Origin of the sequence: Streptomyces netropsis (assembly GCF_014203545.1) — a bacterium.
GTDB lineage: Bacteria > Actinomycetota > Actinomycetes > Streptomycetales > Streptomycetaceae > Streptomyces > Streptomyces netropsis.
On sequence record NZ_JACHJG010000007.1, the window covers coordinates 331733 to 388812 of the forward strand.

Sequence of the window (57080 nt, forward strand, 5' to 3'; positions counted from 1 at the left end):
CGATGAGCAGCAGCTCGTGGTTGCCCATGAGCGCCTTGCAGTAGCCGCCGGCGGCCGCGGCCTCGGCGGACAGCCGCATGACGAGGTCGATGACCCCGACGCCGTCCGGGCCGCGGTCGGTGAAGTCGCCGAGGAACCACAGCCGGGCGTTGCCCGCGGCCCACTGGCCGTTCGCGTCGATGAGCCCCTGGGCGGCGAGCGCCTCGTAGAGCTCGTCGAGGTAGCCGTGGACGTCGCCGACGACGAACAGCGGACCGGGGCCGCCGGGCACGGGCGCCGCCTGCGGGTCGGTGAGCGGCGTCAGCTTGACGGTCGGTACGTCCCGCGGGGCGGCACCCTGGCCGATGACCGGCAGGTCACGGGCGGTCGGGGTGTAGCCCGGGGGGTACTCCGAGGGCGGCTCCACGGGCGGGGCCGCGTGGGCGTACGCGGGCATGGGAGGCGGCGCGGCGTACCCGGGGAAGGGCGGCACCGCCGCCGTGGTCCGTACGGGTCCCTGACCGGCCCCCTGAGTCATCGACCCCTCCACCATCGCGCCGCCGTGCACCTTGTGGACCTTGCCTGGTCGACGGCGGTCCGTGGTGTCGTGCGCCCATCATAGGAATGACCGTCGTGGCTTGTGCACGCACCAGGGGCTGCCAATCGAGGAGGACGTGCGGCGACGCCGGTCATTTCTCCCCAATTGGGGTTGTTCGCTCCCCTTGGCGGGGGCCCGGAGAAGCCGTCCTGGGGTTGGTGACGGACCTCTCCTGTGGCTGACGGATTTCTGCCGTGGCCGATATACGCCGTTGTCACGGCGGTCCGCTCGGCTCGCGGGGTTCCGTTTTCGTCCGTTGTCCGGTTGTTCGGCCCCGGTGCTCGGGTTGACCGTTCAGGGCTTCGGGTGACCGGCTCGTGTTCTTGGTTGACCGGCTGCGGTCAGGGCGTGGCGGGGCCGCGCGGGGGACTGACGGTGGTGCGCGGCGGACGGCGCTCGGAGGACGTGCGCACGATCAGCTCCGTCGGTATGACCTGCTCCACCGGCTGCCCGGTGTCGAGCCCCTCGATGGCGTCGATGAGGAGCTGGACGACGGCCGTGCCGATGCGCCGCGGCTTGAGCGAGAGGGTGGTGACGGGCGGCTCGGTGGTGGCGTAGACCGTGGACTCGCTGCAGCAGACGAGCAGCAGGTCGTCCGGCACCCGCAGGCCGTAGCGGCGGGCGGCGGCCAGCAGGTCGGTGCCGTTGGGGTCGAACAGGCCGTACACCGCGTCGGGCCGGTCGGGGCGGGCGAGCAGCCGGTCGGCGGCCACCGCCCCGGCGCAGGGGTCGTGGGCGGGGTACTCCTCGTAGACCGGGGCCTGGCCGACCCGCTCGCACCAGTGCAGATAGGCGGTGGTGGAGAGCCGGGTGTAGGTGTCGGTGGTGGTGCCGGTCAGCAGCCCGATGCGCCGGGCGCCGGCGGCGGCCAGGTGGTCGAGGATGCCGAGCACGGCCGCCTCGTGGTCGTTGTCCACCCAGGCGGTGACGGGGAGGGTGCCGGCGGGGCGGCCGTCGGAGACGACGGGGATGCCCTGGCGGACCAGGTCGGAGACCACGGGGTCGTGGTCGGAGGGGTCGACGACGACGGTGCCGTCGAGGGCGACGTTGGACCACACGTCGTGCCGGGAGGTCGCGGGGAGGATGACCAGGGCGTAGCCGCGGGCGAGGGCGGCGGAGGTGGCGGCCCTGGCCATCTCGGCGAAGTACGCGAACTCGGTGAAGGTGAAAGGTTCATCCCCGTACGTGGTCACGGTCAGGCCGATGAGGCCGGACTTGCCCGTGCGGAGGGTGCGGGCCGCGGCCGACGGGCGGTAGCCCAGTCGGTCGGCGACCTCGCGGACATGGCGGCGGGTCGCGTCCGGTAGCCGGCCCTTGCCGTTGAGCGCGTCGGAGACGGTCGTGATCGACACCCCGGCGGCGGCGGCCACGTCCCGGATACCCGCACGGCCCTGACGGCCGCCCCTGCGGGAGAGATCCGTCCGGCTCACCTGGTGCTTCCCTGCTGCTGTCATGGCGAGCCGATAGTAGGGCTCGGTTGGTCCGTTGGCGGGGATCCGTTTTTCGCTGTTGACAGGCACGTTTCTGCACGACCAAATCCCCTTAATGACCATGGAAACAAAGCCAGTTGGGGGCTTGTATGAGGGGCCGCGCGCCCCTGGCATATCCGCGTCTCATGAATGGTTCAGGTCTCGAAGAGGTCTCAACTCACCTTCACGGGGGATGCGCGCCACGGCGCCCGCCACCGGCGCGCGGGAAAAAGGGGAGCGCTCCCCCGGTGCGGGAAGCCGTGCCGCGCGGATACGGCGGACGACGGCCGCCGAGCGCGGCAGTCGTACTCGATGCTGGACGCCGCCCGGGGCAATCCTCTTAAGGTGTGCAGTATTCATGTCCGTTATTCGTGTGCGCTTTCCCCGTGCGACGACCTCGCGCACGGGATGTCGAGGAGGACCTGCGGTGACCGAGAAGACCCCGAAGCTGCGCGCCGCGCTGGACGGCGTTCCCACCTACAAGCCGGGCAAGCCGGCCGCCGCCGACGGCCCCGTGGCGTACAAGCTGTCCTCCAACGAGAACCCCTACCCGCCGCTGCCCGGTGTGCTGGAGACCGCGATCGAGGCCGCGGGTTCCCTCAACCGCTACCCCGACATGGCCTGTACGGGCCTGATGGTGGAGCTGGCGGAACGTTTCGGGGTGCCCGTCACGCACATCGCCACCGGCACCGGCTCGGTCGGCGTCGCGCAGCAGTTGATCCAGTCGACGGCGGGCCCCGGCGACGAGGTCATCTACGCCTGGCGCTCCTTCGAGGCGTACCCGATCATCACGCAGGTCTCGGGTGCCACGCCGGTGCCGGTGCCGCTGACCGACGGCGATGTGCACGACCTGGAGGCGATGCTCGCCGCGATCACCGACCGGACCCGGCTGATCTTCGTCTGCAACCCCAACAACCCCACCGGCACGGTCGTGCGACGGGCCGAGCTGGAGTCCTTCCTGGACCGGGTGCCCTCCGACGTCCTGGTGGTGCTCGACGAGGCGTACATCGAGTTCATCCGCGACGAGAACGTCCCCAACGGCATCGACCTCTACCGTGACCGGCCGAACGTCTGCGTGCTGCGCACCTTCTCGAAGGCGTACGGGCTGGCCGGGCTGCGCGTCGGTTTCGCCATCGCGCACGAGCCGGTCGCGGCGGCGCTGCGCAAGACGGCCGTGCCGTTCGGCGTGACCCAGCTGGCGCAGGACGCGGCGGTCGCCTCGCTGCGCAGCGAGGACGCGCTGCGCGAGCGGGTGGACGCGCTGGTGGCGGAGCGGGCGCGGGTCGTCGGCGCGCTGACCGGGCAGGGCTGGACGCTGCCGGAGTCGCAGGCCAACTTCGTCTGGCTGCCGCTGGGGGAGCGGTCGCAGGACTTCGCGGCCGCGTGCGAGCGCGCGGGTGTGGTCGTACGGCCGTTCCCGGAGGGCGTCCGGGTGACGATCGGTGAGACCGAGGCGAACGACCTCTTCGTGCAGACGGCCGAGGCGTTCCGCAAGGAGCTGTAGCCGTCCCGGCGGGTCTTTGGCTACGGGGCCGTCTTGCCGCCTGCGGCGGCGAGCGTCCTGCGGGCGCGTCCTCAAGCGCCGGACGGGCTGGTGGTGGCTGAGCTCAGCCACCACCAGCCCGTCCGGCATTGGGCCGTCGCCCGGGCCGCTAGGGCCGAACGGTACCCCCCCTTGATTGTCCGAAAAGCGGGTGCGCCATAATGCTTGTGAATGTGAACGCGTTCACAAGCGCGTCTTTTATGCCCCGCTTTCACTGGGGCAAAAGGGTGCAAACCATCGGTGACGTGAGTCGCCGGTGTCGCAAGAGGCAAGGAGAGACCGCGTGAACCTGGCTCTGGCGCCGGAAACGCTGGCGCGCTGGCAATTCGGCATCACCACCGTTTACCACTTCCTCTTCGTCCCGCTCACGATCAGCCTGGCGGCCATCACCGCCGGGCTGGAGACGGCGTGGGTCCGCACCGGCAAGGAGAAGTACTTCCACGCCACGAAGTTCTGGGGAAAGCTCTTCCTCATCAACATCGCGATGGGCGTGGTCACCGGCATCGTGCAGGAGTTCCAGTTCGGCATGAACTGGTCGGACTACTCCCGGTTCGTCGGTGACGTCTTCGGGGCGCCGCTCGCGATGGAGGCCCTGCTGGCCTTCTTCTTCGAGTCGACCTTCATCGGGCTGTGGATCTTCGGCTGGGACAAGCTGCCCAAGAAGATCCACTGCGCGTGCATCTGGATCGTCGCCGTAGGCACGATCCTCTCCTCGTACTTCATCCTGGCCGCGAACTCCTGGATGCAGCACCCCGTCGGCTACGTCATCGACAAGGCGACCGGCAAGGCCCAGCTCACCGACATCTGGGCGGTGATGACGCAGAACACCACCCTGGTCGTGGTCTTCCACACCCTCACCGCCGCCTTCCTCACCGGCGGCGCGTTCGTGGTCGGCATCGCCTCGCTCCACCTGTGGCGCGCCAAGCGCAAGCAGCTGCGCGGCGAGGAGCCGGGCGAGAAGCAGCGGCACCAGATCGGCGCGATGCGGACCTCGCTGCGCGTCGGGCTCGTCGTCGCGGTCATCGCCGGGCTCGGCACCGCGATCAGCGGCGACAGCCTCGGCAAGGTGATGTTCGAGCAGCAGCCGATGAAGATGGCCGCCGCCGAGGCGCTGTGGGAGACCAAGGCACCGGCGCCGTTCTCGGTCTTCGCGGTCGGCGACGTCTCCAAGGGCCACAACAGCGTCGAGATAGAGATCCCCGGCCTGCTCTCCTTCCTCTCGCACAACAACTTCAGCGACGCGGTCCCCGGCATCAACGACATCGCCGCGCAGGAGGCCGCCCGCTACGGCGGCAAGCCCGAGGACTACATCCCCAGCATCTTCATGACCTTCTGGGGCTTCCGCCTCATGATCGGCTTCGGGATGACGTCGTTCGTGGCCGCGCTGATCGGGCTGTGGACCACGCGCAAGAAGTTCTGGCTCGCGCCGCAGTTCCGCACGGGCGAGAACGAGGTCCCGCGGCTGATGCTGACGCGGACCCGCGAGATGAGCCCGTTCTTCACCACGTGGTCCTGGCGCATCGGCATCCTCACCATGGGCTTCCCGCTGATCGCCAACTCCTTCGGCTGGATCTTCACCGAGATGGGCCGCCAGCCCTGGGCCGTCTACGGGCTGATGAAGACCGGCAACGCGGTCTCGCCCGGCGTCAGCCAGGCCGAAGTCCTCACCTCCATGGGCATCTTCACGCTGCTGTACGGGATCCTCGCCGTCGTCGAGGTGAAGCTGCTGGTGAAGTACGCCACGGCCGGCCCGGACACCGACGAGAAGCCGCCCACGAAGGACCCGAGGCTGCGGCTCCCCTCGCCGGGGGCCGGCGAGCCCGAGGACGCCGACAAGCCGATGACCTTCGCGTACTGACGCGGCGGAACGGAGACACCGACCATGCACCTCCACGACCTCTGGTTCCTGCTGATCGCCGTCCTGTGGACGGGCTACTTCTTCCTCGAGGGCTTCGACTTCGGCATCGGCGTCCTGACCAAGCTCCTCGCCAGGGACCGCACGGAACGCCGGGTGCTGATCAACACGATCGGACCCGTCTGGGACGGCAACGAGGTCTGGCTGATCACCGCGGCCGGCGCGACCTTCGCCGCCTTCCCTGACTGGTACGCCACCCTCTTCAGCGGCTTCTACCTGCCGTTCCTGCTCATCCTGGTCTGTCTGATCCTGCGCGGCGTCGCCTTCGAGTACCGCCACAAGCGCGCGGGCGAGCGCTGGCAGCTGAACTGGGAGCACGCGATCTTCTGGTGCTCGCTGGTGCCCGCCTTCGCGTGGGGCGTCGTCTTCGCCAACATCGTGCGCGGGGTGCCGATCGGGCGGGACAAGAACTTCGCCGGTGACGTGCTCGACCTGCTGAACCCGTACGCCCTGCTGGGCGGTGCCCTCACGCTCGTGCTCTTCACCTTCCACGGCGCGGTGTTCGCGACGCTGAAGACGGTCGGCGACATCCGTCACCGGGCGCGGTCCCGGGCGACCGTCCTCGGTATGACCTCCGGCGTGCTGGGGGTGACCTTCCTCGGCTGGACGCAGATCGAGTCCGGCAACGGCCGCAGCCTCGTCGCGCTGATCGTCGCCGGGGCGGCGCTGATCGCGGCGCTGGCCATGAACCACTTCGGACGCGAGGGCTGGACCTTCGCCTTCTCCGGGGTGACCGTGGCGGCCGTCTTCGCGCTGGTCTTCCTCGCGCTCTTCCCGGACGTCATGCCGTCGTCCCTCGACCCGGCCTGGAACCTCACGGCGGCCAACGCGGCCTCCAGCCCCTACACGTTGAAGATCATGACGTGGGTCGCGGTGCCCATGACGCCGCTGATCATCGGCTATCAGGCGTGGACGTACTGGGTCTTCCGCAAGCGGATCGGTACCCAGCACATCCCCGCGCCCGCTCCCGCTCCCGCGGCCTAGGGCCGTGTCGGCCGCACCCCCGCTGCGCGGTGGTGTCCTCAATCGCCGGACGGGCTTGATTGAGCTGAGCTCAGCCACAACCAGCCGTCCGGCGTTTGAGGACGCGCCCGCAGGGCGCCCGCCGCCGCAGGCGGCAAAGACGGCCCGCAGCCGAAGAACCGCCAGGGTGACCGCAGGGGCCACCGATCCCGCACCGAGGACTGATCGCGCATGAAGCCCGTCGACCCCCGACTGCTCAGGTACGCCGCCGCGACCCGCTTCTTCCTGGTCGCCTCCGTCGTGCTCGGACTGGCGGGGGCCGGCCTGGTCATCGCCCAGGCGATGCTGATCGCCGAGGTGGTGACCGGGGCCTTCCAGCACGGGCGCACGGCCGGTGACCTGGGCACGTCGCTCGCGCTGCTGGCCGCCGTGGCCGTCGGCCGGGCGGCCGTGTCCTGGCTCACCGAGCTGGCCGCGCACCGCGCGAGCGCGGCGGTCAAGTCCGAGCTGCGCAGGCGGCTGCTCGCGCACGCGACACGCCTCGGGCCCTCCTGGCTCGCCACGCGCCGCACCGGCGAGCTGACCGCGCTCGCGACGCGCGGGGTGGACGCCCTCGACGACTACTTCGCCCGCTATCTGCCCCAGCTCGGCCTCGCGGTCGTGGTGCCGGTCGCGGTCCTCGCCCGTATCGTCACCGCCGACTGGGTCTCGGCGCTCGTCATCGTCCTCACGCTGCCGCTCATCCCCCTCTTCATGGTCCTCATCGGCTGGGCCACCCAGTCCCGGATGGACAAGCAGTGGCGGCTGCTGTCCCGGCTCTCCGGGCACTTCCTCGACGTCGTCGCCGGGCTGCCCACCCTCAAGGTCTTCGGGCGGGCCAAGGCACAGGCCGAGTCGATCCGCTCCATCACCGCCGACTACCGGCGCGCGACGCTGCGCACGCTGCGCCTCGCCTTCCTCTCCTCCTTCGCCCTGGAACTGCTGGCCACCCTGTCGGTCGCGCTCGTCGCGGTCGGCATCGGCATGCGGCTCGTGCACGGCGAACTCGACCTCTACACCGGACTGATGGTGCTGGTCCTGGCGCCCGAGGCGTATCTGCCGCTGCGGCAGGTGGGCGCGCAGTACCACGCGGCGGCGGAGGGGCTGGCCGCCGCCGACGAGGTCTTCGCCGTCCTGGAGACCGAGCCCGGCCCGGCCGGCACCCGGCCCGCGCCGGACGCCCGGAGCGCTGCGCTGAGCGTCGAGGGGCTCGTGGTGCGGCACGCGGGGCGGGCCGAACCGTCGCTGCCCGAGGTCTCGTTCGCCGTGCGGCCCGGGGAGACGGTCGCGCTCGTGGGGCCGAGCGGCGCCGGCAAGACGACCCTGCTGAATGTGCTGCTGGGCTTCGCGCGGCCCACGGCCGGGCGGGTGTGCGTGGGCGGTGCGGATCTGTCATCGCTCTCCCCCGAAAGCTGGCGGGACCAGGTGGCCTGGGTCCCGCAACGACCCCGTCTCTTCGCCGGTACGGTCGCCGAGAACGTCCGACTGGCACGGCCGGACGCCACGGACGCGCAGGTGCGGGACGCCCTGCGTGCGGCCGGTGCGCTCGACTTCGTCTCCATGCTGCACCACGGCACTGACACCCGCCTCGGCGAGGACGGTGCCGGGCTCTCCGCCGGGCAGCGCCAACGCCTCGCGCTGGCCCGGGCGTTCCTCGCGGACCGCCCCGTGCTGCTGCTCGACGAGCCGACGGCGAGCCTCGACGGCGAGACGGAGGCCGCGGTGGTGGAGGCCGTACGTCGGCTGGCCATGGGCCGCACGGTGCTGCTGGTCGCCCACCGGCCGGCGCTGCTGGCTGTCGCCGACCGGGTGGTCCGACTGCCGTTGGCCTCCGGCCCGGTGGATCCCCGCCCCGCGGGTGGCTTTGTCGACAACGGGCCGGTCGCGTCCGGGGCCCCTGCCGGGTCCCTGGCCGGGGCGGGTCCGGCCGCCTCGGCCGAACGTGGCGAGAGCGCGGCTCTCCCCGCCGGTGCCGGTGCCCGGCTGCGCACGGGAATTCCCGCGCCGCACGGCGAGGCCGCTCCGGACGCCCCGACGGTGACCTCGGCTGTTTCCCCGGCCGTGCCGGGCACGCGCGGCCCCGGTGGGGACCACGAGGACGCCCACCCGGAGGGCGCCCCGGTACGCGCGGGTGTGCCCGCGCTGGTTTCCTCGGTGGTTCCTCCGGCGGAGGCAGCCGGGCCCGGGGCCCAGGTGGGGCCTGTCGCCGGGGCGGGCCCGGTCGCTCCGGTCACCCGTGACGTCGGTGGGGACCATGAGGACGCCCGCCCGGCGGGTGCCCGGGTACGCGCGGGCGGGACCTCCGCCGTTTCTCCGGCCGAGGCGGTCGGCCCCCTCGCCCGGGTGCGGGCCGCCGGCAGGCCCTGGTGGGGGCGGTTCGCGTTCGCGTTGCTGCTCGGGAGTCTCGCGCTCGGCAGTGCCGTCGGGCTGATGGGGGTCTCCGGCTGGCTGATCTCGCGGGCCTCCCAGCAGCCGCCGGTGCTCTATCTGATGGTCGCCGTCACCGCGACCCGTGCCTTCGGGATCGGCCGGGCCGTCTTCCGTTACGCCGAGCGCCTGGTCTCGCACGACGCCGTGCTGCGGGCCCTGGCCGGGCTGCGCGTCGCGGTGTACCGGTGCCTGGAGCGGCTGGCCCCGGCCGGATTGCGGGAGACGCGCCGCGGCGATCTGCTGTCCCGGCTCGTCGCGGACGTGGACGAGCTCCAGGACTACTTCCTGCGCTGGCTGCTGCCGCTCGGCACGGCCGTCGTCGTCGGTGCCGCCTCGGTGGGGTTCACCGCGTGGCTGCTGCCGGAGGCGGGCGCGGTGCTCGCCGTCGGGCTGCTGGCCGCCGGGGCGGCCGTGCCCGCGCTGTCGGCCGCGGTCGCCCGGCGCGCCGAGCGGCGGCTGGCGCCCGCGCGCGGCGCGCTGGCCACACAGGTGGTCGATCTGCTGGCCGGGACACCGGAGTTGACGGCGGCGGGCGCGCTGCCGTCCCGGCTGGCCGAGGTGGAGCGCGCCGACGGGGTGCTCACCGGCATCGCCCGGCGCACGTCGGCGGCCGGGGCGCTCGGCGCCGGGCTGTCCGCCCTCGCCTGCGGGCTGACCGTGGCCGCCGCTGCCTGGGCGGGGGTGCAGGCCGTGCACGACGGCCGGCTCGGCGGGCTGTGGCTGGCGGTCGTCGTGCTGATGCCGTTGGCGGCCTTCGAGGCGGTGTCGGCGCTGCCGCTCGCGGTGCGCTACCGGCAGCGGGTGCGCCGCTCCGCCGAGCGGGTGTACGAGGTGCTGGACGCCCCCCTGCCCGTACGGGACGGCTCGCGGCCCGCACCGGATTCCCCGTTCCCGCTGCGCGTAACGGAGTTGACCGCACGCTACCCGGGGCAGGACGTGCCGGCCCTGGACGGGCTGTCGATGGAGCTGGTGCCGGGCCGCCGGGTCGCGGTCGTGGGCCGGTCCGGTTCGGGCAAGACCACGCTCGCGCAGGTGCTGCTGCGCTTCCTGGACGCCGAGTCCGGTGCGTACACCCTGGCGGGCGAGGACGCGGCCGCCATGGACGGCGACGCCCTGCGGCGGCTGGTGGGCCTGTGCGCGCAGGACGCGCACCTCTTCGACAGCTCGGTGCGGGAGAACCTGCGGCTCGCGCGGCCGGACGCGGACGAGGCGGAGCTGCGTGCGGCGCTGCGGACCGCGCGGCTGCTGGAGTGGGTGGACGGTCTGCCGCAGGGGCTCGACACCCTGGTCGGCGAGCACGGGGCGCGGATGTCCGGCGGCCAGCGGCAGCGGCTCGCGCTGGCCCGGGCGCTGCTCGCGGACTTCCCCGTGCTGGTGCTGGACGAGCCCGCCGAGCACCTCGACCTGCCGACCGCCGACGCGCTGACCGCCGATCTGCTGGCGGCCACCGAGGGGCGTACGACGGTGCTGATCACGCACCGGCTGGCCGGGCTGGCGGCGGTCGACGAGGTGATCGTGCTGGAGCGGGGGCGAGCGGTGCAGCGGGGCGCGTACGAGGAGCTGGCGGCGGCGGACGGTCCGTTCCGCCGGATGCTGGAGCGGGAACTGGTGGCGGACACCAGCAGTAACGCTCTTTCCATGACAAATGGTACTTACTAGGCTCGGAGGCATGGCAGCGACGGAAGAACCCTCCGACCCGCGGGACCGTTCCGGCGCGCCGGAACCCCCGGCTTCCGCGGCCCCCACCGGCGCGCCCGGCCGGGGGGCGCCGCGGCGCATGGACCCCCTGGAGATCGCCACCGAGGCCACCCGCAGCCTCCAGGGCATGTCCACGGAGCTGAGCGCGCGCGTGCCGCAGCTGCTGGAAGCCATGCGCTCGGTCGGCACCGGGCTGGAACTCCACAGCGTCCTCGACCGGATCGCCGCGACCGCCGCCGACCTCGCCGACGCCGAGTACGCCGCCATCGGGGTCATCGACTCCACCGGCGAGGGGCTGGCGGACTTCATCACCTACGGGGTCACCAAGGAGCAGCACGAGCGCATCGGCGCCCTGCCCGACGGGCACCACGGACTGCTCGGCGCGCTCATCCACCAGCCGGCGCCCGTCATGCTCCAGGACCTGGCCAACGACCCGCGCTCGTCGGGCTTCCCGCCGGGACACCCGCCGATGCGGAACTTCCTGGGCGTTCCGATCCGCGTCGAGGACGAGATCTTCGGCAACCTCTATCTCACCGAGAAGCGCGGCGGCCGCGAGTTCAGCATCGCGGACCTGCACATGGTGAAGATCCTGGCGACCGAGGCGGGCATCGCGATCGGCAACGCGCGCGTGTACGACCAGGGCCGTCAGCGGATGCGCTGGATCGACGGTTCGGTGGCCGTCACCACGGCCCTGCTGGCGGGCAACGACGCCGAGGACGCGCTCGCGGTCGTCGCCGAACAGGCTCGTCGGCTCGCGGACTCGGCGGCGGGCATCGTGCTGCTGCCGGACGACGAGGGCGGGCTGGAGATGGTGGCGGTCTCCGCCGACGAACCGGCCGGACTGCTGGGCACGGTGATACCGCCGCACAGCCCGGTCGTCTCCCAGCTGCTCGCCGGGGAGCCGGTGTTCATCGACGACTCGGCCACCGACCCGCGCATGATCACGGAGGTCGCGCCCCGGTTCGGTCCGAGCATGCTGCTGCCGCTCAAGAGCGGCGGGCGGGTCCTCGGCACGCTCGCGACGCCACGCGCGCGTGGCGAGCGGAAGTTCACCGACGCCGAGCGCACCCTGGCCGGGCAGTTCGCCGCGCAGGCGGCCCTCGCGCTGGTCATGGCCGAGGCACAGCGCGACCGGGAGCGGCTCGCCGTCTTCGAGGACCGCGACCGGATCGCCAGGGACCTGCACGACCTGGTCATCCAGCGGCTGTTCGCCACCGGGCTGATGCTGGAGGGCGCCGCGCGCAAGGCCGTCGTCCCGGAGGTGCGGGAGCGGATCGGGCAGGCGGTCGACGAGCTGGACGTGACCATCCAGGAGATCCGTACGGCGATCTTCGCCCTCCAGCAGGGGCCGGGGGAGGCGCCCGCCGGGCTGCGCACCCGGGTGCTGCGGGAGATCGGCACGGCGGCCGTGCCGCTCGGCTTCCAGCCGTCCGCGAATTTCGTCGGCCCGGTCGACGCGAAGGTCGGCGAGCTCACCGGCAAGAACCTCATCGCGGCGCTGCGCGAGGCCCTCTCCAACGCCTTCCGGCACGCCCGGGCCACCCGGATCGAGGTGGTCGTCGACGCGACGGCCACCTTGCCGGACGGGCGGGACGCGGTCCGGCTGACCGTCGCCGACGACGGGGTCGGCATCCCGGAGGGCGGCCGGCGCAGCGGGCTGCGCAACCTCGCGAAGCGGGCCGAGTCGCTGGGCGGCTCCAGTGCGTACGGTCCGGGGATCGGCGAGGACGGGAGCGGCACGCGGGTGGTGTGGGAGGCGCCCCTGTAGGCCGTTCTCGCGGCCGGTGCCGCTCTTGTGGCGGTATCGGCTCCCCCGAACGGTCCTCTGCGGGGGCGTGTCCGTGGTGTGCGGGAAACGATCGCGTTCATGCGACGCCCGTACCGTCCTTCCCGCCGACGCCATTGGACAGATTGGACCCGCCAGACGCACCAGACCCGCCGGACCCGCCGGCACCGTGGTGCGGTGCTGTGCGCGCTCTGCGTGGCGGTCTGCCTGCTGGGGGTCCCGGACTCCTCGGCCGCCGGCGCCGGCAGGATGCCGGACCGGCTCGTACGCGTCAGCTCCCAGGTGTTCCGGCTGGCGGAGGAGGCGGGGCGGGCCCGGCAGCGGTACGAGAGCGGGGTGTGGGCGGCGAAGGAGCAGACGGCGGGCGTCCGGGGGGTCGCCCGGCAACTGCGCCAGCAGCGGATCGTCTCGTCGGCGCTGCGTGAGGACGCGGGGGCGGCCGCCCGTGCGCAGTACCGCACGGGCGGTTTCACGGCCGCCGATGCCCCCACCGCGGCCTCGGACGACCCGATGGAGCTGCTGGGCCGCCGGTCGTCCGCCGAGCGCCGCCGGGAGCTGCTGGCGGCGTCGTTGGGGGAGACCGACCGCAGGAGCCGGGAGCTGGCGGCCCGGGAGCAGTCGGCGGCGGCCTCCTGGCCCGCCGCCGAGGAGGACCTCGCGCGGCTGCGCGCGGAGCGCCGGGTGGCCGACAGACGGCTGGCGGCGGCGCGCGGCGAGCTGGACGCCATGGCCCGGGCCGCCATCGCCGGCGGGCGGTGCGAGCCGCTCGACCGCGAGCGGTTCACCACCGCGGCGGGCGCCTACGGCCCGGCCGCCGTGGACACGGCGGGGGCGGCCGAGGAGGCGGACTGGGCGCGCCCGGTGCTGTCGTACGAGCTGTCGGCCGGTTACGGCGACTCGGGCGCGAGCTGGGCGCGCGGGCACACCGGACAGGACTTCGCGGTCCCCACCGGCACCCCCGTGCGCTCGGTCGGGGCCGGGACGGTGGTCTCCGCCGGCTGCGGCGGGCCGTTCGGCATCAGCCTGGTGATCCGCCACGCCGATGGCTGGTACTCGCAGTACGCGCACCTGTCGGCGTCGTTCGTGGCGCCGGGGGAGCCGGTGCTCCCGGGGCAGTGGATCGGTCTGTCCGGGACCACCGGGAACTCGACCGGCCCGCACCTGCACTTCGAGATCCGTACGAAGCCGGGGTACGGGTCGGCCGTCGATCCGGTGGCGTGGCTGCGGGTCCGGGGTGTCCGGCTGTAGGGCGGGCCTTCCGCCGCGGGCCGTCTGGCGGACAGGCTTGGCGGCTGAGCTCAGCCGAAGCAAGCCCGTCCGGCGTTTGAGGACGCGCCCGCAGGGCGCCCGCCGCCGCAGGCGGCAAAGACGGCCCGCAGCCGCAGGGTGCTTGAGCGAGGGCGCACCCGCTAGGGGAGGCCGTGCAGGATCTGCTCGATGACCGCCGCGACGCCGTCCTCGGTGTTGGCCGCCGTGCGGTTCGTGGTGGCCGCGAGGACCTCGGGGTGGGCGTTGGCCATCGCGTACGAGGTGCCCGCCCAGGTGAGCATCTCCAGGTCGTTCGGCATGTCACCGAACGCCACGACCTCCTCGGGGGATATGCCGCGCTCGGCGCAGCACTGGGCCAGGGTGCTGGCCTTGCTGACGCCGAGGCCGCTGATCTCCAGCAGGGCGGTGGGGCTGGACCGGGTGAACGAGCCGTGCGCGCCGCCCGCCGTCCGGGCCCGGGCGAGGAAGTCGTCGGGGCCGAGGTCGGGGTGGTGGGCGAGCAGCTTGAGTATCGGGTCGGCGGGGGCGCCGCCGGAGGAGCCGTTCGCCAGCAGGTGCTCGGCGGAGTCGATGACCGAGCCCGGGTCGAGGTAGAAGGGCGGGTACCGCGTCTCGTAGAGGATGCCGGTGGTGTGCTCCACGGCGAAGGAGACGCCGGGGACGGCGGCGCGCACGCTCTCCACGGCGGCCAGGGCCTCGGCCCGCTCCAGCGGGCGGACCTCGACGAAGCGGCCCCCGTCGTGCAGATCGACGACCGCGGCACCGTTGGCGCAGATGGCCAGGCCGTGGCCGTGCACGTGGTCGCTGACGACGTCCATCCAGCGGGCCGGGCGGCCGGTGACGAAGAAGACGTCGATGCCTGCCGCCTCGGCGGCGGCCAGGGCGGCGACGGTGCGGTCGGAGACCGTCTTGTCGTCGCGCAGCAGGGTGCCGTCGAGGTCGGTGGCGATCAGCCGGGGCGTGGCGGCTGGCCGGCGGAGGGCCGGGGTCTCGGGCTGCTCGGTCGCTGAAGTCACGGTCCCATTCTCGTTGACCGACGGGCGGGATGGCGCACAAGTGTTCAGTCGCACGCTCTTGAGTGTGATCCTTTCCTGGCCTTCCTGCGGTGCCGTGTGGCATACCCAGCGCTTAGGGTCGGTTCCATGCGACTGAGCACCGTGATCCTTCCCGACCGCCGCTGGTCCGAGGGCGGCCGCGAGACGTGGCAGCGAGCCGAGGAGCTGGGCTTCCACACCGCCTACACCTACGACCACCTGTCCTGGCGCACGTTCCGTGACGGGCCCTGGTTCGGTGCGATACCGACCCTGACGGCTGCCGCGACCGCGACGTCGCGGCTGCGCCTCGGCACGCTCGTCACCTCCCCGAACTTCCGGCACCCGGTGACGCTCGCCAAGGAGCTCATCTCCCTGGACGACATCTCGGGCGGCCGTGTCACGCTCGGGATCGGCGCGGGCGGCTCCGGCTTCGACGCCACGGCCCTGTCCAAGGACGGCGAGGGCGCGTGGACGCCCCGCGAGCGCGCCGACCGCTTCGCGGAGTTCGTGCCGCTGCTGGACCGGCTGCTCTCCGAGGACGTCGTCACACAGCCGGGCGAGCACTACTCCGCCTTCGAGGTCCGCAACATCCCCGGCTGTGTGCAGCGGCCCCGGCTGCCCTTCGCGGTCGCCGCGACCGGACCGCGCGGCCTGAAGCTCGCGGCCCGGCACGGTCAGGCGTGGGTGACCACGGGTGACCCGAAGCTGTCCGAGACGGGCACCCCGGCCCAGTCCCGGGAGGCCATCGCCGGGCAGATCGAGAAGCTCGGCGCCGCCTGCGCCGCCGAGGGCCGCGACGTCGCCGAGCTGGAGAAGGTGATGCTCACGGGCTTCACCCCGGACCGGCCGCTGGCCTCCTTCGACGCCTTCGTCGACTTCGCGGGCTCGCACGCCGAGCTGGGCTTCGACGAGATCGTGGTGCACTGGCCGATCGCGGACTCGCTCTTCGCGGCGGACGTCGCCGTCTTCGAGAAGATCGCCACCGAGGGCCTCGCGCAGCTGGGCTGACGGGGCTGACGGGGCTGACGGGCGCGCGGGCGCCCGGGGGCGTCCCGGGGCGGGTTTTCGACCCGCACCGGACGCCTTTACCCCGCCGATAGCGGGCGAAGAGGGAGAATCGGGGCAGAGGTATTTCCGCGGGCACCGTCCGCAGAGCCTTGGAGGTCCCATGCCAGGCACCCGATTCGCCCCCGACCGGGGGCTGACCACCCGCATGGTGAGCACGATGTTCCTCATCGGGCTGCTCTATGTGGTCTTCGTCGGCGTGCTCCTGGCGCTGCTGCGCGGGGCGTGGCCGATCATCCTGATCCTGGCCGGCAGCCTGTTCATCGCCCAGTTCTGGTTCAGCGACCGGATCGCCGCCTTCGGCATGGGCGCCCACGAGGTCACCCCGCAGCAGGCGCCCGAGCTGCACGGTGCCGTGGACCGGCTGTGCGCGCTCGCGGACATGCCCAAGCCCCGGGTCGCCATCGCCGACAGCGATGTGCCGAACGCCTTCGCCACCGGCCGCAACCAGAAGAACGCGCTGGTGTGCGCCACGACCGGGCTGCTGCGCAGACTCGAGCCCGAGGAGCTGGAGGGCGTCCTGGCGCACGAGCTGTCCCACGTCGCGCACCGTGACGTGGCCGTCATGACCATCGCCTCCTTCCTGGGCGTCCTGGCCGGGATCGTGACCCGCGTCGGGCTGTGGGGCGGTTTCCGCCAGTCCGGCGGGCGCGACAGCAGCGCCGCCATCCTGGTGGTGCTGATCCCGCTGATCAGCGCCGTCGTCTACGCCATCAGCTACCTGCTGACCCGGATGCTGTCCCGCTACCGCGAGCTGTCCGCCGACCGCGCCGCCGCGCTGCTGACCGGCCGCCCCTCGGCGCTCGCGTCGGCGCTCACCAAGGTCACCGGGCAGATGGCCCGGATCCCGACCCGGGACCTGCGCAAGGCCGAGCCCTTCAACGCCTTCTACTTCGCGCCCGCCTTCTCGAAGGAGGGAATGAGCCGACTGCTGTCCAGCCATCCGACGCTGGAACAGCGGCTGGAGCAGCTCGGCCGGATCTCGGCGCAGCTCGGCCGGGCCTGACCGGCACCGCCGTCCACCGACCCGCGAAAGGAGCGCCTGTGGGTTTCCTGGACACCATCCTCGGCCGCAGCAAACCGGTCCGCCCCGACCTCGACCGGCTCTTCGCCCTGCCGTCCGCCGCCGTCACCCTCGACGCGGGTGCCGGGTTCACTCCGACCGGGCTGGGCTCGGTGTGCTTCGCGAGCGTGGAGGGCGGGGCGTTCCAGCGGCTCCAGCAGGACGTACGGGCCCTGCTGGACGCCGATACGGGGCGCGGCGGGGTCCCCGTGGAGTTCAGCCGGGACGGCTACGGCTACACCTGGCTGCTCGCACGGCAGGAGGAGGGGCAGGAGGGCATCGCCGCGCTGGTCAACGATCTGCACGCGGTCAATACGCTGCTCCAGGAGGGCGGCTTCGGGCCGCAGTTGCTCTGCTCGCTGCTGGGCTTCCGCGACGCGGAGCAGCACCCGCTCGCGCTCGTCTACCTCTACAAACGGGGGACGTTCTACCCTTTCGCGCCGCTGCCGGGCGGGGGCGAACGGCGGGACAACGCCCTGGAGTTGCGGGTCCGGGCGCTGCTGGGCGACGACCTGCGGATCGAGGAGGACCTGAGCCGCTGGTTCCCGGTGTGGGGCGCGCCCGGGCTGTGAGCCCGCGCGGGGGCGGTGGTGTCTCAGCCGGGGAAGCGCAGGAATTCCGGCGGGACGCGCTCGACCAGCCACACCCCGTTCTCACTGACGTGGAAGGTGTGGCCGGTGCGGTGCATGGCACCCGCGTCCACGGTGATGACGACCGCCCGGCCACGACGGGCTCCCACCCGGGTCGCGGTCTCGCGGTCGGCCGACAGGTGCACGGCGTGGCGGGCCATGGGCTTGAGGCCCTCGGCACGGATCGACGCGACGGAACGCGCCACCGTGCCGTGGAACAGCACCGCGGGCGGCTCGGCGGCCGGCAGGTCGAGTTCGACGGGCACCGAGTGGCCCTGGTTGGCGCGGATGCGGTCGCCCTCGATCGCGTAGCGCCGTTTGTCGTTGGCCTCGACGACCTCCGCCAACTCCGCCCGGGTGAAGGGGAAGCCGTGTGCCGCGCTCGCCGTCAGCAGGGCGTCGACGGACGTCCAGCCCTGCGCGTCGAGGACGATGCCGATCCGCTCGGGTTCGTGCCGAAGGTGTTTGGCCAGGTACTTCGAGATGCGGGTCGCCCGCTGGATGTCCATCGCTGTTCCCCTCCGGCCCTCTCCTTGCGGGGGCCGCGGCCTCGGAGCGTAGCCCGTGTGCCGGGGCCGGGCAGCCGAGTATCGGCCGTGCGGGTGGGGAACGTCCTGGGGAACGCCCTGCTCAGCGGCGTGCGGCGAGGGCGTCCATGGTGCGGGCCCGGACCTCGCGCTCGGCGGCCGCGGCGATGAACGCGGCGGTGTGCTCCGCGCCGACCAGCTCGCGGACGGCCCGCACGGTCGCGGCCGGCAGCCGCACCGGCTCGGCGTCGGGCGCGGGATCGGGGCCGGGGGCGGGTGGGGGGAGTGCGGGCGCGGAGTCCGGAGCTGCGGGTATCGCCGCCTCTCCCAGGTGGTGGCGGAGGTAGCGGGTGGCCAGGGAGCGCATGGCGCGGGCGAGTTCGGCGTCGACGGTCTGCTGGGCGAGGGGGCGCAGCCGGCGCACGAGGGAGGCGGCTTCCGTGGCCTCCGCGTCGGTCGGGGGGTGGTCGAGGTACTGCTGGAAGACGTACTCGGTGGTGAAGTCGAGGAACCGGCCGGCGATGTGCTCGACCTGCGCGCGCAGCTCCCGCAGATGGCCCGAGATGGCGAGCAGCGGCACCCCGGCGGCGTGCAGCTCGGCGGCGACGGCCAGCTCCTGCGGGCTGGGGACGAGGAATTCGTCCGGCGTCTGCGGCAGGCGGACCAGCACGCCGAGCTCCACCGCGTCCTCGACGGCCGCGTCGTCCCGGGTGCCGCCGAACTTCTCGTTCAGCTCCGCCCGCGTCATCCGCCCGGCTTCCTCGTCGGACCAGGGCCGCTCGACCTCGGCGACCAGCCCCAGGACGCCGCCGAGCCCCCGGCCCGCGTCCCAGGCCTCCAGCAGCTCCTTGATGCTGGCCAGGGTGTAGCCGCGGTCGAGGAGGCCGGCGATCTGGCGGAGCCGGGCGAGGTGGGTGTCGCGGTAGACGTTCGCCCGGCCGCGCCGCTCCGGCCTCGGCAGCAGCCCGCGGTCCTGGTAGCCGCGGATCGTGCGGACCGTGGCGCCGCTGTGCCGGGCCAGGTCCTCGATCCGGTACTCGGCGGCCGGCGGCTCAGGCCGCTCCGAAGGCTCGGGTCGTTCCGGAGGCTCGGGTCGTTCCAACGGCTCGGGTCGTTCGGGAACGTCCGGCTGTTCGGGCTGTCGAGGCTGCTGGGGCTGCTTGCTCACGGGGGCTGGCTCCTTACGAACTCCTCAGGCCAGGGCGGTGCGTCCGATCGCGCCCGCCGCGGCCCGTGCCGCGGGTGAGGTCGCCAGATAGTCGACGGCCCTGCGCAGCGACCCCTCCTTCGAGGGATGGTACGACCGTCCGAGGTAGCGCGGGACGGCTGAGCCCAGCTCTCCCCAACTCGGCAACAGACCCTTGGCCACCGCACGGTTGTGATGGCGGAGCGTGTACCGCAGCCGACCCGCGAGCGGCGGGTCGTTGCGTATGAGATAGCGGGTGCCCCACCCCCACAGGTACAACAGCACGGGTGCGGTGACCGCCATGCCCAGCACCCGGCGGGCGTAGCGCCCCGCGCCCTCACCGCCGCAGTGCTGGTACATGTCGAAGGCCACCGCGCGGTGCTCGACCTCCTCCGCGCCGTGCCAGCGCAGCAGGTCCAGCATCACCGGGTCCGGGTCGGCCCGGTCCAGCCCGTCGGCGTGGAGGATCCAATTGCCCAGGACCGCCGTGAACTGCTCCACCGCCGCGATCAGCGAGAGCCGGAAGCGCAGCCACTCCCGCTGGGAGAGCGGGAGCCCGAAGGGCGGGGTGTCGCCGAGCAGCGAGTCGAAGAAGAAGTCGATGTGCCGGGTGTACGGGGTGGTGTCCAGGCCCTGTTCGGCGAGGTGGTCGAGGACGTACGCGTGCTGGACGCTGTGCGTGGCCTCCTGGCCCATGAAGCCCTTGACGTCCCTGAGCAGCGCTTCGTCCCGGACGAGCGGCAGGGCCTCCTTGAAGACCTTGACGAACCACCGCTCCCCCGCGGGGAGCAGCAGGTGCAGGACGTTCATGACGTGGGTGGCGGTGGGCTCGTCCGGTATCCAGTGCAGCGGGGTCTCCCGCCAGTCGAACGAGACCCGTCTGGGGGCTATCCGATGGCTGCCGACCTGGTGGGGGTGGGTCATCTCGGTCCTTCTCCTCTGGTGGGGGCGCGGCCCCGTCACAGCCGGGGCTCGATCCGGGCGAGGGCGCGCAGCATCCGGGGCGAGAGCCGGGACAGCAGCTTCAGGCCCCGGGCCTCCGGGGTGACCGCCACCACGGCCTGGTCGTGGAACACCGCCCGCAGGATGGCGTCGGCGACCTTCTCCGGGGGGTAGTTGCGCATCCCGTACGCCCGCGAGGCCTTCGCCCGGCGGCGCTGCTGCTCCTTCTCCGGGACGCCGGCGAAGCGGGCCGTCGCGGTGATGTTGGTGTTGACGATGCCGGGGCAGATAGCGGTGACCCCGATGCCCTGCCCGGCCAGCTCGGCGCGCAGGCATTCGCTGAGCATCAGGACGGCGGCCTTGGAGGTGCTGTAGGCGGGCAGGACCCTGGAGGGCTGGAAGGCGGCGGCGGAGGCGGTGTTGACGATGTGGCCGCCCTGGCCGCGCTCGGCCATCTGCCTGCCGAAGGTCCGGCAGCCGTGGATGACGCCCCACAGATTGACGTCGAGGACCTTCTTCCAGTCCTCGGTGGTGGTGTCCATGAAGGAGCCGGTGAGCCCGATGCCGGCGTTGTTGACCAGCACGTCCACCACGCCGTACTCGGCGGCGACCTTGGCGGCCAGCTTCTCCATCGCCTGCTCGTCCGAGACGTCGACGACCTCGCTCCACGCCTCGGCCGCGCCGACCAGCCGCGCCATTTCGGCCGTCCGGGCGACGCCCGCCGGGTCCCGGTCGACGGCGACGACCCGCGCGCCCGCTTCGGCGAACGCGAAGGCCGTGGCCCGGCCGATGCCGCTCGCCGCGCCCGTCACCAGCACCAGGTGCCCGCCGAAGCGCTGCGCGTAGGGCCCAGTGGGTGCGGGGCGGCGGGCCGGGGCGCCCTCCTCCTGGGCGGTGACGAACTCCGCGATCCAGGAGGAGACCTGGTCGGGCCGGGTGCGCGGCACCCAGTGCTTGGCGGCCAGGGTGTGCCGCACGAGCCGCGGTGCCCAGCGCTCCAGGTCGTCGTAGAGCCGCTCGGACAGATAGGCGTCACCGGTCGGGGTGATCAGCTGCACCGGCACGTGGGCGAAGGCGTCCGCACGCGGATGGCGCATCCGGGGCAGGACGTTGTCGCGGTAGAGCCAGGTGCCGTGGGCCGCGTCGGTCGGCAACGAGGCCGTGGGGTACGAGCCGCTCGGCAGTTTCTCCAGCCGCGCCACCATCTTCGGCCAGCGCTTGCCGAGCGGGCCGCGCCAGAGCGCCTCGGGCAGTGCCGGGGTGTGCAGTGCCCCCACGTACCAGGACCGGGTGCCCTGGCCGAGGAGTTGGGCCACCCGGCGCGGGGTGGGGCGGGCGACGCGGTCGTTGATCCAGTGGCCGAAGTGGTCCAGCGACGGCCCGGAGATGGTGGTGAAGGACGCGACGCGCCCCTCGGTGCGCGGGACGGTCACGAACTCCCAGCCCTGCACGGACCCCCAGTCGTGGCCCACGAGGTGCACCGGTGCGTCCGGGCTCACCGCGTCGGCGACGGCCAGGAAGTCGTCGGTGAGCTTCTCCAGCGTGAAGCCGCCCCGCAGCGGCTGCGGCGCCGTGGACCGGCCGTGGCCGCGCACGTCGTACAGCACCACGTGGAAGCGGTCGCGCAACCGGCCGGCCACCTCGGCCCACACCTCCTTGCTGTCCGGATAGCCGTGCACCAGCACGACCGTGGGCCGTGCGGCGTCACCCAGCTCCACGACGCACAGCTCGACGCCGCCCGTCCGCACCCACCGCTCGCGCGCGCCCTCGAGGCCCGCGCCTCCCGTGCCGTCCGTGCTGCTGCTCATGCGGCCTTCTCCTCCTGCCGGCGCCGCACGTGCGGCAGATCGTCGTCGAGCCAGAACGCGCTCTCCTCGGGGTCCCGGGAATCGGTGACCACCAAGAGCTCCTCGAACTTCGCGCCCGTGCCCCGGAACCCGAGGTGGGGTTCGACCGCCCACAGGCCTGGCGTGGGCGGGTGGTCGGAGAAGCGGTACGGGCTCCACAGCGGCGACCAGCCTTCGCGGTGCCCGTGGACGGCATCGGACGCCAGGCCCTTCAGCGACTGGGTGCCGAAGCCGAGCACGTGCGGCGACCAGCGGCGCTCCCGCACCCGGTCCACCTTGTGCGCGATCACACCGAAGGGGTACGCGCGGTGCCGGTTGGCGTAGCCCTGACGGGCCATGAGCCGGTCCACGTCCTCGTAGATGTCACGCAGCGGGCGCCGCTCGCGCACCTCGCGCAGGATCAGCTCGCGGTGGGCCTCCAGATCCGCCAGCAGCCGGTCGTGCAGCGGATCGAGGCCGAGGCAGCCCGAATACCCGATGTCGGCGGTGAAGCCCTCGTGGATCGGCGCCATGTCGAGGATGAACGGCATTCCCGGCTCCAGCCTCCGCCCGGTGGGGAAGAACTGGAGCGGCACCCGGAAGCCGGTGAAGGCCGTACGGTCGCCGAACCACGCGAAGGGCAGATGGAACCAGTCCCGCACACCACGGCCGCGCAGCCACTCCCGCTGCATCCGGGTGGCGTCCCGCTCGGTCATCCCCGGTCCGAGCTGCGCGGCGACCTCCTCCGCGCATGTGTACGCCAGGCGCTGCACCGCCCGGAACCCGCGCAGCTCCGCGGCCCCGGTGCCCGCCGACCGCCCGGGGCTCCGGCCCCGCCCCTCGACCCGTCCCGCCACGACAGCCGCCATGCCCACCCGTCCGTCCCTGTGCCGGGCACGGGTCCCGGACGGTGAAATCCGGGGACGCGCCCGCGAGTTGACCACGTCCGAAAGTTGACAATGATGAATGTGACAATGTCCGGCGGCTGCGTCAAGGGGCCTGCCCGTGCCTGTGGAAAACCTCCGTGGCCCGCACGGTCGCGCGGGACCCGCCCCACAGGCCCCTCCCGCCACCCCGCAGACGGCACCCCTCCAGGAGTACCGCTCCCCTACGGGCACGTCAGACCCGAGGACTAGGCCCATCCAGCCATCTGGGCTGACGACTCCTGTGGCGCGCGCCACTAACGTCGAACCTGTGACTGTGATCGCCACCGAAAGCCTCAGCAAGCGGTTCCCCCGGGTGACCGCTCTTGACCGGCTCTCCGTCGACATCGCCCCGGGAGTGACCGGCCTGGTGGGTGCCAACGGAGCCGGCAAGTCCACGCTGATCAAGATTCTGCTCGGGCTCTCCCCGGCCACCGAGGGCCGCGCCGCCGTGCTCGGCCTCGACGTCGCGACCGAGGGCAGCGCGATCCGCGAGCGGGTCGGCTACATGCCCGAGCACGACTGCCTGCCGCCCGACGTGTCGGCGACCGAGTTCGTCGTCCACATGGCGCGCATGTCCGGCCTGCCGGCCACGGCCGCCCGCGAGCGCACCGCCGACACCCTGCGCCACGTGGGGCTCTACGAGGAGCGGTACCGCCCCATGGGCGGTTATTCGACGGGCATGAAGCAGCGGGTCAAGCTGGCGCAGGCGCTCGTCCACGACCCCCAGCTGGTCCTGCTGGACGAGCCGACCAACGGCCTCGACCCCGTCGGCCGCGACGAGATGCTCGGCCTGATCCGGCGGGTCCACACCGACTTCGGCATTTCGGTCCTGGTCACCTCGCACCTGCTCGGCGAGCTGGAGCGCACCTGTGACCACGTCGTGGTCATCGACGGCGGCACGCTGCTGAGGTCCTCCTCCACCAGCGACTTCACCCAGGCCACGGGCTCCCTCGCCGTGGAGGTCACGGACACCGACGCCTGCCCGGACGGCGTGGCCGCGCTGCACGCCGCCCTCACCGGGGCGCGGCTGACGGTCCAGCCCGCGGGCCGGGCCCTGGACGGCTCGCCCGCCTCCGGGCGGGTGCTCCTCGTGGACGTCGTCGACGAGGGCACCTACGACACGGTCCGCGACGCCGTCGCCGAGCTCGGCCTCGGCCTGGTCCGCATGGAACAGCGGCGCCACCGCATCGCGGAGGTCTTCCGCGACGAGCAGAACGGAGGCGCCCCCGATGCCGCCTGAGACCACCGCCGCCCCGGCACAGGACGTCATTCACAACATCGGCTACCGCAACTACGCGGGCCCCCGGCTCGGTCGCGCCTACGCCCGCCGCTCGCTCTTCTCGCAGAGCCTGCGCGGCGCGTACGGCCTCGGGCGCTCGGCGAAGTCCAAGGTCCTGCCGATGATCCTGTTCGGCGTCATGGTGCTGCCCGCCGCGATCATCGTGGCGGTCAGCGTGGCGACGAAGATGAACAAGCTGCCGCTGGAGTACACGCGGTACGCGATCCTCCTCCAGGCCGTCATCGGCCTGTACATCGCCTCCCAGGCGCCGCAGTCCGTCTCGCGCGACCTGCGCTTCAAGACGGTCCCGCTGTACTTCTCCCGCCCCATCGAGCGCGTCGACTACGTGGCCGCGAAGTTCGCGGCGATGGCGTCCGCCCTGTTCATCCTGACCGCCACGCCCCTGCTGCTGCTCTATGTGGGCGCACTGCTCGCCAAGCTCGACTTCGCCGACCAGACGAAGGGCTTCGCGCAAGGACTCGTCTCCGTGATCCTGCTTTCGCTTCTCTTCGCCGGCATCGGCCTGGTGGTCGCGGCCCTCACACCGCGCCGCGGCTTCGGCGTGGCCGCCGTCATCGCCGTGCTGACGATCTCGTACGGGGCCGTGTCCACCATCCAGGGCATCGCGCTGGCCCAGGACAACACCGCGGCGGTCAGCTGGATCGGCCTCTTCTCGCCGATCACGCTCGTCGACGGTGTGCAGACGGCGTTCCTCTCCGCCACCTCCGCCTTCCCCGGCGGCCACGGCCCGTCCGCCGGCACCGGCGTCGTCTATCTCCTCGTCCTTCTCGCCCTGGTCGTCGGCTCGTACGGGCTGCTGATGCGCCGCTACCGAAAGGTCGGGCTGTGAGCTCCATCCACATCGACAACGTCTCGCGCTGGTTCGGCAATGTGGTGGCCGTCAACGACGTCTCCATGGTCATCGGCCCCGGTGTCACCGGCCTGCTCGGCCCCAACGGCGCCGGGAAGTCCACCCTCATCAACATGATGGGCGGCTTCCTGGCCCCCTCCACCGGCACGGTCACCCTCGACGGGACGGCGATCTGGCGCAACGAGCAGATCTACCGCCACATCGGCATCGTCCCCGAGCGGGAAGCCATGTACGACTTCCTGACCGGACTGGAATTCGTGCGCGCCAACGCCGAGTTGCACGGCCTGGGCGCGAAGGAGGCACAGCGGGCGCTCGCCACGGTCGAGATGGAGTACGCGCAGGACCGCAAGATCGCCACGTACAGCAAGGGCATGCGCCAGCGCGTGAAGATGGCCTCCGCCCTCGTCCACGACCCGTCGGTGCTCCTCCTCGACGAGCCGTTCAACGGCATGGACCCGCGGCAGCGCATGCAGCTCATGGAGCTGCTGCGGCAGATGGGCGCGGAGGGCCGGACGGTCCTGTTCTCCTCGCACATCCTGGAGGAGGTCGAGCAGCTGGCGGCCCACATCGAGGTCGTCGTCGCGGGACGGCACGCCGCGTCCGGCGACTTCCGCAAGATCCGCCGGCTGATGACGGACCGTCCGCACCGCTATCTCGTGCGCTCCAGCGACGACCGGGCCCTCGCCGCCGCCCTCATCGCGGACCCGTCCACGTCGGGCATCGAAGTGGACGTCCAGGAGGGCGCCCTGCGCGTCCAGGCCGTCGACTTCGGCCGCTTCACCGAGCTTCTGCCGCGCGTCGCCCGCGCGCAGGGCATCCGCCTCCTGACGGTCTCGCCCTCCGACGAGTCGCTGGAATCGGTCTTCTCCTACCTCGTCGCGGCCTGAAAGGAGCCCTCAGCGATGTCAGCGTCCTCCGGGCTGTACCACCCCACCGTCGCCCGGCTCACCTACCGGGCCCTCCTCGGCCGCCGCCGGGCCGCGATCCTCTTCGCCCTGCCCGCCCTGCTGCTGATCATCTCGGCGGTGATCCGCGTCATGACCGGCGCCGACGACGAGACGGCCACCACCGTCCTCGGCGGCTTCGCGCTCGCCACGATGGTCCCGCTCATCGGCGTCGTCGCCGGTACGGGCGCGATCGGCCCGGAGATCGACGACGGCTCGGTGGTCTACCTCCTGGCCAAGCCGATCAAGCGGCCCACGATCGTCTTCACCAAGCTGCTCGTCGCGATCGGGGTGACCGTCGCCTTCTCGGCGATCCCCACGCTCGTCGCGGGCTTCATCCTCAACGGCAACAGCCAGCAGATCGCCGTGGCCTACGCCGTCGCCGCCGCCGTCGCCTCCATCGCCTACAGCGCGGTCTTCCTGCTGCTGGGCACCGTCACCCGGCACGCGGTCGTCGCCGGCCTCGTCTACGCCCTGGTGTGGGAGACGCTCTTCGGTAGCCTCATCCCGGGCGCCCGCACCCTCAGCGTCCAGCAGTGGTCCCTGGCGCTCGCCCAGAAGATCGGCGCGGAGGGCGCCATCAGCTCGGACGTCGGCCTGCCGCTGGCGCTCGTCCTGCTCATCGGCGTCACGGTGGCGGCCACCTGGTACGCGGGCCGCAAGCTGCGCACGCTCACCCTCGCCGGGGAGGAGTGAGGGGGCTGCGGGCCAGTGTCGGTCGCACCCCCGCTGCGCGGTGGTGTCCTCAATCGCCGGACGGGCTGCTGTGCTGTGTCCTCAAACGCCGGACGGGCTTGGCGGCTGAGCTCAGCCGATTCCAGCCCGCTGGGGGCACCTCCCAGCGGTAGCTGGGGGAGATTGAGGACGCGCCCGCAGGGCGCCCGCCGCCGCAGGCGTTCAGTACCCCAACAGCACCCGGGCGATCAGGACCTGCTCGGGTGCGAGGGTTTCCTCCCCCTCGTCGCAGTCCTCCAGATCCCACAGGGCGTTCTGCAGCACGCGCCCCAGCGTCCAGTTCACCGCGCGCGGCCGGTCCAAACCCATGACCTCGGTCATCAGGTCGAAGCGCCGGCGGACCGCGCGCTCGACGTCGCCGGTCGCCACGACGTCGTCCCAGCGGTTGCGGAGTGCGGGCAGCAGTTCGAAGCCGGGGTCGCCCGCGAGCGGCTTCGGGTCGATGGCGAGCCACGGCTCGCGGCCGTCTCCCGGCAGCGGTGTCAGCACGTTCTCGTAGTGCAGATCCCAGTGCAGCAGCCGGTCACCCGCGTCGCCGGCCGCGTCCCGCACGGCGGCCGCGCAGGAGCGCAGCAGGTCCCGTTCGGCCGGGTCGGCCAGGGCCGGGAGCGCGTCCGGCACCTCGGCGAGCATGGCTTCCGCGAGGTCGGCGAGCGTGCGCAGGCCGGCCGGTGCGGGGGCCGCCACCAGGCGGGCCAGCAGCTCGGTGAGCGTCAGCAGCGCGGCCTCGTCGTCCGGCACCGACGCCAGCGAGCGCCCGGCGTCCAGCCGCTCCAGCAGCATCGTGCCGGAGGAGGCGTCGTGGTCGAGGAGCCGGACCGCGCCACCGCCGCCCCACGCGCGCAGCGCGACGGGTTCGCCCTCGGTCTCCTCGTCGACCGGCTGCAGCTTGAGCACGGCCGGGGTGTCGTCCGCGCGGCGCACCGGCAGGACGAGCGCCACCGCGCCGTGCGCCGGGGGCCCGTCGAGCCGCAGCTCCCAGCGGTCCAGGAAACCGGCGGCCAGGCCGGGCAGCCCGGCGATCCAGGCGCGGCCCTCCTCGTCCTCGTACGACTCGTGGAACTCCGCCAGTGCGGCGGGGACAGTGATCCGGGAAGCGTCGGACACGGGCGGTCGGTCTCCTCGACACGGGCGCGGGACGGGGCGGTGGCTCCCGGTCGTGGGGGGAGCCACCACCCTGTTCAACGTCTCAGATCTTCCGATCGCGCCCGGCGCCGAGCCCGAGCATCACCAGCCCCGCGCACACCACCAGCAGCAGCACGATCGGTACGGTCCATCCGCCGGTCGCCTGGTGGACGGCGCCCAGCGCGAACGGCCCGACCGCCGCCAGCAGATAGCCCCACGTCTGTGCCATGCCCGAGAGCCGGGCGGCGGTGTGGGCATCGCGGGTGCGCAGCACCATCATCGTCAGCGCGAGGCCCAGCGCACCGCCCTGGCCGATGCCGAGCAGCACCGCCCACAGCCACGCCCCGGCGACCGGGGCCACGAGCAGCCCGGTGATGCCCGCCGCCATGAACAGCACCACGCCGACCGCCAGCAGGCGCTGTGAACGCATCCGCCCGGCCAGCATCGGCACGACGAACGAACCGGCCATCTGCACCAGGGTGCTGAACGCGAAGACGAGACCCGCCTCGGCCTTGCTCATGCCGTGGTCCGTGAAGATCGTCGGCAGCCAGGCGATGCAGACATACGCCACGAGCGACTGCGAGCCCATGAAGAGGGTGATCTGCCAGGCCAGCGGCGTACGGACGAGGTCGGTGCCGCCGTCGGCCGCGGGCTTCGCCGCCGACTCGCCGTGCCCTGTGCCCCGGCGGGAGATGACCACCTGCGGGATCCACACGGCCGCGGCGAGGGCCGCGAGCAGCGCCCAGGAGGCGAGGGAGCCCTGCCAGCCGCCGAGGGCGTTCTCCAGTGGCACGGCGGAGGCCGCGGAGACGGTGGCGCCGAGGATCATCGCGGTGGAGTAGAGCGCGGTCATGCTCGCGGCCCGGTCCGGGAAGTCCCGCTTGATCAGACCCGGCATGAGGACGTTGAGCAGGGCTATCGCGGTACCGACGAGCGCACAGCCGACGAACAAAGCCACGACGGGCGGCGCGACGCGCAGCACGATGCCGCCGCACAGCAGCGCGAGCGCGCCGCAGAGCACGGCCTCGGTGCCCCAGCGCCGGGCGAGCTTCGGCGCGACGATCGAGCCGAGCCCCATGAAGACGAGCGGAATGGTCGTCACCAGGCTGCTCGCGGCGGCGGCCAGGTGGAAGTGGTCACCGATCTCGCCGAGGAGCGGTGAGACCCCGGCGAGCGCGGCCCGCATGTTGAGGGAGGCGAGGACGATGCCGAGCATCACGAGCGCGGGGTGGGCGCGCAGCCGTCGTCTCGCGGCGGCCACGGGCGCGGTGGGCGCCAGGGCCTCCTCCGCGTCGATCAGTGGTGCTTCGGACCTCGTCTCGGACATGGTGGTGCCTTTCCAAAGGTGGTGCGGTGGTGCGGGGGCCGGGCGCCGTTCAGCGTTCGGCGAGCAGGGACTCGACGGCCTGCTTCGGGCGTTCGAGCAGCGCCCGGGCTGCCCGCGCGGCGGCGTCGGGGTCACCGGAGGCGATGGCGTCCATGAGCGCGTGGTGGTCGCCGTGGACGATGCGCGGCATCTCGCGGTCGCCGAGCGCGGTGACCAGCGACTCGCGCACCGAGCTGCTGAACCAGCCGTAGGTGGCGGTCAGCGCGGTGTTGTGCGCGGCCTCGACGACGGCCTTGTGGAACGCGATGTCGTGATCGGCGTACAGCTCCAGGTTCCCGGAGTCGGGCTGGCCGTCCGGGTCCTCGAAGGCCGTCTGCGCGTCCAGCGCCGCGCGCATCCGCTCCAGGTCGGCGGGCTCGTGGCGGACCGCCGCGAGCCGCGCGGCCTCGGCCTCCAGCGCGATGCGCAGCTCCAGCACGTCCCGCACTCCGGCGCGCTGGAGACCGCGCATGATCTCGCCGGGGTCGGCGGTGGAGACGACGAAGGTGCCCTCGCCCTGCCGGGAGCGCAGCATGCCGGCGTGCACGAGGACGCGGACGGCCTCGCGGACCGTGTTGCGCCCGACCTGGAGCTGTTCGGCGAGCGCGTGCTCGGTCGGGATGCGGCCGCCCACGGGCCATTCGCCGGCGGTGACCTGTGCGCGGAGCTGGTCGACGACGGTGTCCACGAGGGACTGGCGTCCGGCTGCACGCAGGGTCATTTCGTCCTCCGGACGGTGGGGGGTGGGGCGTGGCTTGCCCGGTTGCCCAGTCATCCTACAACTGACCCTCAAGCGCCGGGCGGGCTGGGATTGGGTGTCCTCAAACGCCGGGCGGGCTGGATTGTGCCCGGCCCCGGTGGATTCGGCCGGCGCGCGGAGATTCCGGACCCCGGCTACCTTCGAATGGTGACAGCCGCCGATCGGATACGCCGCTGGGTCTGCTCGTCACCCGGTACGCACATCTGGCTGCTGATCATCGGCATCACCAGCCTCGTCATCGCGGCGGCCAGCGAGGGGCTGGAGACGTTCCTTCTCCACCGCACCAGCAGCAACATCCACGCACTCACCAAGCACCCGTTGCAGTCGCTGCTCATCAGCGGGTTCTGGATCGAGAGCCCGTCCTCGTTCCTGCTCTACGCCGTGCTCTTCGAGGTCTTCCACGCCAACGTCGAACGCTGGCTCGGCACGCTGCGCTGGCTGGTCACGGTGGCCGTCGCCCATGTCGCGGCCACGCTCGTCAGCCAGGAGGTGCTGCTGCTGTCGATCCAGGAGCACGCGGTGCCCCGCTCGATGAAGCACGTTGTCGACATAGGGGTCTCGTACGGGCTCGCCGCCTCCGCCGGGGTGCTGGCCTACCGGGTGGCCCGCCCCTGGCGCTGGGTCTATCTGCTGGCCGTCACGCTGTTCTTCGGGGTGCCGCTCGTCACCGGGGGGACGACGTACACCGACCTCGGGCACGCGATCGCCGTGGCCGTGGGGCTGGCCTGCTGGCCGCTGACGCGCGGCCGGGGCACCTGGGGGCCTGTGCCGTGGCCGGTGCGGTGGCCCGTGCGCGGGCCGACGGGAAAACCCGTCGGCGTCAGCCGAACAGCCGCTCCAGAACGGCCGCGATCCCGTCGTTCTCGTTCGAGTCCGTGATCTCGTCCGCGACGGCCCGCAGCTCCGGATGGGCGTTGGCCATCGCCACACCGTGCGCGGCCCAGCCGAACATCGGGATGTCGTTGGGCATGTCACCGAAGGCGATGGTGTCGACGGCCTTCATGCCCAGGCGGCGCGCGGCCAGCGACAGGCCCGTGGCCTTGCTCAGGCCCAGCGGCAGCAGCTCGACGATCCCGGCGCCCGCCATCGTCACGCCCACCAGGTCGCCGGCGACCCGCCGGGCCACCTCGACCAGCTCGTCGTCGCCGAGGTCCGGGTGCTGGAGGTAGAGCTTGTTGAGCGGGGTGAGCCACAGCTCGGCCGGGTCCGTGATCGGGACGGCCGGCAGCGGGCCGTCCTGGATGCGGTAGCCGGGGCCGATCAGTACGTCGCCGTCCATGCCGTCACGGCTGGCGGCGAGGTAGAGCGGGCCGACCTCGGCCTCGACCTTGGCGACGGCCAGCGCGGCGAGCTGCCGGTCCAGGGTCACCGACGTCAGCAACCGGTGCTCGCCCGCGTGGTAGACCTGCGCGCCCTGCCCGCAGACCGCGAGGCCCCGGTAGTCCAGGGCGTCGAGTATCGCCCGCGTCCAGGGGACGGACCGGCCGGTGACGATGATGTGCGCGGCACCGGCCTCCGTGGCCCGGGCGAGGGCTGTGCGGGTGCGCTCCGAGACGGTGTCGTCGGGGCGCAGCAGCGTGCCGTCGAGGTCGGTCGCGACAAGGCGGTACGGCGGCGGGGCGGCGCTCACGGCGTCTTCCTCTTCGTTTCTCCGCCCGCGCGGCACCGTGGCGGCGCGGGCAGGGTGGTCGTGGGCAGCCCGCGCGATGGCCCGGAGGCCGCGCGCGAGCCGCCCGTACGCCTCACTTGGCGACCGGCTCCAGGAACTCGCGACCGCCCAGGTACGGGCGCAGCACCTCGGGGACGCGCACCGTGCCGTCGGCCTGCTGGTGGTTCTCCAGCAGCGCCACGATCGTGCGCGGCACCGCGCACAGCGTGCCGTTGAGCGTCGCCAGCGGCTTGACGTGCTTGCCGTCGCGCATGCGCACCGAGAGCCGGCGGGACTGGAACTCGTCGCAGTTCGAGGTGGAGGTCAGCTCGCGGTACTTGCCCTGGGTGGGGATCCACGCCTCGCAGTCGAACTTGCGCGAGGCGGACGAACCGAGGTCGCCCGTGGCCACGTCGATGACCTGGTAGGGCAGCTCCAGGCTGGTGAGCCACTGCTTCTCCCACTCCAGGAGACGCGCGTGCTCGGCCTCGGCGTCCTCCGGGTCGACGTAGGAGAACATCTCCACCTTGTCGAACTGGTGGACGCGGAAGATGCCCCGGGTGTCCTTGCCGTACGTACCGGCCTCGCGGCGGAAGCACGGCGAGAAGCCCGCGTAGCGCAGCGGCAGCTTGTCCGCCTCGATGATCTCGTCCATGTGGTACGCCGCGAGCGGCACCTCGGACGTACCGACCAGGTAGAAGTCGTCCTTCTCCAGGTGGTAGACGTCCTGGGCGGCCTGGCCGAGGAAGCCGGTGCCCTCCATGGCGCGCGGCTTGACCAGCGCGGGCGTGAGCATCGGGATGAAGCCGGCGGCGGTGGCCTGGGCGATGGCGGCGTTGACGAGCGCGAGCTCGAGCAGGGCGCCGACGCCCGTCAGGTAGTAGAAGCGGGAGCCGGAGACCTTGGCGCCGCGCTCGACGTCGATCGCGCCGAGCGACTGGCCCAGCTCCAGGTGGTCCTTGGGCTCGAAGCCCTCGGCGGCGAAGTCACGGGGGGTGCCGACGGTCTCCAGGACGACGAAGTCGTCCTCGCCGCCGCGCGGCACGTCCGGGTGGACGAGGTTGCCGACCTGGAGCAGCAGGCGCTGCGTCTCGGCCGCGGCCTCGTCCTGCTCGGCGTCGGCGGCCTTGACGGCCGCGGACAGCTCGCCCGCCTTCTTCAGCAGCTCGGCCTTCTCGTCACCGGAGGCCTTGGGGATGAGCTTGCCGAGCGACTTCTGCTCGGAGCGGAGTTCGTCGAAGCGGACGCTGGACGACCTGCGTCGTTCGTCGGCGGAGAGCAGCGCGTCGACGATGTCGACGTCCTCTCCACGGGCGCGCTGGGAGGCGCGCACACGGTCGGGGTCCTCACGAAGCAGGCGAAGGTCAATCACCCCTCCAGGCTACCGTTGCGGGCTGCGCCTGCCGCACTCGATATTCCTCTTCGTGTCGGTATGTCCCATATTGAGGCGGGTGGAAAACGCTGTGAATAAGGAGGGCGGGCGGGCGTCGGGGAATTCGCGCGCATTTGCTGAAAAGGGGCATAGGGGCGGCGCCGGACGTCGACGCACCTTGCGGCGGGCGGGAGTTGACTGGCCGTTGTCCACAGGGGTGAAGGGTTCCGATTCTTTATCCACAGGCTGTGCGTGGAATCTGTGGATGCCGGAAGGGATCGTTCCGCCTCTTCTGTCCTGCGCCGGAGTTTCTCCGGGTAAACGTCGCGCCAGTGCTCATTCGGGTGGTAATTGCTCGCCCTAAAGGGTTATTCGAAGGCGTTCAGGTGACGAGGGGGTGCTGCGGTGGGGGTGGGTACGGCAGGGCGCCCTGTGGACGGCCGTCTCGTAGCTAGAGAGATTTGTCGACCTTGACCGATTCGTCGGATGGCGGAAGGGGTGACCGTGTCGACTTATCCCCAGGTCGAGTCGTGGCCTGTGGATAACTTCGTCGACTATCCACACCGCTGTGCCGAACGCCACGCTCGGACTCCCTCAGGCCCGTCAGGCCCCTCAGCCCTCAGGCCCCTCAGCCCGCAGGCCCGTCAGGCCCGGCCGTCCTGGCAGCGCGTCAGCCAGTCCGCGGCGGCCACGAAGTCCTCGTCCGACGTCCCCGGCCGTGGCGGCACCCCGGCGTCCACCCCCGCCTGCGGGTACGAGCCGAGGAAGCGCACCTTCGGGCACGTCCGCTTCAGCCCCATCAGCGCCTCGCCCACCCGGCGGTCGGTGATGTGCCCCTCACAGTCGATGGAGAAGCAGTACTGCCCCATGCCCTCGCCCGTGGGCCGCGACTCGATCCGCATCAGGTTCACCCCGCGCGAGGCGAACTCCTGCAGCAGCTCCAGCAGTGCGCCCGGGTGGTTGTCGCGCAGCCAGACGACGAACGACGTCCGGTCCGCGCCCGTGCGCGCCGCGGGCCGCGCCGGACGGCCGGCCAGCACGAAGCGGGTCTGCGCGTTCTGCGCGTCGTGGATGTCGGTGTACAGCGCCTCGAGCCCGTACGTCGCCGCCGCGAACTCCCCGGCGAACGCGGCGTCGTAGCGCCCCTCCTGCACCAGCCGCGCACCGTCCGCGTTGGACGCCGAGGACTCCCACAGCGCGTCCGGCAGGTGCTGCGCCAGCCAGTTGCGCACCTGCGGCTGCGCGACGGGGTGACCCGTGACGGTCTTGATGTCCGCGAGCCGGGTGCCGGGGCGTACGAGCAGCGCGAAGGCGATCTGGAGCAGCACCTCGCGGTAGATCATCAGCGGTGCGCCGGTGGCGAGTTCGTCGAGCGTCGCGGTGACGCCGCCCTCCACGGAGTTCTCGATCGGCACGAGCGCGGCGGCGGCCTCGCCGTTGCGCACGGCGTCGAGCGCGGTCGGCACGGAGACCATGGGCACGAGTTCGCGGGTCGCGGCCTCGGGGAGCGTACGGAGCGCGGCCTCGGTGAAGGTGCCCTCGGGGCCGAGATAGGTATAGCGGCTGGGGGACATTCGCGCTCCTCGCAGGTGGTTTGGGGGCAGCGTCGTCACGATATCTCCCGCCTGCGGCTCGACGGTCGTCCCGGGGCTCCGCCCCGGACCCCGGTCCTCAATCGCCGGACGGGCTGAAAATCAGCCCGTCCGGCGATTGAGGACAAGGCACAGCAGCCCGTCCGGCGATTGAGGACCGCGAAAGCCGACGGGCCCGAACCCGTCAACCCTCCAGCAACCGCTGCCCCACATACTCGCCCGGCGCGCAGCCGCCCGGTACGGCGAACAGCCCGCTCGACTCGTGTCGCAGGAACCGCGACAGCCCGTCCCCCCGGTCCAGCTTCCGCTGCACCGGGACGAACCCCTTCAGGGGATCCGCCTGCCATGCGACGAACAGCAGGCCCGCGTCCGGTGCGCCGTCGTCCAGGAAGCCGTCGTGGTACGAGAACGCCCGGCGCAGCATGGCCGCGCCCCGGTTGGACTCCGGTGCCGCCACGCGGATGTGCGCGTCGCCCGCGATGGCGAGCGAGCCGTTCGCCTCGACCTTGTTCAGGTCGACCGGTGTCGTCTCCGTGCCGCCGGACAGCGGGGCGCCGTCCGACTTGCGGCGGCCTATGACCTTCTCCTGGCGTTCCAGCGAGAGGTGGTCCCAGCTGTCGAGCAGCATGCGGATGCGCCGGACGACGGCGTAGGAGCCGCCCGCCATCCAGTCGCCGTTCCGGTCCGGCACGAAGACCCGGGTGGCGAAGTCCGGGTCCGACGGCTTCGGGTTGTTGGTGCCGTCCATCTGGCCCATCAGGTTGCGGCCGGTCAGCGGGCGCGCGGTCGCGCCGGGAGCCCGGTTGAAGCCGTTCATCTGCCAGCGGACGCGTGCCGTGCCGGCGGCCTGCTTCTGGAGCAGGCGCAGCGCGTGGAAGGCGACGAACGAGTCGTCGGCGCCGATCTGCACCCACAGGTCGCCGTCGCTGCGCTTGCGGTCGAGCGCGTCGGCGGTGAAGTCGGGCAGCGGCTCCAGGGCCGCCGGGCGCTCGGCGGTCAGCCCGGTGCGGTCGAAGAAGGTGCGGCCGAAGCCGAAGGTGACGGTCAGGGAGGACGGACCCGCGTCCAGGGCGATGCCCGTGTCGTCGCCCTTCGGCGCCGTGCCCGCCGCCAGCTCCGCCGCCGTCGCCGACCAGCGGCGCAGCAGCGCGGCGGCGGCCTTGCGGTCGGCGCCCGGGGCGAGGTCGAAGGCGACGAGGTGGCCGTGCGCCTGCGCGGGCTCGGCGATGCCGGCCTGGTGTTCGCCGTGGAAGGGCACGGTGGCGGAGCCGACGCCCGCCAGCTCGGCCGGCGTCTCCCGTACGGCCTCGGCACCGAACGCGCCGGCCGCGCCGCCCGCGACGAGCCCGGCCGCGCCCGCGGCGCCGGCGGTGCCCAGCAGACGGCGGCGGCTGATGCCGTGGTGATCGGCCCGCTTGCTCTGTTCAGCCTGGTCAGCTTGTTCAGCCATCAGTTGATCTTCACGTTCTCGATCTCGGTGACCTGGTCGATGTCGGAGGTCCGGACGGTCAGGGACAGCTGCCACTCGCCGGCCATGGGCAGCTGGAAGCCGGTGGATTGCCAGCGGCCGCCGGAGCGGCGCTCCAGGGTGGTGCGCAGCGGGCCGATCGCCTTCGCCTTCTCGGTGAAGGTGACCTCCAGCTCGGGTACGTCCACGGGCCGCCCGGCGGCGTCGGTGACGGCGACGTCGAGGGTGTTGTGGCCGGAGCGCCCGGGGTCGACGGTGATCCGAGCCGTGCCGCTCCCGTTCGTCCCGCCGGTGTCGTAGGGGATGCGCACCTCGGCCGGGCCGGTCGCGGCGGGGGCCGCCTCGCCCGACGCGGCCCGCTGCTGCTCGGTCTCGGCGCGGCCGGGCTGGGTGCCGGTGAGCACGGTGGTGACGGCCAGCAGCACGACCGCCACGGCGGCCTCGGCGCAGACCGAACGCCGCAGCCCGCTGCGGTTCTCGTCCGCGTCGCGCTGCCGCTTCCCGGCGGCCTTCTCCAGCGCGGCCCGCTGCCGGGCGAGCTGGGCGGCCCGCTCGGCGGAGTCGGAGCCGCCGCCCTTGACGGCGGCCGGGACCTTCCGGTCGGCCGGCTTGGCCTTCTTCGGCTCCGGGCCGTCCGTGAGCCCGGCCGTCCAGCGCCGCGAGAAGTACGCGACGCCGACCAGGACGATCACCAGCCCGGCCTTGACCAGCAGCCACCGGCCGTAGGAGGTGCCGGTGAGCGCGTCCCACGAGCCGACCTGCCGCCAGGACTGGTAGAGCCCGGTGGCGACCAGCGCGCACACCGACGCGAACGCGAGCCGCGAGAAGCGGACCACGGACGCGCGTCGGAGGGGTTCGCCGGAGCGCAGGGTGGCCAGCAGCGCGGCCAGCCCGCCGAGCCACACCGCGACCGCCACCAGGTGCAGCACGTCGACCGGCATCGCGAGCCACGCCTGTATGCCGACCGACGCGTGCTCGGCCATCGCCCACGTCGCCGCCAGCCCGACCGCGACGACGGTGCCGCCGATCCCGAGCCCGTAGGCGACGTCCCGGCGTTCGCCGCGCGTGCGGTCGTCGTCCTCGCGGGCGTACGAACCGAACAGCACGGCGAGGAAGACGGCCGCGGCGCTCAGCAGCAGCAGCCGCGACAGCAGTGCCGCCCCCGGCTTGGTGGCCAGCACGTCGCCGAGCAGCGCGAGATCGAGGACGGACCCCATTCCCTTGCCGCTCGTGTACGCGCCCCGCAGCAGCAACAGCGCCGCCGTGGAGGCGAAGAGGGTGATCCAGCCGCCGACCGCGATCCGCTGCACGGACCGCGAGGAGCGGCACACGCCCGCGAAGACGCAGCCGCCGACGAGCAGCACGAACCCGGCGTAGGCCGCGTACCGGCCCGCGCCGTAGAGGACCTCGACCGCCGGATCGACCTCGGTGACGGTGGCCGTGGCCTTCACCGTCGTCTTCGACGGCGCCCCGATGGAGAAGGTGAAGGCCCCGGCCACCGGGTGGCTGTCCGCCGAGACGGCCTGCCAGGCCACGGTGTACGTGCCGTCCGCGAGCCCGGCGCGCAGCGTGACGGCCGCGGAGTCGGACTTGCCGTCCACGTGCTCGGGACCGCCCTGCTCGACCCGCTCGCCGCCGGGGTCGAGGACCCGTATCGAGTCGGTGTTGAGCAGCACCCCCTCGGAGAAGCGGAGCGTGATCCGCTGCGGCGCCGTCTTGACCACCGAGCCGTTGGCGGGGTCGGTGGAGGTGAGCGCGGCGTGCGCCGACGCGGGGGTGGCGCCGAAGCCGAGCGCGCACAGCAGGGCGGCGAGCAGGGTGCCCAGGACGGGCAGTACCCGCCTGGCGGTCGGTGTGGTCAGGGCGGTCGGGGTCGTCATCGCACGTCAGTCCTTGGGACGGAAGGTCGCGGTCTCGACCGGCACCTTGATCTTGACGGGTGCCGACGTGGCGAAGTGCAGGGTGAATTCGATCCGCTCGCCCACCTTGGGCTTGTGGTCGAGCTTGCCGAGCATGAGGTGGGTGCCGCCGCGGGCGAGCGTCAGCTTCCCGTTCGCGGGCACGTCCAGCTTCGTCGCGTGCTTCATCGCCGTGCCCTCGGTGGTGTGCATGGTGATGTCGCGCGAGAGCGGGCTGGTGACGGACGTGAGCTGGTCGGCCTTGCCGCCGTCGTTGGTGACGGTGAGGTAGGCGGCGGCCATGTCGGTCATGGCGGGCTGCGGCAGGTAGGCGCCGCTGACGGACAGCTTCGCCGTGTCGCGGGCCAGGGCGTTCTTCTCCGACTGGCACCCGGTGACCAGCAGCAGACCCCCGGCGAGCACGAGGGGCAGGACGGCGGCGGTGGCGGCGGTGGACTTGGCGATCACGGGTTCTCCCCCTTGATGATCTTGGGAAGATCCTTGGTGTATTCGGCTGCCGTGGTCGTGGTCGTGTACAGCCAGTGGGCCGCGTCGTCCTTCGGCGAGAAGCCGATGACCTGGGCGCCGTGGTTGACGGTGATGGAGCCGTCCTTCTCCTTCTTCGGCTTCTCCACCAGGATGCCGAGCGGCTTGGCCGCGGCCTGGATGGTGTCGAAGCCGCCGGTCAGGCCCACGATGTCCTGCCCGCCCTGCGCGTCGAGCCACTCCCGCATCCGCTTGGGGGTGTCCCGCTCGGGGTCGGTGGTGACGAAGACGACCTGGAGCTTCTCCTGGTCGGCCTTGGACAGCTTCTTCTCCGCGCTCGCGATGTCGGCGACCACGGTCGAGCAGACGTCGGGGCAGTAGGTGTAGCCGAAGTAGAGGAGTACGGGCCTGCCCTTGGTCTCCTTGAGCAGCTCGTACTTCTTGCCCGACGTGTCGTCGAGGACCAGGTCGGGCTTGGCCTTCGGGTTGTCGAGGACGATGGCGGCCTTCTTCTTGGGCTCCGCGGACACGTCGGCCGCGGCCTCGTTGCCCTTGCCGGTCTCGTCGGAGCCCCCGCCACCGTCACAGGCGGTCAGGGTGAGCGCGGCGGCGGTTGCCAGCGCCGCGCCCAGGATCTTGGTGCGCATGGAGTTCTTCTCCGGGGTCGGTCTGGGATGCGGGGCGGCGGGCGGTACGGGCCGCCGCCCCGGTCGTTTCCGTCAGACGGTCACGTGGTGGGCGAGCCTGGCTCAGGCGTTGCGACGGCGCCCGGCGACGATGCCGAAGGCGACACCGGCCACGCCGACGACGATGCCGGCGACGCCGAGCACCCGGGCGGTGGTGTCGGACGCGTCCTTGTCACCGGAGTCGGAGGCCTCGTCCTGGCCGGCGTCGGCCTTGTCGTCCTTCGCGTCGCTGTTCTTGTCGCCCTTGGCGTCCTTGTCGTGGTGGTCGGGCGACGTCTTCTCGACGAGCTTGAGGGTCGGCGCCGGGTGCTCGGCCTCGTGCCCGCCCGGCTTGGACGGGTCGATCCAGCGCACGACGTCGTCGTCGGAGTAGGTCTGGAGCGCCTTGAAGACCAGCTCGTCGGCGTCGGTGGGCAGCTGGCCGACCGACAGCGGGAACTGCTGGAACTGGCCCGGCTCGATCTTGCCGCCCGACCAGGTGACCTTGGTGACGGCCTCGGTGATCGTCTTGCCGTGCGACTGGATCGGCTTGTCGAGCTTGGACTTCTCGACCTTCACGTCCCAGCCCGGGACGGGCTGCGGCATCACGGACGACAGCGGGTGCTTCGGGTCGAGGGTGACCTCCAGCTTGACCGTCGAGGCGTCGTCCTTCTCGTTCGGCACCTTGATGGCGATGGTGCCGTAGCCGCCCTTCTCGGCGGTGCCCGGGATGCTCACGTGCGCGGAGGCGGGGCCGGCGAGCAGCAGCACGGTGCCGGCGGCGACGGAGCCGACGAGGGGGAGGCGGCGGAGACGACGAAGAGAAGGGGTCTTGGCGTTCATGGGGATACTCCACAGGCAGGTGGGGACGGAGAGGGTGATGGCGCGCGTGCGGCGCCAGCGCGACCGCCCTCCCGTCCGAATGCCGGAGTGCGTCGCGTGGTCAGGCCGCGAGGTCGAAGCGCGGCGGTCCCCGCCTGATCACGAAGTGCTGGAGCGCGGGCTCGGTCGCCGGACGCTCCTCGTCCCCGAACGCCCGCCGGACGGCGGTCACCGGCCGGCGGACCACCTGGGCGCCCATGGCCCGGACGAGCACGAGCGCGGCGCGCAGCGCCCCGACGAGCGTGACCTCGGCGACCTCCCGCGCCGACCGCTGCGACAGCCGCACCAGACGCCACAGCGCCTGGTCGCCGCGGCGCAGCAGCCAGCCCGCGGCCAGCGCCGCGAGCAGATGGCCGAGCAGCATCGGCAGCGAGGGCGGCAGCAGGTGAGCCAGCGGGGAGCCGCCGGTGGCGGGGGCGTCCATCGGCGCGGTCATGACCATGCGCGACGGGTGGACGGCGGGGTCGAGCCCGGCGTCGGTGATGACGCGGCGCGCGTCGGTGCCGGACAGCGGGTGGGACTGGTTGCAGATCAGCTGGGCGGCGAAGCTGATCAGCCGCCCCTCGCCCCCCGCCTGCTCGCGGGTGACCGTCGCGCCCTGCTGCCCGAGCCCGAAGAGGGTGTGCAGCGCGAGCTGGCCCACGGCCAGTCCGGCCGCGATGCCCGGCAGCGAACGCTCCCGCCCGGCCAGCGGCACGGCGATCGCGAGGACGACGAGGAAGCCCGCGCCCAGCGTCCACAGCGGCACGCTCGCACAGGAGGCCAGCACATGCCCGCCCGCGGACAGCAGAACACAGACCGCGGTGAACACCGCGGCCCGGAGCAGTCGCAGATCGGCGCCGACGCGCGCGACGGGGTGAGGCATGGCTGCGCCATCATCCCACCGCCCTTACCCCATACCTACGGCAGGGGTCGGGCCTTTCGCGCCGAGAACGCGCTCCGGCGTGCGCCGGTGGTCGTCTCATATACACCGGTGCACCGCCACGCCGCGTCGTCCGAATGAGCGGACTCACACACTCCGGAGGCTTACGAGCCCCCGCCCCTGGCTATACGTATCGGTATGTCGAGCCGCAGCCAGGAGGCTGAGCATGAGCATTTGGTGGTCACTCCACTTGCGGCGCGAAGCTGCGAGCGTTCCGCTCGCCCGGCGACTTCTGATCGGCACCATGGAGACGGCCGGGGTCGACCCCGAAATCTCGTACGACCTCTCGGTGGCCCTGAGCGAAGCGTGTGCGAACGCCGTGGAGCACGGCGGTGACGCTTCCACGGACTACCGCGTCACCGCCTTCATCGACGGCGACACCTGCCGCATCGAGGTGACCGATTCGGGCCCCGGCTTCGCCGACCGCCCCCGCGAACCCCGCCGCACCAAGCGGCACCTCCCCCCACCGCAGACGAAGACCCCGGCCCCGGCTCACGAGGAGCACGGCCGGGGTCTCTTCCTGATCGAGTCCCTCACCGACCACGTCCGCGTGCGCAACCGGCCGGGCCGGCCGGGCGCCGTGGTCAGCTTCGACAAGATCCTCAAATGGAGAGAGGGCGCGGCCCTCCTCCGGGCGTCGTGACCGACCCCGGCCTCTGAGCGTCCGGGCAGGCCTGAATTCAGCCCGTCCGGCGTTTGAGGACGCGCTCGCCGGGCGCTCGCCGGGCGCAGCCGGCACCGGCCCGCTCGCGCGGGGCGAAGCCGCACCCCGTGCCGACGGCCACCCCGCCGAGGGGGCCGTGGTCCCGGCGGCAGCCGAACCGCGGGCATGGTTTCAGCCCGTCCGGCGTTTGAGGACGCGCCCGCATGGCGCCCGCATGACGCCCGCACGGCGCAGCCGGTACCGGTCCCCTCACGCAGGCGAAGCCGCAGCCGTGTCGACGGCACCGCGCCGAGAAGGGCATGGTCCCGGCGGCAGCCGAACCGCTGCTGAACCGATGAGCCGCCGCCCGGCCAGGGCCTTGCATCAAGCTGCACCGCGCCGCGGCGAAGGCTGCAACAAGCTGACATCAAAGTGCATGGAGAGCGGCCGCGCCCGCTGGCAATCTTTTCTCGTACCCAGAAACGGGTCGGGGAAAAAAACAGCCAGGGGGAATCATGAAGAAGGCAATCCGCAACGCGACCGTCGCTCTCGTCATCACCGCCGGAATCACCGCGGGAACGACCGGGATCGCGGCCGCGAGCACCGCTGAGAACACCACTCACCACACCGCCGCTTCGTCGATTCCCGCTGAGCCGGTTCCCGCCGAGCAGACGCTGCACCAGGTCAAGAAGATTGTCGCCGACGTCAAGCCGGTCAACGGCTGGCAGGTCAATGGCTGGCAGGTCAACGGCTGGCAGTAGACATCGCCCGGAAGACGAAGTGTCGGCGGCGATATCCACCCGGTGCGCATCACTCTGCGCCCCGCATTCTGTGAGGGTCACGAAAAGTCATGGCAGTGAAGAACGCGGCGGCGGAAATACCCGCGTACAAGCCGCGCGATCTCGATGAGTATCCGGCGGTGGACGCCCTCCTGGAGAGACTGGGCCTCGGCCCCTACCTCCGGGACACGCTCTCGGCGCCCGTCGGGCGCAACGACTGCTGGGCCGGCGAGACGGCCGGCGGGGGCAAGGCCTTCGTCAAGCACCTGGTCGGGCCCGAGCCGGATGTGAAGGCGCGGATGCGGCGGCTGAAGGCGTTCGAGCAGTGCTCGGCGGCGATGCCCAGCTCGGCCCTGCGGGGCCCGCGGTTCCTCGGGTTCGACGAGGAAGCGGATCTGGTGGCCTTCGAGTACGTCGAGGGCGCGCGCAACGGCGCGGAGCTGATGGTCGACGAGACCTTCGACGCCGCCCTCGCGGGCCGGGTCGGCCGGGCGATCGGACTGCTGCACGAGGCACGTCCGCCCGGCTGGGAGGACTTCGACGCCTCACCGCCGTCCCAGCCGTCCGTGCGACTCCTCCACGGCATTCCGCTGCCCATGTTCGAGAATTTCAGCTTCGGCGAGGTCCAGAGCTGGCAGCTCATGCAGCAGGACGAGCAGCTGGTCAAGGCCATCGAGGTGCTCCGGGAAAAGGAGCGGGCGGCGCCGAAGGTGCCCTCGCACTGCGATCTGCGGGTCGACCAGTTCCTGGTGAGCGACGAAGAATTCCATGTCACGGACTGGGAGGAATTCCGGCTGGCGGACCCGGCCCGCGATGTGGGTGCCTTCGCCGGGGAATGGCTCTACCGTTCCGTGCTCGACATCGTCACCGACCGTGGCGACGGCGACAACGCCTTCCTCGACGTCGAACTCACGCATGAAATCGTCATCGAGCGCGGCGTCCAAAAGATGGAGCGACTGCTCCCGCTGGTCCGGGAATTCTGGCGGGGATATCGCGAGGTGCGCCCCGTCGTGGACGAGGGACTCGCCCACCGGGCCACCGCGTTCGCCGGCTGGCACCTGCTGGACCGGTTGATGGCCAGCTCGCAGAAGAGCGCCCGCCTGTCGGGCATCGAGCGCGCCGCCGCCGGCATCGGCCGGGCGGCCCTGCTGACGCCGCACAAGTTCGCCGCGACCTTGGGATTCGAGGAGACGACATGAGCACCGGCACCACCACGCTGCCGCACCGGCTCACGGATGCGCTGAGAGAGATCCGGATATCGCAGGACGGCACCGAGGCCGTCGTCCACGGCCGGGAGGTGAACTCCGACAACCCCCGCGAGATGCGCCGACTGCTCTCCGACGCGCTGTACGACGTGCTGCACGCCGGCCGGCGGATGGAGAAGGGGGAAATCTCGTTCCGGATCCGCGACGAGGAGTTCGAACGCGACCTCGCCCGGGGCGTACCGCACCGCGAGACCACCACCCGGGCACGGGTGTGCGCGGCCGAGGGACACGGCGGAACCGAGACGTCACCGCTCCTCGTCGAGCGGGACGGGGTGCGGGTGTGGGTACCGCGTGCCCTCGTCGTCGACGGTGACCCCGAGACCCCCGGCGCGGTCGTCACCCTGCGCACCGCCGCGCTGCGCCCCGCGCTGTCGCCCGGCTTCTTCATGGTCGACGGGTCACGCCCCCGGCCGCCCGGCCGGGACGTACTGCGGGTGTACGTCAACATCACCTCGTGGCAGGAGGCGCCCGCGGTCTGGGCGAAGGTCCTCGGCCACCTGGAGGACACCGGGACGGCGTACCGGGCGAAGGTCCTCTCCGCCAAGCCGCTGTACCCCCGCCGCGACGCCCTGGTGGTCTATCTCGCCGGGGACTCCGCACACGCCGCCCGCGGCATCGCCGACGCCGTCGCCACGACACCCGGCGTCGGGCACGAGACCTCGGTCTACACCGAGGAGCTGGCACCCGGCGTGGCCACCGCCTGGGAGCCGGACGACCGCCGCCCCGGCATGACGGGCCTCAGCTTCGGCCAGCACCGGGCCAGCATCACGGCCCACGCGCTGCTCGACGCCGCCAAGAGCGGCGAGAGAGTCGAGGAGCTGCTCACCGCAGCGTTCCTCGAGGCCGGTGTCGAACCGGCCAACCCCGCCCGGAATACCGGGCATCGAGCCTGAAGTGATTGCAGGGAGTGACCCTGCGCACTCCCTGCTTTCAGTTCAGTCCTTACTCAACAAGGAGAAAATCATGGACAAGAACAACTCGATCATGGACCTCGTCTCGAACTACGACGCCTACGCCGACGTGGCCGAGCTCAACGTGACCGCCGCCGCCGACGCCCCGGCCACCACCCCGGTCTGCGCCGCCACCCTCGCCAGCTCCGCGTGGTGCGCCGCCGGTGCCTCCGCGATCTCCGGCGCCACGTACGAAGCCGGTTGCTGACCCACCGCACCCCGGGTGCCCCGCACCCGATTTTGTCCAACTCATCGAAGACGGAAGGGAGATCGCGATGGAGAAGTCCGAGGCGATCATGGATCTGATGGCGGGCTACGACGCCTACAGCTCGGTCGACGAGCTGAACACCACCGCCGCCGCCGACGCCCCCGCCACCTCCGCGCCCTGTGGCGCGGCCGGTGTCAGCTGGCTCGCCAGCCAGTTCACTGTCAAGACCTACAAGGATGGATGCTGACCATGGAGAAGTCCGAAGCGATCATCGACCTCATGGCGGGCTACGACGCCTACAGCTCCGCCGACGAGCTCAACACGACGGCGGCCGCCGAGGCCCCCGCGTCCACTCCGGCATGTGCCGCCGCCACGATGAGCTGGCTCGGTAGCCAGCTGACGGTGAAGACGTACAAGGACGGCTGCTGATCTCAGCGGTCTAGCCGGGAGCCGGGCGCGGTTCCGTCCCCCGCGGAATCCCGCCCGGCCCCGCCGGAACGACAACACCCCCCGTACGAACCCCAGTCGCGAGAAAGGCCGGCGATCGCGCCATGGCTACGACATCACTCCATGAAGACCTCGTGAGAATGGCCGATCTCCTTCAGCCGGCCACGATCCGCGCCGCGGCCACCCTGCGTCTGGTGGACCACATCGAAGCCGGGTCGACCACCGCCGCCGACCTCGCGGACCGTACGGACACCCACCCCGATCTGCTCGACATGCTGCTGCGCCACCTCGTGCACCTCGGCCTTCTGCGCCGGGACGACGCCGGGAGCTACGAAGTCACCGAAAAGGGCGCGCCCCTGCGGGACTCCGACCCGGCCGGGGTACGCCGCCACCTCAGCATGGACGGCCTCTTCGGCAGGACCGACCTCGCCATGGTCAACCTGCTGCACACCGTACGGACCGGTGAGCCCGCCCACGCCTCCCTCTTCGGGCGCGGCTACTGGGAAACCGTCAACGAAGACCCGCAGTTCGCCGAGGCGTTGAGCGAGGAGAGCCCCAAGGAGCTCGGCTGGGACGCCGAACTCGTCCGCGACGGCTACGACTGGTCGAACGTCGGCAGCGTCGTGGACCTCGGCGGCCACAACGGCACGCTGCTCATGGAGCTCGTGCGCAGCCACCCCCATCTCCGCGGCTCCGTACTCGACTTGAAGAACGTCGCCGAGCTCGCCGCCCGCCGCTTCGAGGAGAACGGGCTCGCCGACCGCTGCACGGCCGTCGTCGGCAGCTTCTTCGACCCGATCGCCCCCGGCGCCGACGTCTATCTGCTCTCCGCGATCCTCGCCGACTGGGACGACGAGAAGGCCGTAGCCATCCTCCGCCGTGTCGCCGAGGCGGCCGGTGCCGACGGCAGGATCCTGGTCGCCGACGTGAACATCCCCGTCGCCGACCCCGGAGCCGAATCCGCCGCGATGGAGCTCTACCTGCGGGTCGTCATGCCCAAGCCGGTGCGCACCGTGGAGGAGATCAAGGCGCTGGGCGCCGCCGCCGGGCTCACGGTCTCCTGGGAGGGGCCCGTCACCCCGGTCAGGACGTTGCTGGAGTTCCGCAATGCTTGAGTTCGACCGCGTGGCCAAGAGCTTCGGCGACAAGCACGTACTGCGTGAGCTGTCCCTCGTCGTGAAGCCGGGTGAGCTGTACGGCTTCTGCGGCGCCAACGGCGCGGGCAAGACGACCGCCATGCGCATCGCCCTCGGCGTGCTGACCGCCGACGCCGGTGACGTGCGCTGGCAGGGCCGGCCCGTGGACGCCGACTCCCGCCGCCGGTTCGGCTACATGCCCGAAGAGCGCGGCCTCTACGCCAAGATGACGCCCCGCGACCAGCTCGTCTTCTTCGCCGGCCTCAGCGGGGTGGCCCCGGCCACCGCCCGCCGGCGCGCGGACGAGTGGATCGAGCGGCTCGGTGTCGTCCTGGGCCCCAAGGACACCCTCGAGAAGCTGTCGCTGGGCAACCAGCAGAAGGTCCAGCTCATCGCGTCCCTGATCCACGACCCCGACGTGCTGGTCCTCGACGAGCCGTTCTCCGGGCTCGACCCGGTGGCCGTGGACGCCATGGCGGACGTCCTCCTCGAATTCGCCCGCAAGGGTGTGCCGACCCTCTTCTCCAGCCACCAGCTCGACCTGGTCGAGCGGCTGTGCGACCGGGTCGGCATCATCCGGGACGGCGCCCTGGTCGCGGAGGGAACGGTCGATCAACTCCGCCGGAGCGCGGGCAGCGGACAGCTGGAGATCGCCCTTTCCGGCGCACCCGACGACTGGGCGGCCTCCGTCCCCGGCGTGCGGGTCGTCGCCGCGACGGGCGCGAAGGTGACGCTGGAGGTCGAGGACGGCGTCCCGGCCCAGCGGATCCTGGCCGCCGCCCAGTCGATGGGCCGGCTGGAGCACTTCGGCCGGCGCGACCCCGCGCTCGCCGACATCTTCCGGGAGTCGGTCGCCGGGAGCGCCCGGTGACCGGCACGGCAGGGGGAGGGACGGCGATGGGAAACGCCGCGCTGATCAAGGTCGTCGCAGCACGCGAGATCACTCAGCAGATGCGCAGCAAGGCTTTTTGGGTCTCGGTGGCGGTGACGGCGCTGATGCTGGCCCTGTCCTTCGGGGCCACCACGCTCTTCCAGGGCGGTGGCGACGGCCGGTCCAAGGTCGGTGTGGTCGGCAAGCAGGCCGCCCTGACGCCCGCGCTGGGCGACCGGGCCGAGGTCAGCCGTTACGAGAACGACGAGACCGCCCGCCAGGCGGTGCGCGACGGCGAGATCGACGCCGCGGTCCTGGCCGGTGACCGGATCGCGGTCCTGCGGGAACTGCCCGAGGACCTGGGCCGGGCCCTTCAGGAGGCGCACCGCGCGGTCGGCCAGGCCGGACAGCTGGCGGGCCACGGAGTGCCGGCCAAGGACGTTCCCGGTCTGCTCACCGTCGAGCCGCTGAAGGTCAGCACCCTCGACCCCGACGCGGACCGGGTCCAGCAGCGGACCATCGCCGCGGGCACGGGCGTCTTCCTGCTCTTCATGCTGATGCTCGTCTCCGGCCTGGCCGTGGCGCAGGGCGTCGCGGAGGAGAAGGCCAGCCGCATCGTGGAGGTGCTGCTCGCGAAGGTCCGGCCCTGGCACCTGCTCGCCGGGAAGATCACCGGACTCGGCGCGGCGGCACTCGTGCAGATGCTGGTGCTGGCGACCGCCACCCTCAGCGCGGCGATCGGCTTCGGAGTCTTCGAGACGCCGTCCGACGCGCTCGGCACCGGCGCCAACCTGCTGCTGTGGTTCATCCCCGGCTACCTGCTCTTCATCACGCTCTACGCGGTGGCCGGCTCGCTGGTCTCCCGTCCCGAGGACGTCAACCACGTCGTCGGCCCGGTCAACGCGCTCCAGATGGTCGGCCTCATCGGTCCCGTGCTCGCGGTGTCGGGCAGCACCGACTCGGCCACCCTCCGGATCCTCTCGATGGTCCCCGGGACCTCCTGGGCGTCGATGCCGGTCCGCATGGCGTACGAGGACGTGGCGTGGTGGGAGATCGGCGCCGCCTTCGGGCTCATGGCGCTGGCGATCGCCGTCCTGATCCGCGTGGGCAGCCGCATCTACACCGGCGGGCTTCTGCAGTACGGCGGCATCGTCAAGGTCAAGGACGCCCTGGCGGGCGCGCGGCAGTGACACCGCCCGCACCGCCGTCCCGATCACACATTTCGTAACATCCATTCCAGGCAAGGGAGTTGGGGCGCCATGAATGGCGTACTGAAGAGCGGGACAGCGGCCGCGGGCCCTGACCCGAAGCTGCGGATCCTCAAGGAACTGTCCCGGGGCAACGGCCCGACCCTCGTCTTCGTCGGGGTGCTCGCCGTGCTGTCCACGGCGGCCACCCTGGCCCTGCCGATGGTGGTCGGCAAGCTGCTGGCCGCCATCCAGAACGACGAGGATCTGGCCCTGTGGGCCGTGGTGATGGTGGGGGTCGGCTTCGGCTCCGCCGTCGCCGGCGCGCTCGCCGCCTTCCTGCTCGGCCGGATGGGCCAGGAGCTGATCTTCCGGCTGCGGGTCCGCACGATGGACCACGCCCTCGGACTGCGGCTCGCCGACGCCCAGCGGGAGGGCGGCGGCAATCTGACCGCTCGCATCACCGCCGACGCCGCCCGGGTCAAGAGCCTCATCGACATCGGCCCGATCCAGCTCCCCATGGCGGGCGTCACCGTCGTCGGCACCCTCGTCATCATGGGCCTGCTGGACTGGGTGCTGCTGCTCATCACCGTCGGCGCGTTCCTGATAGCCGTCGGCGTCATCACCGTCGTCATCAAGGGGCTGCGCCGCAAGTACGCGGACCTCCAGGAGGAACTCGGCGGTCTCGCCCAGAACTTCGTCGCGGCGATGGAGTCCCTGACCGTCATCAAGGCCTACCGCGCCGAGCGCAAGACCTCCGGCGCCCTCGCGGGCCGCGCGCGCAAGCTGGCGGACCTGGAGATCGAGGCCGCCAAGATGGAGTCCCTGATGGTCCCGGTGATCAACCTGGGCCAGCAGATCGCCCTGGTCGCCGTGGTCGTCGGCGGTGGCGCGCGGATGCTCGACGGGCACCTCACCCTCGCCGACTTCGTCGCCTTCCTGCTCTACCTCCTCCAGCTCACCGCCCCCCTGATCATGGCTGCCTCGGGCGTCAGCGGACTCCAGACCGGCCTCGTCGCCCGCAAGCGCTTCGAGGACGTCTTCGCCCTGCCCACCGAGGACGTGGACGCGCCCGCCCCCGAGAACGCCGCACCCTTGCGCAACGCCCCCGCCGTCCGCTTCGAGAACGTCACCTTTGGCTACGGCGACGACCGGCCCGTCCTGCGCGGCGCCGACCTCACCGTCCCCGCCCGCGGCCTGACCGCCATGGTCGGCCTCTCCGGTTCGGGCAAGAGCACCTCGCTCGCCCTCATCGAGCGGTTCGTCGAGCCGGAGTCCGGCCGCATCTCGGTCTACGGGCGGGACCTCGCCGAGTGGCCGCTCGGCGAGCTGCGCGGCCAGATCGGCTACGTCGACCAGTCCAACACCCTGCTCCAGGACTCCGTGCGCGGCAACCTCACGCTCGGCCGCGACGAGGCCCGGCCCGCCGACGACGAGGAGCTGTACGCCGCGCTGGAAAGCGTCGGCCTCGCCGAGGAGATCCGCTCCCTCCCCGACGGCCTGGACACCGTGCTCGGCGGCGCGGACAACCTCTCCGGCGGCCAGCGCCAGCGGCTCGCCCTCGCCCGCGCCACCCTGTCCGACACCCGCCTGGTCCTGCTCGACGAGCCGTCCTCGCACCTCGACAGCATCAACGAGCAGCGGCTGAGGGAGGTCGTCGACTCCCTCGCCGCCGACCGCGCCGTGCTCGTCGTCGCCCACCGGATCTCCACCATCCAGCACGCCGACCACGTGATCGTCATGGACGCCGGCCGGGTCGTGGACCAGGGCGACCACGACGCCCTGCTGCGACGCTGCCCCGCCTATGCCGAGCTGGTGAGCGGCCAGGTGCTCAGCGCCGGCGCCGCCCCTGCCCCCGCCCCCGCGCTCGCGTGACCGACGAGGAGAGAACGACCGTGTCCGTACCGCCCGCTCCCGTCGCCCCGCGCACCGGCTACTCCGTGCTGATGCCGTTCACCCCGGCCCGGCCCGAGCAGATCCTGCCCTTCGCGGCACTCACCCAGTGGAGCGCCGCCCACCGGCTCTGGCAGGGCCAGTCCTCCGTCGGCGACCCGCACCAGACCTTCGCCTACGCGGCGGCCTCCGGCTTCCACGTCCCCGTCGGCACCGGGGTGACCGTGATGCCGCTGCGCCACCCCTTCGAGGCCGCCCTCCAGGCACAGTCGCTGGCCGTCGCCATGGGACACCCCGTGGTGGCCGGCTTCGGCCCCGGCGCCGGGGTGTTCCAGCGCAACATGCTCGGTGCCCCCTACCGCAGCCAGCTCGGCGCCTGCCGGGAGTACGTCACCGCCGTACGCGGCCTCCTCGACGGCGAGGACGTCGACCTGGACGGTGAGTTCTTCCGCTGCCGCGCCACCCTGCCCTCCCTGCCCCGCCCCGCGATCGAGATCGGCCTCGGCGTCCTGCGCCCCGGCATGGCCCGCCTGGCGGGCGAGGTCGCCGACACGGCCATCACCTGGCTGACCCCGGCCCCCTACCTGCGGGACGTCGTCGTCCCGGCGATGCGTGAGGGCGCGGCCGCCGCCGGGCGGCCCGTGCCCCGGCTGGTGGCCATCGTGCCGGTGGCCCTCGACGGGCCCGGCCGGGACCCCGCCGCCCTGGCCCTCGCCGGCAACTCCGGGCACATGAGCATGCCGCACTACGCCGACATGCTCCGCCGTTCGGGCATCGACGTCGACATGAAGGCCGACCCGGTGGCCAGCGCCAAGGCGCTGATCGCGGGCGGCGGTTTCCTCAGCGGCGGCCCGGCGGAGATCTCCGCCGGGCTGGAGCGGTACTGGGAGGCCGGCGTCGACGAGATCGTCCTCAACGTCACCGGAGTGCACCTCACCCAAGGGCCGCGGGCCGCGCTGAAGGAGCTCGAAGAAGTCTTGAGAGAGGTGGCGTAAATGACCGAACCCCCGTACCCGGTCGACCAAGTGCCGGAACTCGGCGTCGAACGCCTGCTGTTGGTGGTCACCGGATCGACCTTCGCCACCGGCGTGCCGTTCTGGGCCGACTGGCTGCGGATGTCCTATCCGCACCTGGAGACGACCGTGGTGCTCACCCGCAGCGCCCAGCGCTTCGTCACCTGGCAGGCCCTGGCGCACCGGGTCGGCGGCGAAGTGCTCACCGACGTCTGGCCGGAGGAGGAGGCCCGCGCCCGGCACGTCGAACTGGCCGAGTGGGCCCAGGCCTTCGTCGTCTATCCGGCGACCCTGCACTACACCGCCCGGCTCGCCCTCGGGCTCGCCGACAGCCCGTCGCTGCTCGCCGCCCAGGTCACCAAGGCCCCCATCGCGCTGGCTCCGTCGCTGCCCCCGGGCGGCCTGGACAGCGCCGCCTTCCAGAAGCACTGGGCCACCCTGTCCGCCCGCCCGAACGTCGTCATGACGGCACCGGAGCCGGGCCGCAGCGCGACGACCGGGCGGATGGAGGCGTGGGTCCCGCCACCGATGCCGGACGTCATCGAGGCGCTGGAGCACCGCCGCGCCGAACTCGCGGCGGCCCAGGCCGCTCATCCCGTGGAGAGGGCCCTGCTGTGACCGTCACGACCGTCCGCACCGAGCCCGAGGCGACGGACACCACGGCCCCGCCGCTCACGGAGTACGGCACCGGCCTGCTCCGCACGACCGTGCACCCGTTGCCCGACGGCACCTACGAGTGGCGCCGGGCCCCGGGACCGCTCGCCCCCGCCCCCTTCGTCCGGCTGTCCCCAGAGGCCGTCGCCCGCCTCGCGGACGCGGCCGGGCGCCCGGCGCCGGGCGGGGTCCTCCTCGCCCCGGCCCGCCCGGACGGCGAGGCCCGGACCTACCGCGTCGCCGGCGGCGAGTCCGTGGCGTTCGTCCTGCTCACCTCCGGTGTCACAGCCGCCCTGCACGATTCGCTGCGCGGCCTGGGCGGTGCTCTGCGGGCCCTCCACGACACACCCCTCGACGAGCTGCCGGCCGGTCGCCGCTCCCGCGGTCTGGACCGGCTCGTCAGCTGGCTCGACGGCCACACGCCGAGCCCGCGCGCGGCCCACGCCCAGGCGCAGGTCCGCCGGGCGCTGGGCCCCGGGCGCTGGGCGCGGGTGCGCGCCTGGGCCGAGGAGGTCACGTCCGACGACCGGGTCGTGTTCGCGCACGGCGCGGCGGGCCTCGGCTCCCTGGTCATCGGCGGGCCGCCCGGCACCGCCGCGCTGCTGACCGGCGAGGACGTGTGTGCCGCCCCCTGGTACGTGGACCTCGGCTGGGTCGTCGGCGAGCTCGTGGAGCTCAAGTGGCAGCTCGGCGGCGACCCGGCCACCTGGCAGTCGCTCATCGACGCGCTCTTCGAGGGCTACGGGCGCGATCTCGGCACCGAATGGCGGAAGCTGGCGGCGCTGCGCGTGCTGCTGCACGTCCACGACATCGCGGCCTATCTCGACGACCACCAGGGCGGGTTCGACCACTACTCCTCGTTCCTGAAGTTCCTGACCGACCTGTAATCCCCCGACCTCGTCACGCCCGACCCCGATGCGGAGGACCTCTCCACCATGACGGAAAGCCGCGGACACTCCGCGCTGTGCCGATTCACGCTGCCCAACGGTCTGCGTGTCCTTCTCGAGCCGCAGCCCGGAGTGCCGCGCGCTGCCGTCTCCGTGCACTACGGGGTGGGTTTCCGCTCCGAGCCGCCGGGCCGCGAGGGATTCGCCCACCTCTTCGAGCACTTGATGTTCCGCGGCAGCGCGAGCCTGCCCGACGGGCGCTTCTACGACCACGTGCACCGCCTCGGCGGCCAGGCCAACGGCACCACCCACCAGGAGTACACCGACTACTACCAGGTCGCCCCGGCCTCCGCCCTGGAGCAGGCGCTGTTCGCCGAGGCCGACCGGATGCGCGCGCCGACCTTCACCCCCGAGGCGCTCGCCGAGCAGCTCGACGGGGTCGCGGAGGAGATCCACCAGGCCGTGGCCGGGCGCCCGTACGGCGGTTTCCCCTGGCCCCTGCTGCCGGGGGTCCTCTTCCGTTCCTTCGCCAACGCCCATGACGGGTACGGCGACGCGGAACGGCTGCGGCAGACCACCCCGGCGGACTGCGTCGAGTTCTTCGACGCGTACTACGCCCCCGGGAACGCGGTGCTGACCGTGGTCGGTTCGGTCGACCCCGTGCACACGCGGGCCCTGATCGAGCGGCACTTCGGTGACATCCCCGCCCGGCCCGTCGCGCCCGTCCCCTCCCTCCACGAGCCGCTGCCGACCGCCGACCGCTGGGCCACGTGCACCGAGCCGGGCGTGCCGGGCACGGCCCTGGCCCTGGGCTACCGCCTCCCCGACCCCGAGCAGGACCTGCCCGGCTATCTGGCGCACACGGTGCTGGCCCGGCTGATGAGCCGGCACGGCGGCGCGGCGCTGCGACTGCCCGCCGTCAGCGCCGGCTGCGGCTTCTTCGGCCCGCTGGACGCCAAGGACCCCGACGCGCTGGTCGTCACGGCCGTCCTGCCCGCCGGCACCCGGCCCGAGGACGCCGTCCGGGCCGTCGGCGAGCAGTGGGCGGCCTGGGCCGCCGACCCGGGCCTGCCCGACGCGGTCGCCCGTACCGCTTCGGCCCTCGTCTCCGAGCACCACCGCGCCCACGCCGACATCCAGACCAGGTCCCGCGCGCTGGGCCGGCTGGAGATCCTCTTCGGCCGAGCCGAACTCCTGGACGAACTACCGGTCCTGCTCGCTGGACTGGATCCCCGACGGGTCGCCGAGGCGGCCCGTTCGCTGTCTTCCGCGCCGAAGGCCGTGCTGGTCATGGAGCCCGGTGAGGTCCGTACCCGGCCCCGGCGTACCGAGGCCGAGCCCGCCGCCCGCCCGGCGGCGGCGGTTCGTGCCCCCGGCGCGACGGAAGGCCCTCGCCCCGTGCCCGGCCCCGGCCCCCAGCCGGCGCCCGCCCACGCCGGGCTGCGCGACACCGTCATCCCGGGCGGCCTGCGGGTCGTCGCGGTGGCCGACCGACGGGCCCCCTTGGTGGAGCTGCGCCTGCGGCTGCCGCTGGGCGTGCAGGGCTGGAGCCGCCCCGGGCAGAGCGCCGCGCTGCTGCGCGCGCTCGCCGCGCACTCCCGTGCGGCGGTCCGGGCGGCCGGGCTCGGCGGCAGCTTCGAGCTGTCCACGGACGGCGAGTGGGCGGACGTCACCGGCTACGTCCCCGCCACCGGCATCGAGAGCTGGCTGGAACTCCTCGTCGAGGTCCTCACCGGGGCCCGCGGCGTGCCGTCCTGGCCCGCCGCTGTGGTGCGCACCCCGGACGAGGCACTGGACGACGCGGTGCGGTCCCGGTGGCTCGACGCGCGCTTCCGTTCCGGTCAACTGGCCTCGGATGCCGCCTTCTTGACCCCGGCTGGCGGCTCGCTGGTGGCCGTCGGGGACTTCGATCCCGAAGGGTTCGCCGACATCGTGGCCCGGGCGCTCTCCTCCTGGCAGGGCGGTTTCGAGCACCTGTCCGACGTCGCGTGGCCGGCCCGCTCCGACGCCTCGTCGAGGCCGGGGGAGCCGCTGGTCCTGCGGGACGCCCGGCAGACGGACGTCCAGCTGATCGTGGGCACGGTCGAATCCGCGGGGGCGGGTGAGGAAGCCGCGCGCTTCCTCGCGACGGCCGTGTTCGGCGGTTGGTTCCGTGCCCGTCTCGCGGACCGCTTCGCGCACCGCACGGCCGCGGGCTTCGAGCTGTACGCGGGCCGGGACACCGTCGTCGGCACACCGCGTGCCTACGTCCGGGGGAGGGTTCCCGTGGGCCTGGAGGAAGAGGCGCTCTCCGGTATCCACGCGGAGCTGGTCAGGCTGGCCGAGGTGCCCGTCGGGGCAGCCGAGTTGGACCCGGCGCGCGACTTCTGCGCCGCGCAGTTGCTGGGGGCCTTCGACTCTCCCGAGGCCCACGCCGATCTGTTGCGGCGGGCCGTCGGGGCGGGTGGGGATCCGCTGGAGCTGTTCGGTCTTTCCGAGCGGCTGCGGACCGTGTCGGCAGACGAGGTCGCGAAGGCGGCGGTCGAGCTCTTCCCGGTGGGCGCTTTCGGCGCGGCCGGGGAGTCCGTCGGCGGGCCGTCCGTCGTGCTGGTCCGGCCGTGACGGGCGCGGGGTCCGTCCGGGCGGGGCCTGCGGGGCCCGGGTGGGTGGGGTCGGCCGGGTCAGAGCCCGGCGCCCGCGGCCCCACCGGCCAGGTCCGCGATCCGCCGCAGTTCGGCGAGGTGTCCGGCCAGGGCCTCGCGGCCGGCCGGGGTGAGGGAAAGCCAGGTGTGCGTACGGGACTTCAGCGGGGCCTTCTTGACCGCCACGTACCCGGCGGTCTGAAGTACCTTGACCTGCTTGCTGAGTACGGAGTCGCTCACCCCGAGGGTGTCCCTGACCACCGAGAACTCGAGTGCGTCGACGGATGCCAGACTCGCGCAGATCTGCAGGCGGTTGGTCGGGTGGATGATCTCGTCGAATGCCATGGCGGTCAGACCCCGGCCCGTACGTCCTGGGTCAGCGCGTCGTCGGCCCGACGGCTCACGGTGGCGGTGAGGACGAAGGCGAGCACCCCGGCGACGCTCATCGACCCGTGCAGGTCGAAGCCGATCTGGAGCACCAGCCCGGCCGCGGCGAGGACGCCGAGCAGCAGCAGGTAGAAGCCGTAAAGCCCGCGTGCGCCAGGGGTGTTCAGCGGATTGGCGATCGCGACGCCCCGGGAGCGGGCCGCGGCCCAGGCCAGTGCGGGCGGGGCGAGGACGGCGCCGACGATCAGCCCGGAGGGCATCATGCTGCCGCCCACGTCGATCGAGGTGAAGGCGAGAGCGACGGACGCACCGAGGCCGGCGTGGTACCACCAGGGGCTCTTGACGCGGCCCGCGACCCGGGCGCGGGTGGCGGTGACGCTGTCGAGGGCGGCTTGGGCGGCGGTCGCGGAGTACGTCTTGTCGTTTTCCATGATGGAAAGCGTAGCGGCGACTTTCCATCATGGCAAGTGCATGGACGGTGTCGCTTGAGAAGCCATAGTGAGAACGTCACAAGGGAGTTGAGCGAGATGAATGACCGTCATGACCCGCAGGTGGTGGTCACCGCGGTCCGCCACGATCCCGGTGCGGCTCCGGGCCAGACCACGGTGATCAGGGTGCTGAGCATGCTGCCCGCCCACTGGGTGTGCGCACCGGTGGCGGACCAGGACGGGTTCGAGCTGCACGTCCGGTTTCAGGGCGCGGCGGAGGACGCCGAGGCCGTCAGCGCGCACGTGGCGCGTGTCTTCCAGGATCCGGCGCTGCGCGGTTGGCGCCGGGCGGGCTGAGCGGCGTGGCCGGTGTGCGGCGGCGCGGGTTCGCGCGAAGACGGGGGAGCGGCGAAGGCCTGCCGCCCCGGACGGCGCGGCCCACCGGGAGGGGGCACGGGCCGGCCGGGCCGGAACGCGGGACGGCCGGACCCGGAGGCCGGGCCCGGCACCGTCGGGACGGGGCGCGTCAGATCCAGCCCCGCTCGCGGGCCAGCAGCGCCGCGTGCGGCCGGCTGGTCGCATCGAGGATCTTCAACAGGTCGGCCACGTGCCGACGGTAGGTCCGCACGGAGATCCCCAGGTCGCGGGCGCCGATCTCGTCCTTGCCGACCTTGCACATCGATTCGAGCACCTGCCGCTCGATCTCCGAGAGCCCGCCCTCGCCGTCGCCCGTCACATCGCCGTCGACCAGCGCGGCGAGATCCGTCGCCTCGTTCCAGATCTTCTCGAAGAGCGCCAGGATGTTGGCGAC

At 72.4% G+C, this 57080-nt stretch carries 53 protein-coding genes (2 of these 53 running past the window's edge); 30 read left to right on the forward strand and 23 right to left on the reverse strand.

The genetic code is table 11. The features are described 5' to 3' along the window. Positions 1-517 carry the 5' portion of a metallophosphoesterase gene (locus FHS38_RS19035; protein ID WP_373301868.1) on the reverse strand. It extends 569 nt beyond the left edge of the window, so 517 of the gene's 1086 nt are visible here — the first part of the coding sequence; its start codon is at positions 515-517; its stop codon lies beyond the left edge, outside the window. A 401-nt stretch (positions 518-918) separates the two neighbouring features. Then, the gene (locus tag FHS38_RS19040; RefSeq protein WP_184734892.1) at positions 919-2031 is read right to left on the reverse strand and encodes a LacI family DNA-binding transcriptional regulator; all 1113 of its coding nucleotides are present in this window, start codon (positions 2029-2031) and stop codon (positions 919-921) included. 442 nt (positions 2032-2473) lie between these two features. On the opposite strand from FHS38_RS19040, the gene hisC reads away from it, so the two are divergent. The 6 genes from hisC (at position 2474) to FHS38_RS19070 (ending at position 13668) form a co-directional block, all read left to right on the forward strand. Continuing rightward, a complete protein-coding gene (hisC, locus tag FHS38_RS19045) occupies positions 2474-3550 on the forward strand; it encodes a histidinol-phosphate transaminase (RefSeq protein WP_229822875.1) in 1077 nt (358 codons plus the stop codon). A 322-nt stretch (positions 3551-3872) separates the two neighbouring features. Further along, a complete protein-coding gene (locus FHS38_RS19050; RefSeq protein WP_184734896.1) occupies positions 3873-5447 on the forward strand; it encodes a cytochrome ubiquinol oxidase subunit I in 1575 nt (524 codons plus the stop codon). A 24-nt stretch (positions 5448-5471) separates the two neighbouring features. Then, positions 5472-6488 (forward strand): cytochrome d ubiquinol oxidase subunit II, encoded by a 1017-nt coding sequence (cydB, locus tag FHS38_RS19055; protein WP_184734898.1) that lies wholly within the window; start codon positions 5472-5474, stop codon positions 6486-6488. Between the two features lie 210 nt (positions 6489-6698). Continuing rightward, positions 6699-10595, forward strand: coding sequence for a thiol reductant ABC exporter subunit CydD (cydD, locus tag FHS38_RS19060; RefSeq protein WP_184734900.1), 3897 nt, complete (start codon positions 6699-6701; stop codon positions 10593-10595). 118 nt (positions 10596-10713) lie between these two features. Next, the gene (locus FHS38_RS19065) at positions 10714-12402 is read left to right on the forward strand and encodes a GAF domain-containing sensor histidine kinase (protein ID WP_184735073.1); all 1689 of its coding nucleotides are present in this window, start codon (positions 10714-10716) and stop codon (positions 12400-12402) included. A gap of 195 nt (positions 12403-12597) precedes the next feature. Continuing rightward, the gene (locus tag FHS38_RS19070) at positions 12598-13668 is read left to right on the forward strand and encodes a peptidoglycan DD-metalloendopeptidase family protein (protein ID WP_184734902.1); all 1071 of its coding nucleotides are present in this window, start codon (positions 12598-12600) and stop codon (positions 13666-13668) included. A gap of 161 nt (positions 13669-13829) precedes the next feature. Here the strand turns inward: FHS38_RS19070 and FHS38_RS19075 are convergent, their stop codons facing one another. Then, positions 13830-14705 carry a Cof-type HAD-IIB family hydrolase gene (locus FHS38_RS19075; protein ID WP_184734903.1) on the reverse strand — a complete coding sequence of 292 codons (876 nt, stop codon included), beginning with the start codon at positions 14703-14705 and terminating at the stop codon, positions 13830-13832. A gap of 126 nt (positions 14706-14831) precedes the next feature. On the opposite strand from FHS38_RS19075, the gene FHS38_RS19080 reads away from it, so the two are divergent. From FHS38_RS19080 to pspAB, 3 genes are all read left to right on the forward strand, one after another. Next, positions 14832-15731 carry an LLM class flavin-dependent oxidoreductase gene (locus FHS38_RS19080; RefSeq protein ID WP_184734905.1) on the forward strand — a complete coding sequence of 300 codons (900 nt, stop codon included), beginning with the start codon at positions 14832-14834 and terminating at the stop codon, positions 15729-15731. Between the two features lie 160 nt (positions 15732-15891). Then, entirely contained in the window at positions 15892-16794 is a 903-nt protein-coding gene (gene htpX, locus FHS38_RS19085) for a zinc metalloprotease HtpX (RefSeq protein ID WP_184734907.1), read from the forward strand. A gap of 38 nt (positions 16795-16832) precedes the next feature. Next, positions 16833-17423: a PspA-associated protein PspAB gene (gene pspAB / locus FHS38_RS19090; RefSeq protein ID WP_184734909.1), complete on the forward strand. Its 591-nt coding sequence runs from the start codon at positions 16833-16835 to the stop codon at positions 17421-17423. A gap of 23 nt (positions 17424-17446) precedes the next feature. On the opposite strand, the gene FHS38_RS19095 is transcribed toward pspAB, so the two are convergent. The 5 genes from FHS38_RS19095 to FHS38_RS19115 form a co-directional block, all read right to left on the reverse strand. Next, on the reverse strand, positions 17447-17989 hold the full coding sequence (locus FHS38_RS19095) for an RNA 2'-phosphotransferase (RefSeq protein WP_184734911.1): 543 nt from the start codon (positions 17987-17989) through the stop codon (positions 17447-17449). A gap of 121 nt (positions 17990-18110) precedes the next feature. Beyond that, a complete protein-coding gene (locus FHS38_RS19100; RefSeq protein ID WP_184735075.1) occupies positions 18111-19109 on the reverse strand; it encodes a MerR family transcriptional regulator in 999 nt (332 codons plus the stop codon). A gap of 90 nt (positions 19110-19199) precedes the next feature. Then, positions 19200-20117: a metal-dependent hydrolase gene (locus tag FHS38_RS19105; protein ID WP_184734913.1), complete on the reverse strand. Its 918-nt coding sequence runs from the start codon at positions 20115-20117 to the stop codon at positions 19200-19202. Positions 20118-20152: 35 nt separating this feature from the next. Beyond that, on the reverse strand, positions 20153-21943 hold the full coding sequence (locus FHS38_RS19110) for an SDR family oxidoreductase (protein ID WP_184734915.1): 1791 nt from the start codon (positions 21941-21943) through the stop codon (positions 20153-20155). Then, complete coding sequence (locus FHS38_RS19115) at positions 21940-22830, reverse strand: M24 family metallopeptidase (protein ID WP_184734917.1); 891 nt, start codon at positions 22828-22830, stop codon at positions 21940-21942. The genes FHS38_RS19110 and FHS38_RS19115 overlap by 4 nt, the downstream gene beginning before the upstream one ends. A gap of 298 nt (positions 22831-23128) precedes the next feature. Between FHS38_RS19115 and FHS38_RS19120 the strand changes: the two genes are divergently transcribed. From FHS38_RS19120 to FHS38_RS19135, 4 genes are read left to right on the forward strand one after another with little or no spacing between them, the layout of a single operon-like run. Beyond that, positions 23129-24127 carry an ABC transporter ATP-binding protein gene (locus tag FHS38_RS19120; RefSeq protein ID WP_184734919.1) on the forward strand — a complete coding sequence of 333 codons (999 nt, stop codon included), beginning with the start codon at positions 23129-23131 and terminating at the stop codon, positions 24125-24127. Further along, entirely contained in the window at positions 24117-25016 is a 900-nt protein-coding gene (locus tag FHS38_RS19125; RefSeq protein WP_184734922.1) for an ABC transporter permease subunit, read from the forward strand. The genes FHS38_RS19120 and FHS38_RS19125 overlap by 11 nt, the downstream gene beginning before the upstream one ends. Then, positions 25013-25924: an ABC transporter ATP-binding protein gene (locus tag FHS38_RS19130; protein WP_184734924.1), complete on the forward strand. Its 912-nt coding sequence runs from the start codon at positions 25013-25015 to the stop codon at positions 25922-25924. The genes FHS38_RS19125 and FHS38_RS19130 overlap by 4 nt, the downstream gene beginning before the upstream one ends. A 33-nt stretch (positions 25925-25957) precedes the next feature. Continuing rightward, a complete protein-coding gene (locus FHS38_RS19135) occupies positions 25958-26677 on the forward strand; it encodes an ABC transporter permease subunit (protein WP_184735077.1) in 720 nt (239 codons plus the stop codon). Between the two features lie 201 nt (positions 26678-26878). Here the strand turns inward: FHS38_RS19135 and FHS38_RS19140 are convergent, their stop codons facing one another. From FHS38_RS19140 to FHS38_RS19150, 3 genes are all read right to left on the reverse strand, one after another. Continuing rightward, positions 26879-27823: an aminoglycoside phosphotransferase family protein gene (locus tag FHS38_RS19140; protein WP_184734926.1), complete on the reverse strand. Its 945-nt coding sequence runs from the start codon at positions 27821-27823 to the stop codon at positions 26879-26881. A gap of 82 nt (positions 27824-27905) precedes the next feature. Then, positions 27906-29168 carry a CynX/NimT family MFS transporter gene (locus FHS38_RS19145; RefSeq protein WP_184734928.1) on the reverse strand — a complete coding sequence of 421 codons (1263 nt, stop codon included), beginning with the start codon at positions 29166-29168 and terminating at the stop codon, positions 27906-27908. A 49-nt stretch (positions 29169-29217) separates the two neighbouring features. Further along, positions 29218-29928, reverse strand: a complete 711-nt coding sequence (locus FHS38_RS19150; protein ID WP_184734930.1) for a FadR/GntR family transcriptional regulator — start codon at positions 29926-29928, stop codon at positions 29218-29220. Between the two features lie 186 nt (positions 29929-30114). Here FHS38_RS19150 and FHS38_RS19155 point away from each other — a divergent pair, with 186 nt between their 5' ends. Next, positions 30115-30846 carry a rhomboid-like protein gene (locus FHS38_RS19155; protein WP_373301869.1) on the forward strand — a complete coding sequence of 244 codons (732 nt, stop codon included), beginning with the start codon at positions 30115-30117 and terminating at the stop codon, positions 30844-30846. Here the strand turns inward: FHS38_RS19155 and FHS38_RS19160 are convergent. From FHS38_RS19160 to FHS38_RS19200, 9 genes are all read right to left on the reverse strand, one after another. After that, positions 30788-31597 (reverse strand): HAD family hydrolase, encoded by an 810-nt coding sequence (locus FHS38_RS19160; RefSeq protein ID WP_184734932.1) that lies wholly within the window; start codon positions 31595-31597, stop codon positions 30788-30790. The genes FHS38_RS19155 and FHS38_RS19160 overlap by 59 nt on opposite strands. Before the next feature lie 112 nt (positions 31598-31709). Next, positions 31710-32987: a serine--tRNA ligase gene (gene serS / locus FHS38_RS19165; RefSeq protein ID WP_184734934.1), complete on the reverse strand. Its 1278-nt coding sequence runs from the start codon at positions 32985-32987 to the stop codon at positions 31710-31712. A gap of 644 nt (positions 32988-33631) precedes the next feature. Next, positions 33632-34561, reverse strand: coding sequence for a prephenate dehydratase (pheA, locus tag FHS38_RS19170; protein ID WP_184734936.1), 930 nt, complete (start codon positions 34559-34561; stop codon positions 33632-33634). A 202-nt stretch (positions 34562-34763) separates the two neighbouring features. Continuing rightward, a complete protein-coding gene (efeB, locus tag FHS38_RS19175; protein WP_184734938.1) occupies positions 34764-36029 on the reverse strand; it encodes an iron uptake transporter deferrochelatase/peroxidase subunit in 1266 nt (421 codons plus the stop codon). Further along, positions 36029-37927, reverse strand: a complete 1899-nt coding sequence (locus FHS38_RS19180; RefSeq protein WP_184734940.1) for a copper resistance CopC/CopD family protein — start codon at positions 37925-37927, stop codon at positions 36029-36031. The genes efeB and FHS38_RS19180 overlap by 1 nt, the downstream gene beginning before the upstream one ends. A 6-nt stretch (positions 37928-37933) precedes the next feature. Beyond that, complete coding sequence (locus FHS38_RS19185; protein ID WP_184734942.1) at positions 37934-38413, reverse strand: copper chaperone PCu(A)C; 480 nt, start codon at positions 38411-38413, stop codon at positions 37934-37936. Next, positions 38410-39078 (reverse strand): SCO family protein, encoded by a 669-nt coding sequence (locus tag FHS38_RS19190; protein WP_184734944.1) that lies wholly within the window; start codon positions 39076-39078, stop codon positions 38410-38412. Before FHS38_RS19190 ends, FHS38_RS19185 begins: the two co-directional genes overlap by 4 nt. Positions 39079-39180: 102 nt before the next feature. Beyond that, on the reverse strand, positions 39181-39939 hold the full coding sequence (locus tag FHS38_RS19195; RefSeq protein WP_184734946.1) for a YcnI family copper-binding membrane protein: 759 nt from the start codon (positions 39937-39939) through the stop codon (positions 39181-39183). A gap of 100 nt (positions 39940-40039) precedes the next feature. Next, positions 40040-40843, reverse strand: a complete 804-nt coding sequence (locus FHS38_RS19200; RefSeq protein ID WP_184734947.1) for a hypothetical protein — start codon at positions 40841-40843, stop codon at positions 40040-40042. A 223-nt stretch (positions 40844-41066) separates the two neighbouring features. On the opposite strand from FHS38_RS19200, the gene FHS38_RS19205 reads away from it, so the two are divergent. From FHS38_RS19205 to FHS38_RS19275, 15 genes are all read left to right on the forward strand, one after another. Continuing rightward, positions 41067-41543 carry an ATP-binding protein gene (locus FHS38_RS19205; RefSeq protein WP_184734949.1) on the forward strand — a complete coding sequence of 159 codons (477 nt, stop codon included), beginning with the start codon at positions 41067-41069 and terminating at the stop codon, positions 41541-41543. A 515-nt stretch (positions 41544-42058) separates the two neighbouring features. Beyond that, on the forward strand, positions 42059-42304 hold the full coding sequence (locus FHS38_RS19210) for a hypothetical protein (RefSeq protein WP_184734951.1): 246 nt from the start codon (positions 42059-42061) through the stop codon (positions 42302-42304). Between the two features lie 89 nt (positions 42305-42393). After that, the gene (gene lxmK / locus FHS38_RS19215; protein WP_184734953.1) at positions 42394-43521 is read left to right on the forward strand and encodes a class V lanthionine synthetase subunit LxmK; all 1128 of its coding nucleotides are present in this window, start codon (positions 42394-42396) and stop codon (positions 43519-43521) included. After that, a complete protein-coding gene (locus FHS38_RS19220; protein ID WP_184734955.1) occupies positions 43518-44480 on the forward strand; it encodes a T3SS effector HopA1 family protein in 963 nt (320 codons plus the stop codon). The genes lxmK and FHS38_RS19220 overlap by 4 nt, the downstream gene beginning before the upstream one ends. Before the next feature lie 70 nt (positions 44481-44550). Next, entirely contained in the window at positions 44551-44745 is a 195-nt protein-coding gene (locus FHS38_RS19225; RefSeq protein WP_184734957.1) for an LxmA leader domain family RiPP, read from the forward strand. A 67-nt stretch (positions 44746-44812) separates the two neighbouring features. Beyond that, entirely contained in the window at positions 44813-44992 is a 180-nt protein-coding gene (locus FHS38_RS19230; RefSeq protein WP_184734959.1) for an LxmA leader domain family RiPP, read from the forward strand. Between the two features lie 2 nt (positions 44993-44994). Next, positions 44995-45174: an LxmA leader domain family RiPP gene (locus FHS38_RS19235; RefSeq protein WP_130878494.1), complete on the forward strand. Its 180-nt coding sequence runs from the start codon at positions 44995-44997 to the stop codon at positions 45172-45174. A 158-nt stretch (positions 45175-45332) separates the two neighbouring features. Beyond that, positions 45333-46307 (forward strand): methyltransferase, encoded by a 975-nt coding sequence (locus tag FHS38_RS19240; RefSeq protein WP_229822877.1) that lies wholly within the window; start codon positions 45333-45335, stop codon positions 46305-46307. Then, entirely contained in the window at positions 46300-47199 is a 900-nt protein-coding gene (locus tag FHS38_RS19245) for an ABC transporter ATP-binding protein (RefSeq protein ID WP_184734965.1), read from the forward strand. The genes FHS38_RS19240 and FHS38_RS19245 overlap by 8 nt, the downstream gene beginning before the upstream one ends. 26 nt (positions 47200-47225) lie before the next feature. Beyond that, a complete protein-coding gene (locus FHS38_RS19250) occupies positions 47226-48389 on the forward strand; it encodes an ABC transporter permease (RefSeq protein WP_184734967.1) in 1164 nt (387 codons plus the stop codon). A 69-nt stretch (positions 48390-48458) separates the two neighbouring features. After that, positions 48459-50261 carry an ABC transporter ATP-binding protein gene (locus FHS38_RS19255; protein WP_184734969.1) on the forward strand — a complete coding sequence of 601 codons (1803 nt, stop codon included), beginning with the start codon at positions 48459-48461 and terminating at the stop codon, positions 50259-50261. 71 nt (positions 50262-50332) lie between these two features. Next, the gene (locus FHS38_RS19260) at positions 50333-51274 is read left to right on the forward strand and encodes an LLM class flavin-dependent oxidoreductase (protein ID WP_184735079.1); all 942 of its coding nucleotides are present in this window, start codon (positions 50333-50335) and stop codon (positions 51272-51274) included. After that, complete coding sequence (locus tag FHS38_RS19265) at positions 51275-51910, forward strand: flavoprotein (RefSeq protein ID WP_184734971.1); 636 nt, start codon at positions 51275-51277, stop codon at positions 51908-51910. It abuts the gene before it with no gap. Then, positions 51907-52833, forward strand: coding sequence for a phosphotransferase family protein (locus FHS38_RS19270; protein ID WP_184734973.1), 927 nt, complete (start codon positions 51907-51909; stop codon positions 52831-52833). Before FHS38_RS19265 ends, FHS38_RS19270 begins: the two co-directional genes overlap by 4 nt. 48 nt (positions 52834-52881) lie before the next feature. Next, positions 52882-55434 carry a M16 family metallopeptidase gene (locus FHS38_RS19275; protein ID WP_184734975.1) on the forward strand — a complete coding sequence of 851 codons (2553 nt, stop codon included), beginning with the start codon at positions 52882-52884 and terminating at the stop codon, positions 55432-55434. Between the two features lie 59 nt (positions 55435-55493). Here FHS38_RS19275 and FHS38_RS19280 read toward each other — a convergent pair whose 3' ends face one another. Both FHS38_RS19280 and FHS38_RS19285 read right to left on the reverse strand, forming a co-directional pair. Beyond that, positions 55494-55799: a transcriptional regulator gene (locus FHS38_RS19280; RefSeq protein WP_184734977.1), complete on the reverse strand. Its 306-nt coding sequence runs from the start codon at positions 55797-55799 to the stop codon at positions 55494-55496. A gap of 5 nt (positions 55800-55804) precedes the next feature. Further along, on the reverse strand, positions 55805-56272 hold the full coding sequence (locus FHS38_RS19285) for a hypothetical protein (RefSeq protein ID WP_184734979.1): 468 nt from the start codon (positions 56270-56272) through the stop codon (positions 55805-55807). A 96-nt stretch (positions 56273-56368) separates the two neighbouring features. Between FHS38_RS19285 and FHS38_RS19290 the strand changes: the two genes are divergently transcribed. Further along, positions 56369-56626, forward strand: coding sequence for a hypothetical protein (locus FHS38_RS19290; RefSeq protein WP_184734981.1), 258 nt, complete (start codon positions 56369-56371; stop codon positions 56624-56626). Positions 56627-56795: 169 nt separating this feature from the next. Here FHS38_RS19290 and FHS38_RS19295 read toward each other — a convergent pair whose 3' ends face one another. Next, positions 56796-57080 carry the final stretch of a helix-turn-helix domain-containing protein gene (locus FHS38_RS19295; RefSeq protein WP_229822878.1) on the reverse strand. 675 nt of this gene lie beyond the right edge of the window, so the window shows 285 of its 960 coding nt (coding positions 676-960); its start codon lies beyond the right edge, outside the window; its stop codon occupies positions 56796-56798.

Bases quoted from the DNA above. Each gene is read 5' to 3' on its own strand.
- FHS38_RS19180 (WP_184734940.1), bottom strand. From the start codon at position 37,927: ATGACGACCCCGACCGCCCTGACCACACCGACCGCCAGGCGGGTACTG.
- FHS38_RS19255 (WP_184734969.1), top strand. From the start codon at position 48,459: ATGAATGGCGTACTGAAGAGCGGGACAGCGGCCGCGGGCCCTGACCCG.
- FHS38_RS19250 (WP_184734967.1), top strand. From the start codon at position 47,226: ATGGGAAACGCCGCGCTGATCAAGGTCGTCGCAGCACGCGAGATCACT.
- FHS38_RS19145 (WP_184734928.1), bottom strand. From the start codon at position 29,168: ATGTCCGAGACGAGGTCCGAAGCACCACTGATCGACGCGGAGGAGGCC.
- FHS38_RS19280 (WP_184734977.1), bottom strand. From the start codon at position 55,799: ATGGCATTCGACGAGATCATCCACCCGACCAACCGCCTGCAGATCTGC.
- cydB (WP_184734898.1), top strand. From the start codon at position 5,472: ATGCACCTCCACGACCTCTGGTTCCTGCTGATCGCCGTCCTGTGGACG.
- efeB (WP_184734938.1), bottom strand. From the start codon at position 36,029: ATGGCTGAACAAGCTGACCAGGCTGAACAGAGCAAGCGGGCCGATCAC.
- FHS38_RS19245 (WP_184734965.1), top strand. From the start codon at position 46,300: ATGCTTGAGTTCGACCGCGTGGCCAAGAGCTTCGGCGACAAGCACGTA.
- FHS38_RS19265 (WP_184734971.1), top strand. From the start codon at position 51,275: ATGACCGAACCCCCGTACCCGGTCGACCAAGTGCCGGAACTCGGCGTC.
- FHS38_RS19205 (WP_184734949.1), top strand. From the start codon at position 41,067: ATGAGCATTTGGTGGTCACTCCACTTGCGGCGCGAAGCTGCGAGCGTT.
- FHS38_RS19200 (WP_184734947.1), bottom strand. From the start codon at position 40,843: ATGCCTCACCCCGTCGCGCGCGTCGGCGCCGATCTGCGACTGCTCCGG.
- FHS38_RS19275 (WP_184734975.1), top strand. From the start codon at position 52,882: ATGACGGAAAGCCGCGGACACTCCGCGCTGTGCCGATTCACGCTGCCC.
- FHS38_RS19210 (WP_184734951.1), top strand. From the start codon at position 42,059: ATGAAGAAGGCAATCCGCAACGCGACCGTCGCTCTCGTCATCACCGCC.
- htpX (WP_184734907.1), top strand. From the start codon at position 15,892: ATGCCAGGCACCCGATTCGCCCCCGACCGGGGGCTGACCACCCGCATG.
- lxmK (WP_184734953.1), top strand. From the start codon at position 42,394: ATGGCAGTGAAGAACGCGGCGGCGGAAATACCCGCGTACAAGCCGCGC.
- FHS38_RS19290 (WP_184734981.1), top strand. From the start codon at position 56,369: ATGAATGACCGTCATGACCCGCAGGTGGTGGTCACCGCGGTCCGCCAC.
- FHS38_RS19230 (WP_184734959.1), top strand. From the start codon at position 44,813: ATGGAGAAGTCCGAGGCGATCATGGATCTGATGGCGGGCTACGACGCC.
- FHS38_RS19225 (WP_184734957.1), top strand. From the start codon at position 44,551: ATGGACAAGAACAACTCGATCATGGACCTCGTCTCGAACTACGACGCC.
- FHS38_RS19065 (WP_184735073.1), top strand. From the start codon at position 10,714: ATGGACCCCCTGGAGATCGCCACCGAGGCCACCCGCAGCCTCCAGGGC.
- FHS38_RS19095 (WP_184734911.1), bottom strand. From the start codon at position 17,989: ATGGACATCCAGCGGGCGACCCGCATCTCGAAGTACCTGGCCAAACAC.
- FHS38_RS19150 (WP_184734930.1), bottom strand. From the start codon at position 29,928: ATGACCCTGCGTGCAGCCGGACGCCAGTCCCTCGTGGACACCGTCGTC.
- FHS38_RS19115 (WP_184734917.1), bottom strand. From the start codon at position 22,830: ATGGCGGCTGTCGTGGCGGGACGGGTCGAGGGGCGGGGCCGGAGCCCC.
- FHS38_RS19125 (WP_184734922.1), top strand. From the start codon at position 24,117: ATGCCGCCTGAGACCACCGCCGCCCCGGCACAGGACGTCATTCACAAC.
- FHS38_RS19110 (WP_184734915.1), bottom strand. From the start codon at position 21,943: ATGAGCAGCAGCACGGACGGCACGGGAGGCGCGGGCCTCGAGGGCGCG.
- FHS38_RS19235 (WP_130878494.1), top strand. From the start codon at position 44,995: ATGGAGAAGTCCGAAGCGATCATCGACCTCATGGCGGGCTACGACGCC.
- FHS38_RS19240 (WP_229822877.1), top strand. From the start codon at position 45,333: ATGGCCGATCTCCTTCAGCCGGCCACGATCCGCGCCGCGGCCACCCTG.
- FHS38_RS19260 (WP_184735079.1), top strand. From the start codon at position 50,333: ATGCCGTTCACCCCGGCCCGGCCCGAGCAGATCCTGCCCTTCGCGGCA.
- FHS38_RS19105 (WP_184734913.1), bottom strand. From the start codon at position 20,117: ATGACCCACCCCCACCAGGTCGGCAGCCATCGGATAGCCCCCAGACGG.
- FHS38_RS19220 (WP_184734955.1), top strand. From the start codon at position 43,518: ATGAGCACCGGCACCACCACGCTGCCGCACCGGCTCACGGATGCGCTG.
- FHS38_RS19195 (WP_184734946.1), bottom strand. From the start codon at position 39,939: ATGAACGCCAAGACCCCTTCTCTTCGTCGTCTCCGCCGCCTCCCCCTC.
- FHS38_RS19080 (WP_184734905.1), top strand. From the start codon at position 14,832: ATGCGACTGAGCACCGTGATCCTTCCCGACCGCCGCTGGTCCGAGGGC.
- FHS38_RS19040 (WP_184734892.1), bottom strand. From the start codon at position 2,031: ATGACAGCAGCAGGGAAGCACCAGGTGAGCCGGACGGATCTCTCCCGC.
- cydD (WP_184734900.1), top strand. From the start codon at position 6,699: ATGAAGCCCGTCGACCCCCGACTGCTCAGGTACGCCGCCGCGACCCGC.
- FHS38_RS19285 (WP_184734979.1), bottom strand. From the start codon at position 56,272: ATGGAAAACGACAAGACGTACTCCGCGACCGCCGCCCAAGCCGCCCTC.
- pheA (WP_184734936.1), bottom strand. From the start codon at position 34,561: ATGTCCCCCAGCCGCTATACCTATCTCGGCCCCGAGGGCACCTTCACC.
- FHS38_RS19190 (WP_184734944.1), bottom strand. From the start codon at position 39,078: ATGCGCACCAAGATCCTGGGCGCGGCGCTGGCAACCGCCGCCGCGCTC.